48 protein-coding genes (2 of these 48 only partly in view) are annotated in these 55,750 nt (G+C 73.3%); 13 read left to right on the top strand and 35 right to left on the bottom strand.

Features of this window, described 5'->3' with window-relative positions; translation table 11 throughout:
* Positions 1-3,243, top strand: the final stretch of a protein-coding gene (locus AB0A94_RS16265; RefSeq protein WP_361744733.1) for an amino acid adenylation domain-containing protein. Its footprint begins 8,694 nt before the window's first position; the window shows 3,243 of its 11,937 coding nt (coding positions 8,695-11,937); the start codon falls outside the window, past its left edge; the stop codon is at positions 3,241-3,243.
* On the opposite strand, the gene AB0A94_RS16270 is transcribed toward AB0A94_RS16265, so the two are convergent.
* Positions 3,220-3,771: a TerB family tellurite resistance protein gene (locus AB0A94_RS16270; RefSeq protein ID WP_361744735.1), complete on the bottom strand. Its 552-nt coding sequence runs from the start codon at positions 3,769-3,771 to the stop codon at positions 3,220-3,222. The two genes, AB0A94_RS16265 and AB0A94_RS16270, sit on opposite strands and share 24 nt — an antisense overlap.
* A gap of 350 nt (positions 3,772-4,121) precedes the next feature.
* On the opposite strand from AB0A94_RS16270, the gene AB0A94_RS16275 reads away from it, so the two are divergent.
* Both AB0A94_RS16275 and AB0A94_RS16280 read left to right on the top strand, forming a co-directional pair.
* Positions 4,122-5,252, top strand: a complete 1,131-nt coding sequence (locus AB0A94_RS16275) for an acyltransferase family protein (RefSeq protein WP_361744737.1) — start codon at positions 4,122-4,124, stop codon at positions 5,250-5,252.
* Between the two features lie 140 nt (positions 5,253-5,392).
* Entirely contained in the window at positions 5,393-9,361 is a 3,969-nt protein-coding gene (locus AB0A94_RS16280) for a metallophosphoesterase (RefSeq protein ID WP_361744738.1), read from the top strand.
* Between the two features lie 72 nt (positions 9,362-9,433).
* Here the strand turns inward: AB0A94_RS16280 and AB0A94_RS16285 are convergent, their stop codons facing one another.
* A complete protein-coding gene (locus AB0A94_RS16285; RefSeq protein WP_361744739.1) occupies positions 9,434-10,666 on the bottom strand; it encodes a family 16 glycosylhydrolase in 1,233 nt (410 codons plus the stop codon).
* A gap of 165 nt (positions 10,667-10,831) precedes the next feature.
* Positions 10,832-11,188 (bottom strand): hypothetical protein, encoded by a 357-nt coding sequence (locus AB0A94_RS16290; protein ID WP_361744741.1) that lies wholly within the window; start codon positions 11,186-11,188, stop codon positions 10,832-10,834.
* Positions 11,189-11,369: 181 nt separating this feature from the next.
* Here AB0A94_RS16290 and AB0A94_RS16295 point away from each other — a divergent pair, with 181 nt between their 5' ends.
* The gene (locus tag AB0A94_RS16295) at positions 11,370-11,687 is read left to right on the top strand and encodes a hypothetical protein (protein WP_361744742.1); all 318 of its coding nucleotides are present in this window, start codon (positions 11,370-11,372) and stop codon (positions 11,685-11,687) included.
* 44 nt (positions 11,688-11,731) lie between these two features.
* A complete protein-coding gene (locus AB0A94_RS16300; RefSeq protein WP_361744744.1) occupies positions 11,732-12,154 on the top strand; it encodes a DUF350 domain-containing protein in 423 nt (140 codons plus the stop codon).
* A 75-nt stretch (positions 12,155-12,229) separates the two neighbouring features.
* Here AB0A94_RS16300 and AB0A94_RS16305 read toward each other — a convergent pair whose 3' ends face one another.
* The 9 genes from AB0A94_RS16305 to AB0A94_RS16345 all read right to left on the bottom strand — a co-directional run bounded on the left by AB0A94_RS16305 (position 12,230) and on the right by AB0A94_RS16345 (position 19,428).
* On the bottom strand, positions 12,230-12,421 hold the full coding sequence (locus AB0A94_RS16305) for a cellulose binding domain-containing protein (protein ID WP_361744746.1): 192 nt from the start codon (positions 12,419-12,421) through the stop codon (positions 12,230-12,232).
* Positions 12,418-12,666, bottom strand: coding sequence for a hypothetical protein (locus AB0A94_RS16310; RefSeq protein ID WP_361744748.1), 249 nt, complete (start codon positions 12,664-12,666; stop codon positions 12,418-12,420). The genes AB0A94_RS16305 and AB0A94_RS16310 overlap by 4 nt, the downstream gene beginning before the upstream one ends.
* Positions 12,667-12,916: 250 nt before the next feature.
* A complete protein-coding gene (locus AB0A94_RS16315; protein WP_361744750.1) occupies positions 12,917-13,423 on the bottom strand; it encodes a hypothetical protein in 507 nt (168 codons plus the stop codon).
* 148 nt (positions 13,424-13,571) lie between these two features.
* Positions 13,572-14,534: a YihY/virulence factor BrkB family protein gene (locus tag AB0A94_RS16320; RefSeq protein ID WP_361744752.1), complete on the bottom strand. Its 963-nt coding sequence runs from the start codon at positions 14,532-14,534 to the stop codon at positions 13,572-13,574.
* Between the two features lie 202 nt (positions 14,535-14,736).
* Positions 14,737-15,078, bottom strand: a complete 342-nt coding sequence (locus AB0A94_RS16325) for a DUF3140 domain-containing protein (protein WP_361744980.1) — start codon at positions 15,076-15,078, stop codon at positions 14,737-14,739.
* 5 nt (positions 15,079-15,083) lie between these two features.
* Positions 15,084-15,314 carry a DUF2945 domain-containing protein gene (locus AB0A94_RS16330; RefSeq protein WP_361744754.1) on the bottom strand — a complete coding sequence of 77 codons (231 nt, stop codon included), beginning with the start codon at positions 15,312-15,314 and terminating at the stop codon, positions 15,084-15,086.
* A 144-nt stretch (positions 15,315-15,458) separates the two neighbouring features.
* Complete coding sequence (gene katG, locus AB0A94_RS16335; protein ID WP_361744756.1) at positions 15,459-17,690, bottom strand: catalase/peroxidase HPI; 2,232 nt, start codon at positions 17,688-17,690, stop codon at positions 15,459-15,461.
* A gap of 33 nt (positions 17,691-17,723) precedes the next feature.
* Positions 17,724-18,161: a Fur family transcriptional regulator gene (locus AB0A94_RS16340; protein WP_361744758.1), complete on the bottom strand. Its 438-nt coding sequence runs from the start codon at positions 18,159-18,161 to the stop codon at positions 17,724-17,726.
* A 577-nt stretch (positions 18,162-18,738) separates the two neighbouring features.
* A complete protein-coding gene (locus tag AB0A94_RS16345; RefSeq protein WP_361744981.1) occupies positions 18,739-19,428 on the bottom strand; it encodes a transcriptional regulator in 690 nt (229 codons plus the stop codon).
* 87 nt (positions 19,429-19,515) lie between these two features.
* Here AB0A94_RS16345 and AB0A94_RS16350 point away from each other — a divergent pair, with 87 nt between their 5' ends.
* Positions 19,516-19,968, top strand: coding sequence for a hypothetical protein (locus AB0A94_RS16350; protein ID WP_361744760.1), 453 nt, complete (start codon positions 19,516-19,518; stop codon positions 19,966-19,968).
* Here the strand turns inward: AB0A94_RS16350 and AB0A94_RS16355 are convergent.
* The gene (locus AB0A94_RS16355) at positions 19,962-20,843 is read right to left on the bottom strand and encodes a YegS/Rv2252/BmrU family lipid kinase (RefSeq protein ID WP_361744762.1); all 882 of its coding nucleotides are present in this window, start codon (positions 20,841-20,843) and stop codon (positions 19,962-19,964) included. The two genes, AB0A94_RS16350 and AB0A94_RS16355, sit on opposite strands and share 7 nt — an antisense overlap.
* Before the next feature lie 55 nt (positions 20,844-20,898).
* The gene (locus AB0A94_RS16360; RefSeq protein ID WP_361744764.1) at positions 20,899-22,491 is read right to left on the bottom strand and encodes an FAD-binding oxidoreductase; all 1,593 of its coding nucleotides are present in this window, start codon (positions 22,489-22,491) and stop codon (positions 20,899-20,901) included.
* A gap of 82 nt (positions 22,492-22,573) precedes the next feature.
* Between AB0A94_RS16360 and AB0A94_RS16365 the strand changes: the two genes are divergently transcribed.
* Together AB0A94_RS16365 and AB0A94_RS16370 are read left to right on the top strand one after the other, a co-directional pair.
* A complete protein-coding gene (locus tag AB0A94_RS16365; RefSeq protein WP_361744766.1) occupies positions 22,574-23,182 on the top strand; it encodes a TetR/AcrR family transcriptional regulator in 609 nt (202 codons plus the stop codon).
* Positions 23,179-24,759, top strand: coding sequence for a glycerol-3-phosphate dehydrogenase/oxidase (locus tag AB0A94_RS16370; protein WP_361744768.1), 1,581 nt, complete (start codon positions 23,179-23,181; stop codon positions 24,757-24,759). Before AB0A94_RS16365 ends, AB0A94_RS16370 begins: the two co-directional genes overlap by 4 nt.
* 8 nt (positions 24,760-24,767) lie before the next feature.
* Here AB0A94_RS16370 and AB0A94_RS16375 read toward each other — a convergent pair whose 3' ends face one another.
* Complete coding sequence (locus AB0A94_RS16375; RefSeq protein WP_361744770.1) at positions 24,768-26,819, bottom strand: discoidin domain-containing protein; 2,052 nt, start codon at positions 26,817-26,819, stop codon at positions 24,768-24,770.
* Positions 26,820-26,968: 149 nt separating this feature from the next.
* Here AB0A94_RS16375 and AB0A94_RS16380 point away from each other — a divergent pair, with 149 nt between their 5' ends.
* Positions 26,969-27,133, top strand: coding sequence for a hypothetical protein (locus tag AB0A94_RS16380; RefSeq protein ID WP_361744772.1), 165 nt, complete (start codon positions 26,969-26,971; stop codon positions 27,131-27,133).
* A gap of 88 nt (positions 27,134-27,221) precedes the next feature.
* Here AB0A94_RS16380 and AB0A94_RS16385 read toward each other — a convergent pair whose 3' ends face one another.
* Positions 27,222-29,831, bottom strand: a complete 2,610-nt coding sequence (locus tag AB0A94_RS16385; protein WP_361744774.1) for a glycoside hydrolase family 97 catalytic domain-containing protein — start codon at positions 29,829-29,831, stop codon at positions 27,222-27,224.
* Between the two features lie 193 nt (positions 29,832-30,024).
* The gene (locus AB0A94_RS16390) at positions 30,025-30,375 is read right to left on the bottom strand and encodes a hypothetical protein (protein ID WP_361744776.1); all 351 of its coding nucleotides are present in this window, start codon (positions 30,373-30,375) and stop codon (positions 30,025-30,027) included.
* Positions 30,376-30,506: 131 nt separating this feature from the next.
* Here AB0A94_RS16390 and AB0A94_RS16395 point away from each other — a divergent pair, with 131 nt between their 5' ends.
* Together AB0A94_RS16395 and AB0A94_RS16400 are read left to right on the top strand one after the other, a co-directional pair.
* Positions 30,507-31,337, top strand: a complete 831-nt coding sequence (locus AB0A94_RS16395) for a PP2C family protein-serine/threonine phosphatase (protein WP_361744778.1) — start codon at positions 30,507-30,509, stop codon at positions 31,335-31,337.
* Between the two features lie 51 nt (positions 31,338-31,388).
* Entirely contained in the window at positions 31,389-32,393 is a 1,005-nt protein-coding gene (locus AB0A94_RS16400; protein ID WP_361744780.1) for an MASE1 domain-containing protein, read from the top strand.
* Positions 32,394-32,659: 266 nt separating this feature from the next.
* On the opposite strand, the gene AB0A94_RS16405 is transcribed toward AB0A94_RS16400, so the two are convergent.
* A complete protein-coding gene (locus AB0A94_RS16405) occupies positions 32,660-33,541 on the bottom strand; it encodes a L,D-transpeptidase family protein (protein ID WP_361744782.1) in 882 nt (293 codons plus the stop codon).
* A gap of 173 nt (positions 33,542-33,714) precedes the next feature.
* Positions 33,715-37,098: a CARDB domain-containing protein gene (locus tag AB0A94_RS16410; RefSeq protein WP_361744784.1), complete on the bottom strand. Its 3,384-nt coding sequence runs from the start codon at positions 37,096-37,098 to the stop codon at positions 33,715-33,717.
* A gap of 304 nt (positions 37,099-37,402) precedes the next feature.
* Between AB0A94_RS16410 and AB0A94_RS16415 the strand changes: the two genes are divergently transcribed.
* Complete coding sequence (locus tag AB0A94_RS16415) at positions 37,403-38,170, top strand: hypothetical protein (RefSeq protein WP_361744786.1); 768 nt, start codon at positions 37,403-37,405, stop codon at positions 38,168-38,170.
* Between the two features lie 17 nt (positions 38,171-38,187).
* Here AB0A94_RS16415 and AB0A94_RS16420 read toward each other — a convergent pair whose 3' ends face one another.
* The 11 genes from AB0A94_RS16420 to AB0A94_RS16470 all read right to left on the bottom strand — a co-directional run bounded on the left by AB0A94_RS16420 (position 38,188) and on the right by AB0A94_RS16470 (position 50,150).
* Entirely contained in the window at positions 38,188-40,086 is a 1,899-nt protein-coding gene (locus AB0A94_RS16420; RefSeq protein WP_361744788.1) for a DUF2264 domain-containing protein, read from the bottom strand.
* Positions 40,083-41,108, bottom strand: a complete 1,026-nt coding sequence (locus AB0A94_RS16425) for a hydroxyacid dehydrogenase (protein ID WP_361744790.1) — start codon at positions 41,106-41,108, stop codon at positions 40,083-40,085. The genes AB0A94_RS16420 and AB0A94_RS16425 overlap by 4 nt, the downstream gene beginning before the upstream one ends.
* Positions 41,109-41,139: 31 nt before the next feature.
* Entirely contained in the window at positions 41,140-42,003 is an 864-nt protein-coding gene (locus tag AB0A94_RS16430; RefSeq protein ID WP_361744792.1) for a carbohydrate ABC transporter permease, read from the bottom strand.
* On the bottom strand, positions 42,000-42,989 hold the full coding sequence (locus tag AB0A94_RS16435) for a sugar ABC transporter permease (RefSeq protein WP_361744794.1): 990 nt from the start codon (positions 42,987-42,989) through the stop codon (positions 42,000-42,002). The genes AB0A94_RS16430 and AB0A94_RS16435 overlap by 4 nt, the downstream gene beginning before the upstream one ends.
* A gap of 25 nt (positions 42,990-43,014) precedes the next feature.
* Entirely contained in the window at positions 43,015-44,346 is a 1,332-nt protein-coding gene (locus tag AB0A94_RS16440; RefSeq protein WP_361744796.1) for a sugar ABC transporter substrate-binding protein, read from the bottom strand.
* Positions 44,347-44,465: 119 nt separating this feature from the next.
* Positions 44,466-45,575 (bottom strand): substrate-binding domain-containing protein, encoded by a 1,110-nt coding sequence (locus tag AB0A94_RS16445; RefSeq protein WP_361744798.1) that lies wholly within the window; start codon positions 45,573-45,575, stop codon positions 44,466-44,468.
* Between the two features lie 302 nt (positions 45,576-45,877).
* Positions 45,878-46,675 (bottom strand): transferase, encoded by a 798-nt coding sequence (locus AB0A94_RS16450; RefSeq protein ID WP_361744800.1) that lies wholly within the window; start codon positions 46,673-46,675, stop codon positions 45,878-45,880.
* Positions 46,672-47,937, bottom strand: coding sequence for a glycosyltransferase family 4 protein (locus tag AB0A94_RS16455; RefSeq protein ID WP_361744802.1), 1,266 nt, complete (start codon positions 47,935-47,937; stop codon positions 46,672-46,674). Before AB0A94_RS16455 ends, AB0A94_RS16450 begins: the two co-directional genes overlap by 4 nt.
* 64 nt (positions 47,938-48,001) lie before the next feature.
* The gene (locus AB0A94_RS16460) at positions 48,002-48,412 is read right to left on the bottom strand and encodes a hypothetical protein (protein WP_361744804.1); all 411 of its coding nucleotides are present in this window, start codon (positions 48,410-48,412) and stop codon (positions 48,002-48,004) included.
* A gap of 90 nt (positions 48,413-48,502) precedes the next feature.
* Entirely contained in the window at positions 48,503-49,018 is a 516-nt protein-coding gene (locus AB0A94_RS16465) for a MarR family transcriptional regulator (RefSeq protein ID WP_361744806.1), read from the bottom strand.
* On the bottom strand, positions 48,984-50,150 hold the full coding sequence (locus AB0A94_RS16470; RefSeq protein WP_361744808.1) for a PP2C family protein-serine/threonine phosphatase: 1,167 nt from the start codon (positions 50,148-50,150) through the stop codon (positions 48,984-48,986). The genes AB0A94_RS16465 and AB0A94_RS16470 overlap by 35 nt, the downstream gene beginning before the upstream one ends.
* A gap of 243 nt (positions 50,151-50,393) precedes the next feature.
* Between AB0A94_RS16470 and AB0A94_RS16475 the strand changes: the two genes are divergently transcribed.
* Positions 50,394-50,888: a hypothetical protein gene (locus tag AB0A94_RS16475; RefSeq protein ID WP_361744810.1), complete on the top strand. Its 495-nt coding sequence runs from the start codon at positions 50,394-50,396 to the stop codon at positions 50,886-50,888.
* 52 nt (positions 50,889-50,940) lie between these two features.
* On the opposite strand, the gene pgm is transcribed toward AB0A94_RS16475, so the two are convergent.
* The 5 genes from pgm to AB0A94_RS16500 form a co-directional block, all read right to left on the bottom strand.
* Positions 50,941-52,581, bottom strand: a complete 1,641-nt coding sequence (gene pgm / locus AB0A94_RS16480; protein WP_361744812.1) for a phosphoglucomutase (alpha-D-glucose-1,6-bisphosphate-dependent) — start codon at positions 52,579-52,581, stop codon at positions 50,941-50,943.
* A gap of 102 nt (positions 52,582-52,683) precedes the next feature.
* Entirely contained in the window at positions 52,684-53,112 is a 429-nt protein-coding gene (locus AB0A94_RS16485) for a hypothetical protein (RefSeq protein WP_361744814.1), read from the bottom strand.
* A 54-nt stretch (positions 53,113-53,166) separates the two neighbouring features.
* The gene (locus AB0A94_RS16490; protein ID WP_361744816.1) at positions 53,167-54,015 is read right to left on the bottom strand and encodes an STM4011 family radical SAM protein; all 849 of its coding nucleotides are present in this window, start codon (positions 54,013-54,015) and stop codon (positions 53,167-53,169) included.
* Positions 54,016-54,026: 11 nt separating this feature from the next.
* A complete protein-coding gene (locus AB0A94_RS16495) occupies positions 54,027-55,400 on the bottom strand; it encodes an STM4012 family radical SAM protein (RefSeq protein WP_361744818.1) in 1,374 nt (457 codons plus the stop codon).
* Positions 55,397-55,750: the 3' end of an STM4013/SEN3800 family hydrolase gene (locus tag AB0A94_RS16500; RefSeq protein WP_361744983.1), read on the bottom strand. The gene runs 468 nt beyond the window's last position; 354 of the gene's 822 nt are visible here — the last part of the coding sequence; its start codon lies off the right edge, out of view; it ends in the stop codon at positions 55,397-55,399. Before AB0A94_RS16500 ends, AB0A94_RS16495 begins: the two co-directional genes overlap by 4 nt.

Consider the following 55,750-nt stretch of genomic DNA (forward strand, 5'->3'; position numbering starts at 1 on the left):
CGCGGGGGGCGGCGCTGGTACCGCAGCGGGGACCGGGTGCGCCGGTCGGCGGACGGCGTCCTGGAGTTCCTGGGGCGGCTCGACGACCAGGTGAAGATCCGCGGGAACCGGGTGGAGCCGGGAGAGGTGGAGGCGGCGCTGCAGACCTGTCCCGGTGTCGGGCGGGCCGTGGTGCTCGCGCACGAGGGGCGGCTGCTCGCCTTCGTCACCACCCGGACGGGGGCCGAACCGCCGGTCGCGGGTGAGGTGCGCCGGCATGTGGCCGGGCTGCTGCCGTCGTACATGGTTCCGGCGCGGATCACGTGCGTCGACGCGCTGCCGCTGACCGGAACCGGCAAGGTGGACCGTTCGGCGCTGCTGACGACGGGCGCCGAGGCCGCCTCCGGCGGTCCGGACGCGTCGTCCGGTGACGGGAGGACTCCCCCGGCCACGGCGACCGAACGCCGGCTGGCGGCGATCTGGTGCGACGTGCTGCGGGTGACCGACGTGTGCCGGGAGGACGACTTCTTCGAACGGGGCGGCGATTCACTGCTCGTCCTGCAGGTGTTCGCCCGGCTCGCGGAGCGGGCGGGGCCGCTGCCCCGGCCGACCGTGATCTACCGTCACCGCACCCTCGCCGCGCTGGCGGAGGCCGTGGACGCCGCCGCGGATGGGGCTTCCGAGGCCCTGGACGCGGCCGCGGAAGGGGAATTCGAGGCTGGGGACGCCGCCGCGGAAGGGGACTCCGGAACCGGGGGCGCCGCTGCGGGAGGGGACTCCGAGGCCGGGGGCGCCGCGCCCGTTCCGGCCGGTGACCAGGACCCCGGTCCGTTCCCGGTCACTCCCGGTCAGCGCGGATTCCTCCTCGCCGAGGCGCTCTCGCCGGGCGGCGGAACGTGGCTGGCGCGGCTCCGGCTGTCCGGGCCGCTGGACACGGACCTCTTCCAGCGGGCGGTGGACGTGCTGGTGGAGCGCCACGGCATGCTGCGCACCGTCTTTCCCGCCGGTGCCCGGCCGCCCGTTCAGCAGGAGCTGCCCCGGTCGCTGCGGCTGCCGGTCGACTTCGAGACGGTCGCCGGGCCCGCCGAGGTGGACGAGCGGTCCGCGACCGAGGCGGAGCGACGCCTGGAACCCTGGGCGTGGCCGTTGATACGCCTCCGGGTGCTCACCCTGGAACCGCGGGAGCACGTCCTGCTGGTGCACGCGCACCATCTCATCGGCGACGGCTACAGCTCGGCACTGCTGATACGGGAACTCACCGAGGTGTACGACCGGTTGGCGGAAGGTGCCGTGCCCGCACCGCCCGCGCCGCGGGCCGGCTTCCGCGACCACGCCCTGGCGGCGGCCGGGTCCGGCGCCGGCGCACCGGCCACGGCGGAACACCGGGCCCGGGCCGGCCGGCTGAACGCCCCGTACCGGCCGCCGGTGCTGCGCACCGCCGCCGTGAGCGGCGACCACCGTTTCGAGTCGGCCGGGTTCACGCTCGACGCGACACTGACGGCCGCCCTGCGCGAGGTCGCCTCGGCCGCGCGGACCACGCTGTACGCCCCGCTGCTGACCGCCTACTACCAGGAGCTGACGGTGGTGACGGGCCGGCCGGATCTGGTCGTGGGCCTGGCGGTCAGCGGTCGGGACGGTGCGCTGCCCGACGCGCACCGGATCTTCGGGCCGTTCGCCGGCGCCGTACCCGTGCGACCGGCCGGTGCGGCCGACGCGCCCCTGACGGACGGGGAGTCCGGTGACGCGCTGCGCCGGATCGTGGCGGAGGCGGAGGAGGCGCGCGCCCACGAGGACGTCGTTCCCCGGCGCGCCGACGGTCTGCCCGTGACGTCGCAGTTCTTCTTCACCTACCTCGACTTCGCCGCGCTGGCCCCGCGGGGCGACGGCGCGCTGCGGGTGTCGTGGGAGGCGGCGGACAGCGTGTTCCTGCCGCCGTCGTCGGCGACGGACCTGTTCATGGCGGTACGGCCGGACGGTGACGGGCTGCGGGTCACGGTCCGGGGCAGCGCCGCCGCGTTCTCCCCGGCCGCGCTCGACGGCTTCGTCCGCTCGGTGCGCGCCCGTCTGGTGCGGGCGGCCGGGAACCGCCGGATCGTGGTGCCCCCGCCGAGGAAGCGGCGGGGGACGATGGACGCGGCTCTCGTCGGCTACCTGCCGGCGCCGGAGCACCTCGCACGACTGGCCGGCCTGCCCGAGGCGGCGCTGCCCCGGGCCGAGGTGCGCGACCTGCTGTTCCCCGACGGCGGGCCGAGGCTGCTGGAGACGGTGCGCACGCCGCTGGGCCGGTCGGGTTTCGTGTGCGTGCCGCTGTTCGCCGACGAACTCGGGCGGGGGGCCTCTCTGGTGGACCACACCGCTCGCGCGGTGTCGCTGGCCGCCTCCCTGGGCGCGCGCTGTGTGTCCCTCGCCGGGATGATCCCGTCGCTGACCGGATACGGCTTCGACGTGCTGCGGCACCGGCAGTACCCGTCGGCGGTGACGACGGGGCACGCGGCGACGGTGGTGTCGGTGGTCAAGACGGTGCACGCGGCGCTGGACGCGACCGGCCGGGACCTCGCGGACCTGGAGGTGGCGTTCGCCGGGCTGGGTTCGATCGGTGCGTCCTCGCTCGAGCTGCTGCTGTCGCTGGCCGCCCGCCCGCCCCGGCGTCTGCTGCTGTGCGACGTGCGCGGCAGCGGACCACGGCTGCGGGAACTCGGCCGTCGGCTGCGGGAGCGCGGGCTGGCCGGCGAGGTGGAGGTCGTCGAGGCGCAGCGGATGCTGCCGGACGCCGTGCACGCCGCGGACCTGCTGGTGACGGCGGTGAGCGGGGCGACGGCGGTGCTCGACGTCGACCGGCTGCGGCCCGGTGCCGTCGTGGTCGACGACTCCTTCCCGCACTGCTTCGACACCGGACGGGCCCTGGCCCGTATGCGGGAACGGAACGACGTCCTGGTCGTGGGCGGCGGGCTGCTGCACGTCGGCCACACCGGCCGGGAGGTCGCCGCCGACCTCCCGGCCGCGGCGGCGGCCGGCTACCTCGCCCAGCCCTGGATCGAGGGAACCCTGGCCTCCTGCCGCACCGAGTCCCTGCTGCGCGCCTCGGACGACCGGCTGCCGCTGGTGCACGGCCTGGTGGACGCGGCGGTGGCGCGGGCCCACTGGGACGCCGTGGAGGAGGCCGGGGTCACGGCGGCACCGCTGCACCTGCTCGGTCACACCGTCGACCCGGCACCGGGCGCCGGTCTGTCCGAGCCTCCGTCAGATACCGAACTCCGCCGGTGACAGGCCGAGGGCCGAGCAGGCGTCGCGCACGGCGTACTGCTCGGCCGGCTCGAAGCTGCCGTCGGCCCCGGCGACGACCATGCCGGTCTGGACGACGGCCCGGGCCTCGGCCGGCTTCTTCGCCGCCTTGGCGATGTCCTCCAGCGCCCGGGCCTTGCCCAGCTCGAAGTTGGCCGTGAGCCGGTCCACGTGCTCGTTGAACCGCTTGCGGAGCTGGTCCGCCGGGAAGTTCTGCAGCACCTCGTTGGAGACGATCAGTTCCTCCACGCGCTGCCGCTCGGCCGGGTCGACGCGTCCGTCGGCCGCGGCGACCAGCGCGCACATCGCCATGCTGGCGTCCCGGTAGGCGCCGCTCTTGAGCTCCGCCTTGGCCGACGCGAGCTGGGACTTGAACAGCCCCATCAGCTGGGCCTTGGAACCGCCGCCCGAGGAGGAACCGTGCCCGTGCTGCTGTCCGCCTCCCGCCCGTGCGCCCTGGGACTGCTGGAGGGCCCTGGCCTGTTCCTTGAGCCGGTCAAACATCGCCACTTGGTGCCACCTCTTCTGTCGCTGTCACGGTCCGTCCGGTCAAACGGACGCGGCCGCGCCCATGTTCCCGGACGGCAAAAGAAAAGCAAAGCCGAAACCGTCGACACTCCGACGGCCCGACTCGGCACTGACGGCACCAGGACTCCCGGTCCGACCCGACACCGACGCACCAGGAATCCCGGTCCGGGGAAGCTCACACGCACGAGAGGAACAGCCCGCGGTTCAGCCGCAGGAGCGTGCTCGGCGGCCCGGTCTCCATGACGCCGTCCTCCGGCGGCGGTCACGGCACCCGGGCAGCGGCCGAACAGATCACAGGTTTGGCCGCCCGCAGAACGGGTGAGGCGGCTGGGATGTCGTCGCCCCGCATCTCTGCCGCCACACCCCGTACCGGGAACGCCCCCGCGCCCCAGCCGGCCCGCACGGCCGGCGCGAGCGGGACGGAGCGGCCGCAGGCGCCCGCCGGACAGGACGACGCGTCCCGGCGGGCGCCGCGGCGTGACGCGTTCTTCGACAACGCCAAGTACCTGGCGATCGTGCTGGTCGCGGTGGGGCACGCCTGGGAGCCGCTGCGCGACGGCAGCCGGGCCGTCAGCGCGCTGTACATGCTCGTCTACGCGTTCCACATGCCCGCGTTCATCGTCCTCGCGGGCTACCACTCGCGCGGTTTCGACGGCAGTCCGGAGCGCGTCAAGCGCCTGGTCACCGGCGTCGCCCTGCCGTACCTCGTGTTCGAGACGGCGTACACCTTCTTCACCCGGTGGACGGACGGCGTACCCGACCGGCCGGTCACGCTCCTGGAGCCGCTGTACCTGACGTGGTTCCTGGCCGCGTTGTTCGTGTGGCGGCTCACCACGCCGCTGTGGAAGCTCGTGCGGTGGCCGGTTCCCGTCGCGCTCGTCGTCGCCATGCTGGCGACGGTCTCCCCGTCGCTCGGCGAGGACCTCGACCTGCAGCGCACCCTGCAGTTCCTGCCGTACTTCGTGCTCGGTCTCGTCCTGCGGCCCGAGCACTTCCGGGCGGTGCGCCGCCGCCGGGTGCGGATGCTGGCCGTACCGGTGTTCGCCGGCGCGCTGGCCGTGGCGTACTGGGCGGTCCCGCGGGTGACGTCCGCCTGGCTCTACCACCGTGACAGCGCCCAGGAACTGTCCGCCCCGGCCTGGTACGGCCCCGCCGTGACCCTGGTCCTGTTCGGCTGCTCGCTGCTCCTCGTCGCCTGCTTCCTCGCCTGGGTGCCGGGTCGGCGGACCTGGTTCACGGGGCTGGGCGCGGCCACGATGTACGGCTATCTGCTGCACGGTTTCGTCGCGCAGGTCAGCAAGTACTGGGGCTGGTACGACCCGGAGTGGCTGTACCGTCCGCTCGGCGAGGTCACGGTCACCCTGGTCGCCGCCGTGGTCGTGACGGCGTTGTGCGCACCGCCGGTGCGCCGGGTCTTCCGCTGGGCGGTGGAGCCGAGGCCCGCCTGGGCGTTCAGGCGCTGACCGGACCGGAGACCTCCTTTCCCTGATCGTTCACGGCCGCTCCCCCCGCGTTCATCCGCGCCGCCCAGGATGCGCCATGGGCATGCCCGCATCAGCCGGTGTGCCCTTCATCGTGCGGCGATCAGGGAGGGCGGCTGCTGATGCGGACGGGACAGCGGCGAAGACGGCCGGGCGGCGGGTCCGGGGCGCGGCGTCTCACGGGAGTGGCGCTCGCGGCGCTGCTCCTGGTGGGCGGGACCACGACGGCGGCCCAGGCCGGCCCCGAGCGGCCCGCGGAGCGGGCCGGTTCGGCGGAGGGGACCAGCCTGCCGACGCTGGTCCCCCGTGACGGGACCTATCTGGAGGGCACCGAGCACGTCGCGGCCACACCGACGCTCGCCGGTGACTCCGTGGCGAAGCTGGCGGTCGACGGGAAGGAGGTCGACGCGGAGCGGACGGTCGGGGTGTCCCGGCTCACCTTCGACGTGGGCTCGAACTCGACGGAGGCCCGTTACCGCAACCACATCGTGGTCAACGGCGGCCACCGGGCCGACATCGGCGACCTCGCCAACGAGCGGGGCACGATCGGGATACCGAACCAGCACCTGGTCAAGGGCGAGAACACGATCGAGATCGTCGCCGGTGCGGTCGAGAGCTCGTGCGGCACCAACCACGACGACTTCGTGCTCTCGGACATCACCCTGGAGCTCCTCGGCGAGAGGGCCGACGGCGAGGAGAACGAGTACACCTACTCGTTCGGCGACGGCAGTTGCGGCACCAACCCCACCCTGCGGACGAGGGCGACCCTCACCTTCTTCGTCCTGGGCGACCCGCAGGGCACCACCGGACTGCGCGCCGATCTGGACACCACGGAGCTCGGCAACGGCACGCACGTCCTCAGTGCGACCACCGCGTCGGGCAAGACGGTCGAGAACGACGTGACCGTCAACAACGCGCCCGCGGGCGCGCCCCGGTTGCTGCCCGAGGACGGCACGCTGGTGGCCGGTCCGCGGACGGTGTCCGCGAGCCTCCCGGCCGGGACCGACGGCGGCGTCGAGTCGCTGACCGTGGACGGGGCGGCGCCCGTCACCGAGGCGCACCTCGGCAACGGCGCGGCCGTCTTCTCCTTCGACGTCGGGTCGAACTCGATCGACGACAAGTACGACAACCACCTGCTGGTCAACGGCAAGCGGATCGACCTGGGCGGCACCTGGGCGAGCCAGCGGACGGAGATCACGGTCCCGGCCCGTCACCTGGTGCCGGGCGACAACACCGTCAAGGTGGTCACCGGCGCGTACCGGGACGGCTGCGGCGACAACCGCGACGACTTCGACATCGCGCACCTCGAACTCGCCCTGGACGGCGCCACCGTCACGGGCCGGGACGTCGCGGACTCCTACGCCCTGGGCGACGGTTCCTGCGGCAGCGGTGACACCCGCCTGCGGGAGGTCGAGCTGCACTACTCGATCGACGCCCCGGCCGTGCACGTCAGTGACACCCTCGGCGCCGGGACCGCGACCCTCGGCTTCACCGTGGGCACCAACGCGATCGAGGCCCGCTACGGGAACCACGTCCTGGTGAACGGCCGCAAGCAGGTGCTGGAGAGCGACTTCGCCGGACAGCACGTCGACCTGGCCTTCCCCAACGAGTGGCTGGAGCCCGGCTGGAACACCGTCGACCTCGTCGCCGGCACGTATCCCACCTCGTGCGGGGAGAACCGCGACGACTTCGCCGTCTCCGGCATCACCCTCACCCCGGCGAGCGGCACCGCCACCGGGCGGATGATCAAGGGCTCGTACAGCCTGGGCGACGGCGACTGCGGGGACAACGTCAACCCGCTGACCGAGATCGACCTCGAGTTCTTCGTCGAGGGCCCCGCACAGGGGCTCCGCGCCGACCTCGACACCCGGCGGATCGACGACGGCGAGCACACCCTGGCCGCGGTCTCCCGGTCCGGCGAGAAGGCCACGCGCACGCTGGTCACCGACAACTCGGCACCCCGGGTCACCACCAGCGTCCCGGCCGCCGGGCAGCGGATCACCGCGTCGGTCGTGCTCGACGTACGGCTGGAGGACGCGTCCGGCGTGGTCGACGGCCCGGAGGTGAGGCTCGACGGGAAGCCGGTCGAGCCCGGCACGGCCGTGGGTCCGGGCCTGTCCGCCGGCGCGCACACCCTGTCGGTGTCCGGCACCGACAGCCTCGGCAACACCGGCACCCGCGAGGTGAGGTTCACCTCCGCCGGCATCCCGGACACCCCGGCCGGCCTCACCCCGAAGGCCGGCACGACCGACGCGGGCCGCAGTGTCCGGCTGTCGGCCGAGGTGGCCGAGCCCGACGGGGGCACGGTGAGCGCCACGTTCTCCGAGGCCGAGATCCTCACGCCGCGGCGGGTGTACGAGGGCACCGCGGACTCCGTCCCCACGACGCTGCGGGTGCCGGGCGAGCGCCGGGTGAAGGCCGCCGGTCTCGCGCCCGCCGACGGCAGGACCCTCGACGCACCCGCCGCCCAGGAGGTCACCTACCAGCGCTTCGACGTCCCGGTGAAGGGCCGTGCCGACGCGCCGGTGCTGCGCTGGGAGGGGGTCATCGACCCCGAGCGGCTCGCCGCGCTGCGCGTGTGGAACACCGCGGCGAAGCGGTGGGACGTCCTGACCAGCGCCCGGGGCGCCGCCGACGGCGACACCGTGCTGACGGCGGTCGTCGACCGCGCGTACGTCGACCGGCAGCGGGTCCACGTCATGGTGACCGGCGAGGACCCGTTCGCCGACGACATCGACGCCGGTGACCCGGACCGGTTCGCCGACCCCGACGCGTACGACTTCTCGATCGTCCACTTCACCGACACGCAGTACCTCTCCGAGGGTGCGGTGGAGCAGGAGACGGCCGCGGAACGCGCGGTGTGGGAGAAGGCGTACGGGGACGTCACGCGCTGGATCGCCGCCAACAAGGACGAGCGGAAGATCTCGTACGTGGCCCACACCGGCGACATCATCGAGAACAACATCCGCAAGCCCGCCGACGAGGCCACCCGGCGGCAGGTCGTGGGCGAGATGGAGGTGTCCTCGAAGCAGCAGCGGATCCTCGACGACGCCGGGGTCCCCAACGGTGTGATCGCGGGCAACCACGACAACCGGTCGGGCACCGAGAACGGACCGGACGCGCTCTACAACCAGTACTACGGGCCGGACCGCTACCGGGCGCTGTCCGAGGGCTGGCGGCACGCCGAGTACGGCGGTCCCTGGCGGCCGGGTGACAACCAGAACCACTACGACCTGTTCTCCGCCGGCGGTGCCGAGTTCGTGGTGGTGGGCCTGTCGTACGGGGTGACGAAGGAGGAGGCCGCATGGGCCGCCTCGGTCTTCGCCCGCTATCCCGACCGCAACGGCATCCTGCTCTCGCACGACTACCTGGCGCCGAGCAGCAGCCCCGACGGGCGCGGCGCCCCGTTCTCCGCGCCCGACGGGTCGATGCTGTACAGGACGGTGGTGCAGGACAACCCGAACGTGTTCCTGATCCTCGCCGGTCACGAGCACGGCGTGGGCACCAACGTGAAGCCGAAGGTGGGCGAGGTCTCCCACGGCGTCGTCGAGCTGCTCGCGGACTACCAGTTCTACACCGTGTCCGCCGACCGGCTCGGGCTCACCGAAGTGGGCGGCTACCGGCCCGACGACCAGCTCCGGTTCGGTTCGAGCTTCTTCCGGATGCTGCAGTTCGACGTCGACCGGGCCGAGCTGACCGTGGACACCTACTCGCCGCTGCTCGACGAGTTCGGCGCCACCGAGTACGACGCGGACCACCGCTACGACGGCACCGAGGACAACATGGTGCTGCCGGTGGACCTCAGCACCCGCACCACGTCGTTCAGGACGGACTCGCTGGCGCTGTACGACCCGGTGCGCGTCATCGGCAGGGACAGGGTCGATTCCGGTGAGGTCGCCTCGGTGACCTGGAAGAACCTCAGGCCGGGCACGGCCCACGCGTGGTTCGTCACGGCGCGTTCGGCCGGCGGCGGTGTGACCGCGTCCGAGCCGAGCGTCTTCGTGACGAAGGACGCGGGCGGTCGCCCCGGCGCCTGGGGTCCCGGTGTACCCGGCTACCCGTGGTTCACGTCCGCCGAAGCCCGACGGTGAACGGCTGAAACGCACCCGCCGCCCCGGACCGGTCGGTCCGGGGCGGCGGTGTGTCCGGCCCTCCGCGGGGGTTCAGCCGACCGCCCACTTCTGGTTGGCGGCGCCCGTACAGGTCCAGATCTGCAGGCGGGTGCCGTTGGCGGAGTTGTTGCCGGTCACGTCCAGGCACTTGTCGGCCTGCGGGTTGACGATGTCGCGGGCGGCGGTGACGACCCATCTCTGGGCGGCGGTGCCGTTGCAGTCCCACAACTGGACCGGCGTGCCGTCGGCGGTGCCGCCCGAGGCGACGTCCAGGCACTTGCCGAGGGCGCGGACCGTGCCGTCGGAGCCCACGGTCCAGTTCTGCGCGGAGGTGCCGTTGCAGTCGTAGAGCTGTACGGGGGTGCCGTTGGCGGTGTTGGCCCCGGCGACGTCGACGCACTTGCCGGCCAGGCCGCGGATCGCGCCGCCGGCCGGGGAGTCACCGGTCGTCACCGACACGTGGTCCACCACGAGTCGCTGCGGGAAGACGGTGGAGCCGTCCGGGTCCCCGGGCCAGTAGCCGCCCACCGCCAGGTTCAGGATCAGGAAGTACGGCTTGTTGAACACCCACTGCCTGCCGCCGAGGTCGGCGGGGGTGCGCCGCTGGTAGACGTTGCCGTCGACGGACCAGGTGATCGAGTCCGGTGCCCAGTCGACGGCGAAGGTGTGGAAGGCGTCCGCGAAGGCCTGGCCGCCCGGCAGCGTGTAGCCGGCGCCGATGCCGCCGGAGCCGGAGTAGCCGGGGCCGTGGATCGTGCCGTGCACCGTGGAGGGTTCGAAGCCGACGTTCTCCATGATGTCGATCTCGCCCGAGTCCGGCCAGTCGACCGGCGTGCCCAGCATCCAGAACGCGGGCCACATGCCCTGCCCGCGCGGTATCTTCATCCGCGCCTCGACGTGCCCGTACTGCGCGGTGAACCTGCCGGAGGTGTTGAGCCGTGCCGAGGTGTACTGGCAGGTGCCGTACCAGCACTGGTAATCGGCCGGGTTCTCCTTGCGGGCCGTGATGACCAGGTGGCCCTGGCCGTCCAGGGCGGCGTTCTTGTTGCCGGACGTGTAGTACTGCCGCTCGTGGTTGTTGACGTTGTCGCCGGTCTCGATCTGCCACTTCGAGGAGTCGACCGCCGCGCCGGCGGGCCCGTCGAAGGTGTCCGAGAACGTCACGGCCGCCGCGGCGGTGACATCGGCCGGTTCCGCCTTCGCGGTCCCTGCCGCGCCGGACGCGACCAGTGCGGCGGACACGGCGGCGACCAGCCATCTGCGGAGTCTGCGCGGAGAGGACATGGCTCTCCCTTTCCGTACGGCGACCCGGATGTACGGGTGCGCCGACCGAGGGTGTGGGGGTGAAGGTGCAACCACTTGATTCAAGGAGTGAGATAAGAGGGCGTCAAGTACCTGGTACGGACCAGGAATCACCAGCGTGCACCCGGGCCGCGCCCGGACCCCCGTTCACGCCGTCGTGCCCCACGAGGTCCGGTGCGCGCAGCCCGGGTCGTGCTCGGTCGCGCACGACGTCCACCAGCGTTCGCAGCAGGCGGCCTCCACCTCCGCCTGCGCGAGCGCGGCGGCCGTCGCGTCGCGCCGCGCCGCCCGGCGGCCCTCGCGTTCCCGCAGGGCGGCGACGGTGCGCCGTTCGTCGGCGATGACGGTCTCCCGCACGACTCCGATCACCGGGGCGAGCGAGGCGACCGCCATCGCGAGGGTGGTCCAGAGGGGGACGGCGCCCCAGGTGCGCACGGTGCAGAAGGAGAGCCAGAGGGCGACGGCGACGTACATGGCGATGAGAGTGCGGCTGCCCCTGCTCATGGCTGGTCCCCCTTCTCGGTCCGTCCGGTGGCCTTCTGATGCCCCGGATGCGCGCGGGCATGACTCCTTGACGACGACATCGACCAAGTGCCCTTGCATGCAGTCGAGTTGCCACCCGTCCGCCGCACCGTGCGTCACACTGCTCGCTAGGAGTCCGGCCGTCGGGGAGCGAGGGCGGAACATGGTCGCGCACAGACCGGTCGTGGCCACGGTGGCGAGGACGCTGCTGCTGGTGGGGTGCACCGGGACGGAGGAGGGGGCCCGCGCCCCGAAGCCGTCCGGGGGAGGGAGGACCACGGCCGGTGAACCGGGTCCCGGCCCGTCGTCCCCGGCCGCCTCCGAGGACACCGGCCCGTACACCGTGGCGAAGGAGCGGGCGCCCGGCACCCGGGCCGAGGCGGTCGAGTTCGTGCGCGGAATCACCGTGCGGCCGGACGGCATGACGGGGCACCGGACCGAAGGGCGCCGAACGGGTGCGCTACATTTTGCTCGCCCTTGACCGCGATCATTCACGATCTCTCACGCTACGGAGCCGGCACCCCCATGAGCGACATCGTCAACGGACTCGGCCGGGCCACCGCCTACGGCGCACTCGGACTGGTCCTGCTGGTCCTCGGCATCGTCCTGGTCGACGTGCTGACGCCCGGAAAGCTCGGCCGGCAGATCTGGCAGGAGCGCAACCGCAACGCCGCGGTGGTGCTGAGCTCCTCGCTGCTCGGCATCGGCGGGATCGTGTTCACGTCGATCTGGACCACGTACGAGGACTTCGGCAAGGGGCTGGCGTCGACCGCAGCGTTCGGCGTGCTGGGTCTGGTGATGATGGCCGTGGCGTTCCTGGTGGTGGACCTCATCACCCCGGGGCGGCTGGGTGCCACGCTGGTCGATCCCGAACCCCACCCGGCGGTCTGGGTGACGGCTTCCTGCAACCTCGCGGTGTCCGCCGTCGTTTCGGCGTCCATCGCCTGACGCGGGCGCCTTCGTACCGCCCGGCTGACCGCCCGGCTGCCGCGTCCCGGGGCGCGGCAGCCGGGCGGTGGCGGTTCAGGAGCCGGTGCGGGTGAGCGTGGACGGCGCCGTCGAGGAGCTGCCGGTGGCCGTGAAGCCGAAGGTGGTCGTGGTGCCCGGTGCGACGGCGCCGTTCCAGTCGTTGTTGCGCACCGTGACCGCTCCCCCCGTCCCGGTGTTCCGGCCGTTCCAAAGGCCGCTGAGGGACTGCCCCGACGCGAGCGTCATGAGGTGAGGGGTCCGGTGCCGGAAGCGGCGCAGTCGGCGCCGTCGTCCTCGACACCGGGTTCCGCCGCGACGGGAACGAGGGTGTCGGTGGTGCCCGGCTGCGGGAAGAGAGCCGCGACGGCCAGGCTCACGGCAACCGCGAAGACCGCGGCCGCCCAGGCCCGGGCCCGGTGTCGGGGGAAGCGCACCGGTACCTCCAGAGGGAGGTGGGAGCGCCCCCAGGCCGGGAATGCCTTCAGGGACATGACAATAACACCGGCGGGCCCGTTCGAGATTGACTCTTTCGAACCCCTGTCGAAAGCCGGAAGCCGCATGCGATCTGCTCTGACGCCGAGGGCCCTGCCTCAAAACACCCTGTCCGTCCAGGGCGTGACGAGCGAAACCTTCGCACGACGTGCGACCGCACTGCCGCATCTGTCGGCAGCAGGACACGGATGAGGGCACGGGCACGCCTCTGCGGTACGGCCTGACCACGGCGCCGCCGCCCCGCCCCGGTCAGGCCACGCGGGCGCGCTCCCGTACCGGGCGGGCCGGCTCGGGCCGGACGCGGGTGGCCGGCTCGGGGCGGGCGGCCGACTGGGCGCGGGCGGCCTGACCGGAGCGGGTCGCCTGACCGGAGCGGGTGGCGGGGCGGACGCGGTACGTCGTGCGGTTGGGGTCCACGACGGGCTCGCCCAGGGTGATCCGCCCGGCCGCGTGCAGCGCGTCGCATTCGGCGGTGGGCAGGGCGGCGTAGCAGCCCCCCGCGCCGGTGGTCGAGTCGAGCGGGCGCCAGTAGCTGTACCTGCGGCGGCCGTTGGCGTACTCGGTGACGTACGTGGGAGTGCGCGGGTCGGAGATGATACGCAGCACGTCGGTGCTGGTGGTGTCGGCCGGGGTGCGCGGCCGGGAGGGGACGGCCGGGAACTCGGTCGTTATCGGTCCGCCGCGACGGTGGTCCGGTCGGCGGCGCGCGGTCGGCAGGGCGACGAGGGTGTGGGGGCGGTCGACGGTGGCGAGCATCAGCAGGACCTTTCCGGAGCCGGGATACGAGACCGTCTACCCAGCGCGGCGCCGGAGTTGATCTCCTTTTCCGATCATTGTGCAACCTCACACCGACAACGCGCAGGCGCCACGCCCAATTTCGGGCCGGCGTGTTCGTCCCGGCAGGTCAGGCGCCCGGTCCCGGGTCCGGGCGGACCGCCGCGTCGATGCCGGCGCGCGCCGCTTCGAGCTGGGCCGCGAAGGCGATGCCGAGGAAGAGGGCGACGGCGGTGAGGTAGGCCCACAGCAGCAGCGCGACGAAGGCGGTGAGCGGCCCGTACAGGGCGCCGAACGCCCCGCTGCCCTCGACGTACAGGGCGAGCAGCCACGTCGCCGCGACCCACAGCAGGAGGTGCACGGCCGAACCGAAGGCCAGCCAGGTGTAGCCGGGCTGGGTACGCCGGGGCGACCAGCGGAAGATCACCGCCGAGGCGACCCACGCCAGCGCCAGTCCCACCGGCAGCTGCAGCACGGTCCACCACCTCGCGCCACCGGATCCCCCGGCCACCCGGACCACCGCGTCGCCCACCGCGTCGCCGGCGACGAGCACGACGAACCCGAGGACCAGCGGCAGGCCCGCGGTGAGCGCGAGGAGGACGGCCCTGCCGTACTTGCGGGGGAAGGGGCGGTCTCGTTCGATCCCGTAGATGCGGTTGGCGCCCCGCTCGATCTGGCCCATGGCGGAGGCGAGGTTCAGCAGGGCGAAGCCCAGGCCGAGCCAGAGCGCCAGCGCGCTCCCGACGTCGTCGTGGGCGCTGCGCCGGGTCCCCTCGAAGGCGTCCTCGACGATGTCGGCACTGGCGCCGGGCACGATCCGGCCGAGGGTGAGCTCGATGACCCGGCCCACGCCCTCGGTGTGCACGGAGGTCGCCAGGCCGACCAGCGCCACGGTGAACGGCACCAGGCCGAGGACGACTTGGAAGGCGAGCGCCCGCGCGTTGGAGAAGCCGTCCGCGTAGCGGAAGCGGGCGAAGGAGTCGGTCAGCAGCCGCAGGCCCCCGTAGTGCCGCAGCGCGGCGAACGCCTCGTCTCCGGAGAGTTCCTCTCCGATCATGTCCCGGGTCTGCGGGACGTGGACGACGGTTCCCATACGCGGACACTCCTCGCGTCGAGTGGCTCTGCTCCCTTCATTGATGGCCCGTTTCCCCGACGTCACACCCGCGGCGCCCCGCGCCGCCCCACCACGGCGGGCGGCGGTTCACCGGGCGGGCGCGGCCGTGCGCAGGTGGCGGCGTGTGACGCCTCGGTCAGGAGGTGCGGCGGTTTCCCCGGGAGGCCCGCGGGTGGCGGCGTCAGGAGCCGTCGCCGAGCGGGTCGTGTCCCCAGTTCATCAGCGAGTGGCGCCAGCGGGTGTCGCGTACGTCGCCGGACGGGCGCTGGGCGAGGTGGCGGCGGATGTAGCCGACGACCTTGCGCATGTGCTCGTAGTCGTCGTCGGAGAGGTCCTTCTTCCCGGCGCGGAGGATGCCGACGATGCGGCGGCCGGACGCGTGACCGGTCGACTCGCCGCCGTCCGCGTGCTGGCCCGCGCTGCGGGACTCCTCCGTGCCGAGCCACTTCTCGAGGTCGGCCGGCTTCATGTTGACCAGCTCGCGGAACTCGTCCCAGGTGTCGTCCTTGCGGTCCGGTTCCACGGCGCTCACTTCTTCTTCTTGAGCGCGGAGGGCTTGTGGACCGCCGGCTTGCCCGACTTCTCGCTGCGCACCTCGTACTGCGGTTCCTCCTCCGAGGCGGCGACCGTGCGTCCGGCCGCCTCGGTACGCTCGGTGATCTTTTTCTCGACCTTGCCCGTCGTCTCGCTGCCGTGGCTGCTCCAGGCGACCTCGTCGCCCTTGTGGAGATCCCTGCCGCGGCCGGTGCCCTTGCCCATGTCCAGCGCCTCCTTCGGTGGCGGTCGGCTCCCTTCCACCCTGGTGGCACGACGGACCGCGCGCATCCCGGGGGCGGCACACGTCCGGGCCGGCCCCGAAGGGCCGGCCCCGAAGGGCCGGCCCGGATCAGCGGGACGAGGGGATCAGACGAGGTCGAACCGGTCGAGGTTCATGACCTTGTCCCACGCCTTGACGAAGTCCTTCACGAACTTCTCCTTGGCGTCGTCGCTCGCGTAGACCTCCGCGAGCGCGCGCAGCTCGGAGTTCGATCCGAACACGAGGTCGGCACGGGTGCCGGTCCACTTGACCTCGCCGGTGGCCGCGTCGCGGCCCTCGAACACGGTCTGGTCCTCGGACGTCGACTTCCACGTGGTGCCCAGGTCGAGCAGGTTGACGAAGAAGTCGTTGGTCAGGGTGCCGGGGGCCGTGGTGAACACGCCGTGCGACGTCTGCCGGTGGTTGGCGCCCAGGACCCGCAGGCCACCGACCAGGACGGTCATCTCGGGGGCGCTCAGCGTCAGCAGGTTGGCCCTGTCCAGCAGCAGGAACTCGGCGGGCAGGCGGTTGCCCTTGCCCAGGTAGTTGCGGAAGCCGTCGGCGGTCGGCTCGAGCGCGGCGAAGGACTCCGTGTCCGTCTCCTCCTGCGCGGCGTCCACGCGGCCCGGCGTGAACGGGACCTCGATGTCGAAGCCGCCGTCCTTGGCGGCCTTCTCGACGCCCGCGGCACCGGCCAGCACGATCAGGTCGGCGAGGGAGACCTGCTTGCCGCCGGTCTGCTCGGCGTTGAAGGACTCCTGGACGCCCTCCAGGGTGCGCAGCACCGTCGCCAGCCGGTCGGGGTCGTTGGCCTCCCAGCCGCGCTGCGGCTCCAGGCGGATGCGCGCGCCGTTGGCGCCGCCGCGCTTGTCGCTGCCGCGGAAGGACGAGGCCGACGCCCACGCCGTCGACACCAGTTCGGACACCGGCAGACCCGAGGCGAGGATCCGCTCCTTGAGGGCGGCGACGTCCGCGGCGTCGATCAGGTCGTACGTGCGCTCCGGCAGCGGGTCCTGCCACAGCAGGGTCTCGGCGGGTACCTCCGGGCCGAGGTACAGCGACTTGGGGCCCATGTCGCGGTGGGTGAGCTTGAACCAGGCGCGGGCGAAGGCGTCCGCGAACTCGTCCGGGTTCTCCAGGAAGCGCCGGGAGATCGGGCCGTAGACCGGGTCGAAGCGGAGCGCGAGGTCCGTGGTCAGCATCGTCGGCTGGTGGCTCTTCGACGGGTCGTGGGCGTCGGGCACGGTGCCCGCCCCCGCGCCGTCCTTCGGCCGCCACTGGTGGGCGCCCGCGGGACTCTTGAACAGCTCCCACTCATAGCCGAAGAGGATCTCGAAGAAGCTGTTGTCCCAGGTCGTCGGGGTGTTGGTCCACGTCACCTCGAGACCGCTGGTGATCGTGTCACCGCCCTTGCCGGTGCCGAAGGTGCTCTTCCAGCCCAGGCCCTGCTCCTCGAGACCGGCGGCCTCCGGGTCGGCGCCGACGTGGTCGGCGGGGCCCGCGCCGTGGGTCTTGCCGAAGGTGTGGCCGCCCGCGATCAGGGCGACGGTCTCCTCGTCGTTCATCGCCATGCGGCGGAACGTCTCACGGATGTCGCGGGCCGAGGCTATCGGGTCCGGGTTGCCGTTCGGGCCCTCCGGGTTGACGTAGATGAGGCCCATCTGGACGGCGCCGAGCGGGTTCTCCAGCTCCCGGTCGCCGGTGTAGCGCTCGTCGCCGAGCCAGGTGGACTCGGGGCCCCAGTAGACGTCCTCCTCCGGCTCCCAGACGTCGGCGCGGCCGCCGGCGAAGCCGAAGGTCGTGAAGCCCATCGACTCCAGGGCGACGTTGCCGGAGAGGATCAGCAGGTCGGCCCAGGACAGGCTCTTGCCGTACTTCTTCTTGACCGGCCACAGCAGGCGGCGGGCCTTGTCGAGGTTGGCGTTGTCCGGCCAGCTGTTGAGCGGGGCGAAGCGCTGCTGACCCGCGCCGGCGCCGCCGCGGCCGTCGCTGATGCGGTAGGTGCCCGCGCTGTGCCAGGCCATCCGGACGATGAGCGGGCCGTAGTGGCCGAAGTCGGCCGGCCACCAGTCCTGCGAGGTGGTCAGCACCTCGGCGATGTCCCGCTTCACCGCCGGGAGGTCGAGGGCCTGGAACGCCTCGGCGTAGTCGAAGTCCTCGCCGAGCGGGTTCGCCACGGCCGGGTTCTTGGCGAGGATCTTCAGGTTGAGGCGCTCGGGCCACCACTGGCGGTTTCCGCCGCCCTGGGTGGGGTGCGGGGCGCGCCCGTGCGCGACCGGGCAGCCACCCGCCTCCTCCGTCTTGGGGTCGGTGACGATCGCGTCATGGTTCTCGGTCATGGGAGTCCTTCCGGGCGAAGAGCTTCGCGCAGTTCAGGTACTGCGGGAGGTGGAACAGTCGGGGCACAGGCCCCAGAAGACGACCTCGGCCTCGTCGATCACGAAACCGTGTCCGCCGGACGCGGTCAGACAGGGCGCGTCGCCGACCGCGCAGTCGACGTCGGCGACGACACCGCAGGAACGGCACACCACGTGGTGGTGGTTGTCCCCGACCCGGCCCTCGTAGCGGGCCGGGCTGCCGGCCGGCTCGACACGGCGCACGAGCCCCGCCCCGGCGAGCGCGTTCAGCGCCTCGTACACCCCCTGCAGGGAGACGTGCCCTATGCGCCGGCGCACTTCGGAGGCGATCGCCTCGACTCCGAGGTGGCCGCCCTGGCGGACGGTTTCGAGGAGGGCGACGCGGGCCGCCGTCGCACGGAGCCCCGCACCGCGGAGCTCCTCAGCTGTGGTCGACGGCCGGGATGCGGTCATGCGCCGAACCTATAGGCCGAGACACGAATAATTCCAGAGAACGAACTGGTCCAGTCTTGGGTCGTGTCCGGTAACTGCGGGTGGCTCCCGGGTTGCGTGGCGCCGTCCGCGCCGACGCGGCGGCGGTGGCGTCGTGGACGAGCAGCCCGTCGTCGCGCAGGCGTGCGCCGGGGGTGGGGCTGTGCCGTGTGCGGCGTCCGCCGTGCATCAGGTGACGTACCGGCACGTGGCGGGCAGGGAGGGCCCGGCGACGATCCGTCGGCGGCACCGTCACCGCACGGATGACCGCACGTCACCGCGGCCGGTTCGCGGGCGACCCGTTCCAGCAGGGTGCCCATCGCGGCGACGAACCCGGGGTGCGGGTGCGGGCGGCGTGGCCGCGGAAGGACTCGTTGCGCCGGAGACGGTGTCGGGCGAGTCCGGCGGCGGTTCGCGGAAGCCGCCCGGGTTCCTCTCCCAGCGGTGGGCGATGCCCGCCTCGGGCAGCAGTGGGGTCAGCGCCCCCCGGTCCGCGGCGTCGTGACCGAAGGCCGACGACTCGCGCGGGGGCACGGCGCGCGCCTCCTCGCGACCGGGGTCAGGCGGCGGGCTCCAGGCGGACGCAGCACCGGCCCGGTTCCGGTGCCAGACGGGCCTCGAGCCCCGTTTCGCCGAGTCCTTCGAGGACTCCGCGCATCAGGTGCAGGTTCATGCCGCACACCGTCTGCGTGTGCGCGCGGGCCAGCGCGTGGAAGGGGCAGTTGCCGAGGACGACGGACCCGCCGTCGTGCCGCGGCTCGAAGCCGTACCGCTCCAGTACGCGCAGGACCTCCGTCCCGTCGCCGTCCGTCCCCAGCCGTACGCCCAGTTCCCGCGCCCTGCGGTGCAGTACCTCGCGCACGGGTTCCCCGCCGGTGCCGGATTCCTCCACGGCCTGGGCGAGCAGCCGGCCGGCGAGTTCGTAGCGCCGGTCCGGGAGGCTGACGGCGATCTGCGCGGCCGAGCGGCGGTAGAGCTTGGCCGGGCGGCCCGCGCCCGGACCGCTGCGTCCGCTGCGCCGGACGTGGAGCACGTCGAGCAGGTCCTCCGCGGCCAGGCGGTCCAGGTGGAAGGCCGCGGTCTGCCGGGCCAGCCCCAGGGCCTCGGCCGCCTCGTCCCGGCCGACCGGGTGGCGCCGGCCCACCACGTAGTCGTAGAGCCGCCGGCGGGTGGGCTCGTCGAGAGCGGCGATGGCCGAGATCGCGGCGGTGTCCTTGTCGCGTACTTCTTCCGTGTCGTCCACGAACACCAGTGTAAAAGCAACAGCCATTGACTAAAGAGCGGAACCGCGCTTCTATCGTCAATGAGAGTTGTCGATAGAAGAAAGGTGCGGGCCATGGCCTCCACAACCACGAGCGGCACGTCGGTCACGCCTCGGCGGGCCACGCTCACCGATCCCGGCTACCAGGCGTACGTCATCCTGCGCACCGGCTTCACCGTGGCGCCGGTCCTGTTCGGTCTGGACAAGTTCGCGAACCTCCTCGTGGACTGGCCCGCCTACCTCGCGCCGTGGATCGACGGCATCGTCCCGGGCGGCGCGCAGTCGGCGATGTACGCGGTGGGGGTGATCGAGATCGTGGCCGGCGTCGTCGTGGGCGTCGCGCCGCGCTTCGGGGGCTGGCTGGTCGCCGGCTGGCTCTCGGGGATCATCGTCAACCTGCTGACGCTGTCCGGCCACTACGACGTCGCGCTGCGCGACTTCGGGCTGCTGCTGGGCGCGGTGGCGCTGGCCCGGCTGGCCCAGCGGTACCACGGCACCGGTCCGACGGCGGTCGGTGGCGGTCAGTAGAGGACGCGAAGGGCTCCGGGCAGCACCCCGACCGTGACGGGGAGGACCGCGTCGACCTCCCCGTCCGTGCCGTAGGGGACGTCGCGGTCGGCCTCGATGCGGATCTCACTGCCCCGCAGGACCCGCACCTGGGGCCGGCGCACGTGGGCGCCGGTCCTGAGCTCGTTCATCAGGGCGAAGAACAGCCGCCGGGGCGCCTCCCCGATCATCACGACGTCCAGCAGGCCGTCGTCCACGCGGGCGTCCGGCGCGATGACGCGGCCGGAGCCGTAGTAGCCGGAGTTGGCGGCCACCACCGTGTAGCCGGTGTGCGGGTGCTCCTCGCCGTCGACGGTGACCCGGTAGCGGACGGGCCGCCAGGTCGTGACGGCCCGCAGGCCGCCCGCGTAGTAGGACGCGGAGCCCCGCAGCAGCCCGGACCGGTTGGCGTGGCGGTTGGCGAGCGCGTCCACCCCGGCGTACACGCTGCCGAGGACGACGGTGCGGTCGTGGACGGCCGAGCTGACCTCGAGGGTGTCGACCGGGCGCGGCTCGCCGTGGAGCAGGACCCGGGCCAGGGCCGCCGGATCCCGGGGCAGTCCGAGCGCGCGGGCGAAGTCGTTGCCGCGGCCGGCCGGGACCAGGCCGAGGGTCGCGCCGGTCCCGCTGAGCGCGCCGCCGACCCCGCCCGCGATGCCGTCCCCGCCGACGGCGAGGACGACCCGCCCCTCCCGCCCGGCCTCGCGGGCCAGTTCGCGGGCGTGGGCGAGGCTGCGGCTGTACTCGGTCCGCAGGTCGGCGCCCTCCTCCCGGAGGTGCCGGGCCAGGGCGAGCAGCGCGGCCGCTCCGGCGGCCGCGCCCGCGGTGGGGTTGACGACGGCGGTGAACTGTCGCATCGGGGTGCCTCCGGGCGGGCCGACGGGATGGGGACGGGCGGTCGGGGTTTCCGGGTCAGCCGGCGGGCAGCAGGACGCCGGGGTTGAGCAGCCCCACCGGGTCCAGTCGCCGCTTCACGGCGCGCAGGGCGTCGACGCCGAGCGGGCCCGCCTCTCGGACGTACCAGTCCCGGTGGTCGGTGCCCACCCCGTGGTGGTGGCTGATCGTGCCGCCGGCGGCGAGGATCGCCTCGCCCGCGGCGTGCTTGGCACGCGTCCAGTGCGCCACGGGGTCCTCGCCCCGGGCGCAGACCACGGTGAAGTAGAGCGAGGCGCCGTTCTCGTAGACGTGCGAGATGTGGCACATCACCAGGGGCGGGGTGCCGGCCCCGGTGAGGGTGGCGGTGAGCGCGTCGCGGACGGAGGCGTACAGCCCGGGGACGCGGGACCAGAACGTCGCCGTCTCCAGCGTCTCCGCGAAGGCCCCGGCGTCGAGGAGCGCGTCGCGCAGGTACGGGGCCGAGTAGCGGCCGTGCGCCCAGCGCCGGCCCGGCTCCTCGCCGAGCGGCGTGCCGCCGCACGCGCGCAGGACGGCCGCGGCGCGCTCCCCGCGGTACCCCGTGTCCTCCTCCGTGCCCTCGTACCCCGCGATCGCCGTGCAGCCGGCGGCCTGCCGTGCGCCGGAGCCGATCGCGTCGGGGTCCGCCAGGCCGATCAGCGTCTCGGTCTCGTCGGACAGGCGCAGCACGGTCGGCCGCGGTCCGTCCTGGGCGAGCCGGCGCAGTGCGGTGGTCCCCTCCTCGAAGGAGGGGAAGTGCCAGCCTTCGTAGCGGCGGGTCCGCGGGGCGGGGCGGACGCGTACGGTCACGGAGGTGATGACGCCGAACGCGCCTTCCGATCCGAGGACCAGCTGGCGCAGGTCCGGCCCGGCGGCCGAGCGCGGGGCGCGGCCGGTGTCGAGGGTGCCCTCGGGGGTGGCGAGGGTGAGGGAGAGCACCATCTCGTCGAAGCGGCCGTATCCGGCGGACGCCTGGCCGCTGGAGCGGGTGGCGGCGAAGCCGCCGACGGTGGCCCACTCGTAGGACTGGGGGAAGTGGCCGAGGGTGAAGCCGTGCCCGGCGAGGAGCGCCTCCGCCCGCGGGGCGCGCAGGCCGGGTTGCAGGGTGGCGGTGCGGGAGACCGGGTCGAGGTCGAGCAGGCCGTCCATGCGCCGCAGGTCGAGGGCGACGAAGGCACCGCGCCGGTCGGGGGCGAGGCCCCCGACGACGGAGGTGCCGCCGCCGAACGGCACCAGCGGCAGGCCGTGTTCGGCGCACACCCGCAGGACGGCGAGCACCTCGTCGTGACCGCCGGGCAGGAGCACGGCGGCCGGGACGGCGGTGAGGTCGCCCTCGCGGATGCGCAGCAGGTCGGGGGTGGACTTGCCGCGGGTGTGCCGGATGCGGGTCTCGGCGTCGGTGCGCACATGGGCCGCGTCGCCCAGGGCCGCGGTCAGGGCGCGGCGCGCGGCGGGCGGCAGCGGGCTCTCCGGGACGGTCAGGTCCTCGATGGCGAGGGGTCCGGCCTCGCGGGGCTCGACGCCGAGCAGATCGCGCAGCAGCCCGATCACCGTGTCGGGCAGCGGCGTCGCCTCGGCCGGGTCCCCCCAGCCGCTCCACAGCATGTCCATGGCTGTCGTCCTCACCGGTCGGTCGGAATGAGCGGGGCCGTCGGGGTCGCCCGGCGGCCGCCGTGGCGTTACACTGTGACACATGACGCCCATTCGTCACAACGGTTCCGGCGGTCCGGACAACGACGCGGTGCTCGACGCGGTGCGGGACTGCGTCCTGGCCGTCGGGGTCCGCCGCACCACCCTCACCGACGTGGCCCGCCGCGCCGGGGTCTCCCGGATGACGCTGTACCGGCGGTGGCCCGATGTGCGGTCGCTGGTCGGCGACCTGATGACCCGGGAGTGGATCGCGGTGGCCACCGGGGCGATCCCCGAGCGCGAGCCCGGTGTGCCCACCCGTGAGGTGATCACCGAAGGACTGGTGGCGGCGGTGCGCGCCTTCGGCGCCCACCCGCTCTTCCGGAAGATCCTCGACGTGGACCCCGAACTGCTCCTCCCCTACGTGCTGGACCGCCGCGGGGCGAGCCAGGAGGCCCTGCTGGAACTGCTGGCCGGCTCCCTGCGCGAGGGGCACGCCGACGGCTCGGTGCGCGCCGCCCACCCGGAGCGGCAGGCGCGGTCGGTGCTGCTGGTCGTGCAGTCCTTCACCCTGTCCCTGCGGACCATGACCGACGAGGACGACCCCGAGCTCACCTCCGAGGCGTTCCTCGGCGAGCTGCGCGACATCCTGGAGAGGACCCTCACCCCGTGAACTCCCCCGGTGGTCCCCCCTCCGCCTCGTCCCTGTCCGCCGGCCGGCGCGCGCGTGAACTGGCCGCCTCCGTCGGCGGCCCGGTCGTCGACGTGCTGGTCGTCGGCCTCGGTGCCACGGGCGCCGGGGCGGCGCTGGACGCCGCGGCGCGCGGGCTGGACGTGGTCGCCGTCGAAGCCCACGACCTGGCCTTCGGCACGTCCCGGTTCAGCAGCAAGCTCATCCACGGCGGGCTGCGCTACCTCGCCTCCGGACGGCTCGGCGTCGCCCACGAGAGCGCGGTCGAACGCGGGGTGCTGATGGAGCGCACCGCACCCCATCTCGTACGGGCCCAGCCGTTCGTGCTGCCCCTCACCCCGCTGGTCTCGCGCGGTCAGGCCGCCCTGGCGCGGGCCGGGTTCCGGGCCGGCGACACGCTGCGCCTGGCCGCCCGCACGGCCCGCGCCACCCTGCCCCCGCCGCGCCGGATCGGCGCGGTGGAGACCCGTCACCTCGCGCCCGCGCTGCGGCACGACGGACTGCGCGGCGGCCTGCTGTCCTGGGACGGCCGGCTCACCGACGACGCCCGGCTGGTGACCGCCCTGGCCCGTACGGCCGCGGCGCGCGGCGCGCGGATCCTGACCCGGGTCCGGGCCCTGGAGCTGACCCCCACGGGCGCCCGCGTCCGTGACGAACTCACCGGCGAGGAGGGCGGGATCCGCGCCCGCGCGGTGATCAACGCGTCCGGTGTCTGGGCGGGCGGCCTCGTCGACGGCGTCCGGATACGGCCCTCCCGGGGCACCCACCTCGTCCTGCGCCCCGAGAGCCTCGGCCCCCTGACCGCGGGCCTGCACATCCCGGTCCCCGGGGAGAGGGACCGCTTCGTCCTCGTCCTGCCCCAGGACGACGGCCGGGTCTACGTCGGCCTCACCGACGAACCCGTGGACGGCGACATCCCCGACGTCCCCCGGGCGCCCGAGACGGACATCGGCTTCCTCCTCGACGTCCTGTGCTCCGCCCTGCACGCGCCGGTCCGCCGCACCGACGTGGCCGGCGCCTTCGCCGGACTGCGGCCGCTGCTGGACACCACGGCGGCGCGCCCGGGGACGGCGCCGAGGACCGCCGACCTCTCACGGCGCCACGCGGTGCTCACCTCCTCCGAGGGCGTCGTCACCGTCGTCGGCGGCAAGCTCACCACGTACCGGCGGATGGCCGAGGACGCCGTCGACACCGCCGTCCGCGTCCGGGGCCTGCCGGCCGGCCCGTCCCCCACCGCGTCCCTGCCCCTGGTGGGCGCCGCGCCGCCGCACGTCCTCGCCGGACTGCCCGCGCCGCGCCGCCTCGTCCGGCTCTACGGCACCGAGGCGCCGGCCGTCCACGCGCTCGCCGCGCGGCACCCCCGGCTGGGCGAGCCGGTGCTGCCCGGGTATCCGGTCACCGGCGCCGAGCTGCTCTGGTCCCTGCGCCACGAGGGAGCGCTCGACGAGGAGGACGTGCTCGACCGCCGTACCCGCCTCGGACTCGTCCCCGCCGACCGGGCCACGGCGCTCGGCGCGGTGCGCGAGCTCGTGGCCGGGGCGCTTCCACGAGGCGGTTGAGCACGGGGTCAGCGTTCGTGGACGCCGACCTCGCGGAGCGAGTACCCCCACTCGGTCCCCCGGTCCAGGAACTGGACACGGACGTGGCGGGCCGGTGCGGGGGTGAACACGGCCGTGTCCAGGCCGCCGTCGCCGGACGTCGTGGACCGGACCGTCCGCCAGTCGGTGCCGTCGGTGGAGAGGTCGACGCGGTACGCCGTGCCGTACGCGCGTTCCCAGTCCAGGGTGACGCGCCCGACCCGGTGGGTGGCGCCGAGGTCGACGCGGAGCCACTGGTCGTCGCTCCAGTCGCTGGCCCAGCGGGTGCCCCGGTCGCCGTCCACGGCCCGGCCGGGCGCGTAGCTGGTGAACGGGTTCCACTCCGTCGAACTGGCCGTGGCCGGTGCGCCGGCGGCGAGGTTCACCCCGGTCCGGTGCCGTTCGGAGGCGCCCCAGGTGTCGAGGTAGGACTCGGCTCCCCTGAAGAGGTCGTCCACCACGTGCTGCCCGCCGACGCGCCGGATGTCCTCGATCCAGTCGGGAACGAGGCCGTAGTGCGCGGCGCCGTCGGTGTTCAGGTCCCAGGTGCGCTCACCGGTGGTCTGCCGGTCGAGGACGGCGCCGCCGTCGACGCTGCGGAAGGGGTAGGTGACGGCGTCGGGCGCGTCCGCGCCGCGCGGGGCCGGCCAGCCGCCGACGCCGTTCATGTCCGTGCCGTAGCCGTAGCCGACGCCGTACTCGTCGCGCAGCGCCCCGGTGCGGTCCGCCTCGGCGACGAACTCCTCCGAGCCGTGCATGTACTGGGCGACGAACCCGCCGAGGCCGTAGACCCGTTCGGTCCAGTCGAGGTCCATCCAGCTGTGCGAGGAGAGCACCCCCGGGTAGGACTCGGACTCGAAGACGTCGAGCACCCGGCCGGTGGCCTTGACGCTCATGTGGTCGATCTCGAGCATCATGTTGCGCTTCATCATGCCGCGCACGGCGTACTCGCCGAGTTCGGTGAGCCCGCGGACGTTGCACCGCGCGTCCTCGTCGTACGACGGGACCTCGACGCCCGCGGGGAGCTCCTTCTCGGCGCCGGGCGCGGAGGCGAGCCCGATCGGGTTGTCGGCCTGCGGCCCGGTGCACTTCTCGGTCTGCCAGAAGGTACCGGTGGACAGGAACTGCCCGACGTTGATCGCCGTGCCGAGCGCGCCCTCGTCGAAGCGCACCCCGCACAGCGCGTTGTCGAACTTGTGGCACAGGAACATGCTGCGCACGCCGAGTGCGTACAGCTCGTCGAGTCCGGCGTCGATGTCGGCCCTGTCGCACTGCGCGACGTCCAGGACCTGCTTGCACCCGAACGGTTCGGAGGTCTCGACGCCGAGGACGACCGCGAGCTTGCCCTGCGCGACGACGTCGCGGGCCTGCGCGCTGTCGGTGACGATCCGGAACCAGCCCTTGCCCGGCCCGCCGTACATCCCGTCGACGTAGGCCTGCAGGTCGTAGGTCAGCTTCGCCTGCAGCCGGATCGACGTCATCTCGTCGCAGCTGCGGTCCTTGAAGAAGTACACGGAGCAGATCACGCCGTTGGTGACGAGGTCGTTGACCAGCACCCGCTGCCCGCCGCGCCAGGCGCGTTCGATCCAGGCGTAGTAGTTCTGCTGGTGGGTCAGGGAGTCGTGCGCGGGCCAGTCCTCGAACGTGGGCCAGCCGACCGGATCGTGCTTGCCGTCACCGCCGCCTGTGATGAAGTCGAAGAGGGCGAGCGAGCCGTCGGGGTAGTGCTCGGGGCAGTCCTTGAGCGCGTCGGCGATCCCCTTCGCGGAGAAGGCCTTGCCGCAGATGAGCCGGCCGCCGAACGCCTCGTTGGACATGATGTGGTTGTGCGCGTCGACGAACCCGCGCACCTCGCCCGCGGCGTTCGTGCCCTTGAACGGCTCCCCGGTGACGCCGATCCCGGAGTCGGGCGCGGGCCGGGCGACCGGATCCCACCAGTCGCCGCCGGCGGCGGAACTGGACGTGGGCACGAGGGCCGCGGCCAGCACGAGGAGGAGCAGCGATACGACCCCGAGGTGTCGTCGGGTGCGGTACGTGGCCATTACGCACGTCCCTCCGTCGTGGAATTGTCATGACCGGTGCAAGGCCATGGGGCGAGAATCGCTACTGGCGCGTACGGCGTCAAGTGCGCGCGCGTCACCCGTCCGCTCCGGGCCCCTCACGAGAAGCCGCGGGACCGTGGCATCACCCCGTGGCTCTCGGCCTCTTCGTCGACGACTTCGGCGACCGGGTCGCCCGGATCGCCGCGCGAGGGCTCGGACCCGTGCGGCGGAAGACCTGCGCGAACGGCGTCCGCAAGGCCACGCACCGGGATCCCGTCGGGAACGAGTCCGGCTTCGGCGGGGCGCCCGCCTGAGCCGTACGGCCCGCAGCCGCGAGGGCCGCCGGGGAAGGGCGCCCGGACCGGCCGGACCGTGTGCCCCTTCCCCGCCGGACCCGCGGTCCTACGTCATGAGCCGCGCGTCCGCCCAGTCGGCGTGGTCGGAGTCGACGCCGTCCCCGCCGTCCGTGACCCGCAGGGTCAACCGCTGGACGCCGGTGACGTCGAGGTCGATCCGCCGGACCTCGTCGGTGCCGTCGAGCACCTCCGTGACCGCCGCAACCCTCCCGTCGGCGAGGACCTCGAAGGACACGCTGCCCTTGCCGCCGACCTCGTCGTCGACTCCCACGGCGGCCGTGAACCTCCGGTAGCCGCCGCCCAGTTCGACGACGACCTCGGAGGCGGCGTGCACACCGAGTCCCTTGTCGTACTCCGTGCCCCGGATGCTCAACGGCCCGCCGTCGGCCGGGTCCCGTTCGCCGTTGGACAGGTCGCGCTCGACGGGTCCCCATCCGTTGCGCTCGGTGGTGAACGGCAGATCACTCACGTAGTCGACACCCGGCGGGGACACGAACACCCGGACCGTGCGCTCGACACGGAGCACTCCGGTGCCCGGCCGGCCCGGAGCCCGGTACTCCGCGCTCACCACCAGCTCATGACTGCCGTGGCCCACGTCCTGCGGCACGCTCACCGTCCAGTCACCCGACAGATCGCGGCCGACGGGCAGTTCGGCGGCCGCGGGATCGTCGCCCCGCACCGTCCAGCCCTCGGGGGCCCGCAGCGACAGCCTGACCTCCGTGGCCGGCCCGGCGTCCTCCACCGCGAACCGCCCGGTGACGCCGACGGAGGCGCCCGGGTCCGCTTCGGTCCTCGCCGGCCCCGCGGTCAGCGAGGTCAGCGGCAGCCGCGTCACCGGCCGGTCGCAGGTGTCCCGCCCTGGCACGGCCCGGCAGACGACTCCGGCGAAGCCGCCGTCTTCCACCACCGGCACCTTCAGGGTGTCCCGGCGGGTGACGACGTGCCGTTCGCGGACCAGTCCGCCGTCGCCGCCGTCCCGTACGACCTCGGCCAGCCAGCGTCCGCCGCCGAGGAAGTCCAGCGCCACGTCCTGCGTCCCGGCCGGCCCGGAGGCGACGCTGCCGAGGAACCAGCGGTCGTCGTGGCGCCGGGCGAACGCCGCCCCTTCACCGGGCCGTCCGGACAGCAGCCGCGACTCGTCCCACACGGTCGGCACCTGTTCCAGGAACCGCTCCAGCTCGGGGCGTTCCCGATAGGCGTTCACCGACCCGGCGAAGTTCTGGAAACCGGACTCGTAGACCACGGACAGCGCGAGTTCGGCCGCGTCGGAGACGGTGCGGGTGCCGAACTGGAACGCCATCGGGGTGTAGTCCATCGAGCCGACGGCATTGCGGGTGTACGGCAGCGTCGTCAGCCCGTCGGCGGGGACGTTGCCCTGCTCAGCGCCGTAGACCGCCTCCAGGGTCATCACATGCGGCCAGGTCCGCTGGATGCCCTTGGGCAGGGTGGCGCCGTGGAAGTTGACGAGCAGCTTCTCACGGGCCGTGTCCCGGAGGATGTCGTCGTACCACCGGAAGCGCTCCTGGGAGTCGGAGTCCATGAAGTCGATCTTCAGTCCGGCGGCGCCCCACTTCTTCACCCGGGGCAGGAACTCGGCGCGCTCCGCCTCGGTGTCCAGGTCGCTGTAGTGCACCCACAGCAGCACGCCCACGCCCCGCTCACGGGCGTAGTCGATCAGCTCGGGCATCCAGTCCGTGGTCTTCCAGCCGTCGTCGACCAGGGTGTACGGCCAGCCGTGTGCCGCGCTGTAGTCGACGAAGCGCTGCTGGACGGCGAGGCTGCGCTGGGCGGCGGCGAACCCGTCCAGCCAGGACCAGGCGACCTTGCCGGGCCGGATCCACGAGGTGTCCTCGATGCGGGAAGCCGGGGCGAGATCGTCGACCAGGGTGGATTCGGTGACGGTGGCGAGGTCGCCGATGACCGCCGTTCGCCAGGGCGTGGCGAGCGGTCCGGTGGACGTGACGGAGGCGTCGGCCAGGCGCACCGCGTACTCTCCGCTGCCCTCCTCGTGGACGAGGCGGCTCGCGTCGTAGCGTCCGTCGACGTCCGATTCGGTGAGCAGGGCGTAGGTGTCGCCGACCTGGAAGAGGGACGGGTACGCGTAGGAGCCGTCGGCGGCGCCCGCCGCGGTGGCCGGGGCGTAGAGGCGCTCGTAGTTGGGCGTGTACGGCGTGAGCCAGGCGCGTGCGGAGCCGGGGAGCCGGAACGCGGACGCCTCGCGCTCGACGGTGACCTCACCCTCGCCGGGCAGTACGTAGCGATAGGCCACGCCGTCGTCGGAGACCCGGACGAGCAGGTCGAGGCGGGCACCGCCCCGGCCCGTGAAGGAGAACCGGGTCTCGGTCATGCGGGCGGTACGGCGGAGCTGTTTGCCGGTGGTCATGGTGTAGTGCTCGGTTACCCGCCGGGTGTGCCGGGAGGCGAGCCGCAGATCCGAGGTGAGGTCGGCGTCGGCGGTGACGAGGCCGACCGGAGCGGGTTCGAGCACCGTGGTGGCGCCCTTGCGGGCGGCCAGGGTCACCGTGCCGTCAGCGGCGTCCAGACGGACGACGGCGGTGACGCCGTCCCGCTGCTCGCGGGGCTGGTGCACGGTCCAGCTTCCCCCGCCGCGTCCGACGGCGTGCGCCGGTGCGGTGAGGGTGCCGACGGCGAGCATGACGCCGAGGAGAAGGGTGAGACAGGCGGGGAGGAAGGTCTGACGCGAACCGCCTGGCGACGTACGCGACGGTCTGAGCACGGATGGGCCTCCGTCCAAGAGATGTGACATCGTTGTCATCCTTGGTTCCGTGAGATCCCTTCCCTGCTGTCGGCTCTTCAATCTCCGCCGCGCACGCGGCAGTCGGCCGGAACTACCCCTTGCCGCCCCTCTCGTAGTGCAGCGAGATGGAGCGCAGGACGTCGGCGGAGGAGACGTCGGTGCGGCCCTCGTCGTGGATCTCGGCGAGCTGGACGAAGGCGAAGGTGAGCGCGGAGGTGATCTGCACGATGGCGGGGCCCAGCTTCTCGGTGACGATGTCCGCCACCTCGCGCGCGCTCGCGTCGGCCGGCAGCTGGATCCGCGGCAGCATCTCCTCCAAGAGCTGGGCGACGGCCCCGCTCCCCGTCATGTCGGCGTCCGGGTCCGCGCGGAGCCGCCGCCGCATCTCGAGGGCCTCGGTCAGGATCCCCACACCCCGCTGCATGATCTCCCGCTGCTCCATGGGTCCAGCCTAGACATGGACTGGCCCGGCCGAACCGCTTCCGACTATCATCCTTTACCTGCGTGAATGAGAGCTTCATCCCATCGAGGGCGGCTGCCGCGTGCGGGTGTCCTCGCCCGAGTGAGTGATCCATGTCCCGCACCGGCCCCACGGACGACGGCGACGAGCTTCTGGTCAGGCTCGGGACGCTGACGGCACAGGCGCGTGCGCTGGCGGAGGTGCAGCGCTCCCGGGTGGAACTGGCCGTCGCCCTGCAGCGCGGCATGCTGCCGAGGGGGCTGCCGGTCGCCGACGGTGTGCGGCTGGCCGTGCGGTACTCACCGGCGTACCAGGGTCTCAATGTCGGCGGTGACTGGTACGACGCCTTCACCATGCCCGACGGCCGGATCGGTCTGTCGATCGGCGACGTCCAGGGGCACAACATCGAGGCGGCCGCCTTCATGGGGCAGGTCCGGGTCGGGCTCCGGGCGCTCGCCTCCGTCGACAGCGAACCGGGCGAGCTCCTCGCCCGGACCAATGAGCTGCTGCTGTCCCTCAGCTCGGATCTCTTCGCCACCTGCACCTTCATGCGACTCGATCCGGTCACCCGGCTGCTGGAGAGCGCGCGGGCCGGGCATCTGCCGTGCGTGTGGGCCACCGCGGACGGCCGGTCCGGGGTGACCGGGGACGAGGGAGGTCCGCCGCTGGGGGTCCTGTCCGGGGCGGTCTACCCCGTCACCCGCTACCGGCTGGACACGGGCGGGGTGTTCGTGATGCTCACCGACGGGGTCGTGGAGGGCCCGTCCATGCACCTCGACGAGGGACTGGACCAGGTGGTGCGGCTCGCCGGCGTCGCGGCTGTCGCGCGCCTGGACACGGACGCGCTCGCCGCCGCCGTGATCAAGCAGGCCGAGCGGGTGGGGCACGACGACGACGCGGCCGTCATGGTGATCGGGCACGACGGACCGGCCACTCCGCCATAGGGCCGCAGACCCGCGCGTCCCACCTCGCCGACGCGGCGGCCTCGGTGTCTGATGGCTCGTGTGGTGGCCCGCCAGGATCTTCGCGCACCGGCCGTCTTCGTGCTGGAGACGCTGGCCGTCGCCGCCTGCTACTACGCGGGGGGACGACTGGGGCTGCTGCGCGAGCTCCACATCGACGGTGCGGTGGTCTCGCCCATCTGGCTGCCGACGGGCGTGGCCGTCGCCTGTCTGCTGATCTTCGGGCTGCGCTGCTGGGTGGGCATCGCACTCGGCGCCCTGCTGGTCCTCCTGCACCTCACCTCGCTGCGGCCGTCCTCGCTGGGCGTCCTCGTCGGCAGCACCGCCGCCCCGGTGTGCGGCTGTCTCCTGCTGCGCGGGGTGGGCTTCCGCACCGATCTCACCCGAGTGCGGGACTGTCTCCATCTGGTGTTCCTCGGCGCCTTCGCGGCCATGCTCATCAGCTCGGCCATCGGCGCCGGCCTCCTCGTCGCCACGGGCGACCTGCCGGCGCGCGACGTCTGGCGGGTGGGACTGGCATGGTGGGTGGGCGACGCGATGGGCGTGCTGCTCGTCGCCCCGCTGCTGCTCCTGCTGTACCGCGTGCGCGCGCCGGTGCGCTGGTCGAGGTGGCGGGAGGCGGTGGGTCTGGCGGTGATCGCGGGCTGCCTCGTGCCGCTGGCGACGTACAGCCGGGCCAGTCTGCTGTTCGTCATCTACCCGCTGCTGATCTGGGCGGCCCTGCGGTTCCAGCTCGGGGGCAGCATGGTGTGCGCCCTGTTCGCGTCCGTCATGGCCACCGTCGCGGCGACCGACCACGTCGGACCGTTCGAGCACCTGACCGAGGTGGAGGTCCTGGTCAACCTTCACGCGTTCAACGGGGCGCTGGCCCTGACCGCGCTGCTGCTCTCCGCGGTGATCACGGAGCAGCGCAACACCCGGCGCTCCGTGGAGCGGGCCTGTCAGGAGTTGGTCGAGGTGCTGGAGCATCTGACGGCGGGGGAAGCGGCGGCGCGGCCCTCGCGGGACGAGGGCGGACGGCCGCGGAACACGGACTGACCTTCCTCGCCCCCGCCGCCCCTTCCCGTCCCGGCCCTGGAGGGCTGCGCCCCCCGGACCCCCTTTCGGCCCTGAACGGGCCTCGTCCTCAAACGCCGGACAGGCTGGAATCAGCCCCTCCGGCGTTTGAGGAGCGGGGTCCGGGGCGGAGCCCGGGGTCGGGACGGAAAGGGGCGGCAGGGGCGAACACAACGTGCCGAGCGCGTCCGAGTACGCCGACTCCCCTGCCGTCCCGGGTCGTTCGCCCGCGCGGCCGGGCGGGCCGCTCACTCGCCCAGGGAGTCCGCGTCGCCCATGACGATCACCGGATGCCGGTCCGGGTCGAGGGTGCGCAGGAGTTCCTCCATGTGGCGCTCCGAGAGGCTGACGCAGCCCTGGGTGGGCCCCTGGTGGTCGACGTGCAGCCAGATGCCGCCGCCCCGGTCGGCACCGAGCGGACGGGTCCGGTCCAGCGGGGACGTGCCCGGCACGCGGTTGTAGTCGATGGCGATGACGTAGTCGAAGGAGCCTTCCAGCGGTTCGCCCTCGAAGCCGGTGCCCGCAGCCGTGAACCCTTCCGACCGGTCGTACGGCAGCTCGGTGCCGGGATCGGGCAGCAGCCCCCCGGCGTCGGTGAGGGTGAACACGCCGATGGGCGAGCGGAGGTCGCCCGCCCGGTGGTCGTCGGTCCAGCCCCTGAGGGCGTTGTGCGCGGGCCATGCCGGGCCGCCCTCCCATCCTGAGCCGGTGTGCTGGTACAGCACGGCCCGGGAGCGGTTGGCGTCCTTGTGGCGGCCGGTGACGACGACCACCTGGCGGGCGTTCGCGGGAATCCACGCCCGGGTCCGGGGGCCGAGGCCGGGGATCCGGGTGAGCGGTCGTGTCTCCGCCCCGGTACCGGGCCGGCCCTGTGCGGTGTTGGCGGTGCCGGGCGCGGTGTCGGCGGTGCCCGGCGCGGTGCGGGCCGTGCCGGGCGCGCCGGCCGCCGGGACGTCCCGCGTCGTGGTTCCGGTGCCCGCTCCGCATCCGCTCAGCGCCGCCAGCACGACGAGGGCGGCCGCCGCCCACGCCGCCCGGCCGCGCACACGGAGAGAGGCACCGGCCCGCCGCCCGGCACGGTACGGAGCACGGTGCCGCGGACGGGGCGGGCAGTCGATCGATGAAGCCATGTCCCCAGCCTGACTTCGACTTCCCGGAATCGCGTCAGCTCCCCGCGCGAGTCCGCCGAAGTCCCCCATCTGCGCTGCCCGGGAGGAGCGCGGGAGAGCGTCCGTCCGGGTGACGGGCCCGCACTCCGGGTGGAGTACGGGCCCGCCGGACGGAGCGGCGCGCGGGGGTGGCGCTACCGGTTGATCACGAACTGCGAGCCGGGTTCGATCAGCACGTCCCCTTCGGCCGAACCGGTGATGGTGACGTCCGTGAGCGTGGCGCTGCCGCGGGCGCCGCCCATGGCGAGGATGCCGGACCCGTTGTTGGACCTGTCGATGGTGACGCCCGTGATCCGGGCGTCCGGCACCGCTCCCCCGCCCGACTTGAACTGGATGCCGTCGTAGGTGGAGTCGTGGATGTCGGTGTCCCGGATGACCACACCCGGGATGTCCGGGCCCTGGGCGAACAGGGTGATCGCCCCGAACTCCTGGTCCTCGTTCCAGAAGGCACCACCGGTGCGGTACAGGCCGTTGTCGGCGATGAGCGTCCGCCCGGAGAAGGGCAGGGGGTCGTGGTCGGTCGCCAGCATGATGCCCGGGTAGTTCATCGTGTCCTGGACGAGGTTGCTCTCGATGGTGTTGCCGTGGCCTCCGTAGATCGCGATGCCGTTGGCGCGCCAGGGCAGTTGGACGGTGTTGTTGCGGAAGTGGTTGTCGTGGCCGATGTCGACCGACGGGTCCTTGACGTACTTGCTCGCCCAGACGGCGAGCGCGTCGTCGCCGGTGTTGCGGAACGACGAGTTCTCCACCTCGGAATTGCGTGTTCCGTTGGCGAGGTTGATGCCGTCCGCGTAGGTGTCGCGGATCCGCATGCCGCTGAAGCGCAGTCCGTCGGCCGGGCCCCACAGTTCGGGGATGTTGCTGTGGTCGCGGCCCACCCAGACCCCGACGTTGGCGTGTTCGATCCACACATTGCTGATCTTCGTGTTCTTGCCGAACCGGCCGTTGAGGCCGACCCCGCCCTCGGCTCCGCCGTCGCCGCCGCGGATGGTGCCCGAGCCGAAGATCGCGATGTCCGAGATCCGGGTGTTGTCGTCGATGTCGAAGCCGAAGTTTCCCTCGTGCGGGTGGTTGATGCCGCCCGCCTGGTGCGGTGGCGTCAGCGTGTGGAGCTGGGAGTGCCACATGCCGGCGCCGCGGACGGTGACGTCGCGGATGCCGACCTGGTTGTACTGGCCGCGGTTCAGCGGGTCGTCCGTGAGGATCTTCTGCTCCTGGCGCCACTGGCCCGGTGGGATCCACACGCAGTCGATCCGCCCGTTCTGGTCGGCGGTCACGGCGCGCTGGAGGGCGTCGGTGTCGTCGATGCCGTCGTTGGGAACGGCGCCGTACTCCGTGATGGAGATGCATCCGGCGGGCTTGTCGGCGGGCGGGGCCACCTGCTCCAGGTCGACCAGGTCGACGACGTGGAAGGCGGCGGTGTCACCGGCGTCGCGCTGCAGCCGGAAGACGGTGCCCGCCGGGTAGGTCGCGCCGAGCAGCGCGTGGGACTCGTCGAACAGGCGGCGGGCGTCGCCCTGCGGGGTGTTGGTGAGTCCCTCGGGGGCGTCGGTGTCGCCGTACAGCCAGCTGTGCTTGGAGCTGAGGCCGATCTTCCGCACGAACTCGCCGTCGGCGTAGAGGCTGAGGGTGGCCTCGGCGCCTCCCCCGCCCGGGGCGTCCGGGACGGAGTTGCGTACGACGATCGAGTTGGTCGGGCCGCTGGAGGTGAACTGGACGTACTGGCCGGTGGAGTCGAGGCGGACCGACTCGCGTCCGGAGGACTCGGTGGCGAAGTTGGTGTGGCCGAAGGTCCGCTTGGCGTCGGCGGTGAGGAGGGTGCCCCGGTACGTGCCGTCCTCCGCCTCGTACTCGGTGTACGGCACGGCGGCGCCGCGGCCGACCACGATCGGGCGGGTGAGGACGTTGTTGTCCTCGTCGGTCTCGTCGACGGTGTCCGTGGCGTCCGCGGTGGCGGTGAGGAGGCTCGCGCCGGCGGTGGCGGTCCAGGCGCCGTCGACGGCGACCTCGGCGGTGGCGCCCGCGGCGATCGTCCCCGTCGTTCCGTCGAGGGTTGTGCCGCCGACGGCGAGACGGGTCACGGAGCCGGCGGGGGCCGGTGAGGTGCCCCGGTTGTGCACGGAGACGGTGAAGGACACCGGCGCGCCCGTGGCGGGGTTCGCCGGGTCGGTCCTGATGCTCCGGACCTCCAGGTCGGGGCCCGGGCTCTGCGCGACGGTCAGCTTGTCGGTCGCGGTGCGGCTGTTGTTGGTGTCGTCCTGCTCGGGGACGGTGTCGGTGGGGTCGACCACGGCGGACACGGTGTGACTGCCCCGGGCGCGCCTGCCGACGTCCACGGAGACGGTCGTGGAGGCTCCCGCGGCGAGCGCTCCGACGGGGGCGCTGCCCGCGACGGTGCCCTCCAGGCTGACGTCGACGGTGACGGCGGCGGACGCGGCCGTCCCCGCGTTGCGCACGGTCGCGCGGACGGTGACGGCGTCCGTCTCGGTGGGCGACGCGGGCGTCCACGAGAGGTCGGGGACGACCAGGTCGGGGTGGGGGGCGGCGGTGCCGACGACCTGCAACTCGGCCACCTGGGCGCCGTATCCGCTGGTGTTGTGCGTGAACCTCAGCCGCACCTCGGCGTGGCGGCCGGTGACCGGGATGGTGACGGTGTTGCCGCCCGCGCCGGGGTCGAAGGTGTGGTCGGCGCGGGCCTTGATCGAGGTGAAGGTGCCCGACGCCCGCTCGCGTGCGAGGACCTCGATGCTCTGGGTCCGTTTCGCCCAGGCCGCCTCGGGGTTGAGCTTGACCACGACCGCGTCGAGGTCAGCGTCGGCACCCAGGTCGACCGTGAGGGTGGCGGGGTGGCCGGTGGACTCCCAGTAGGTGTCCAGCCGCCCGTCGTTGGCGTTGGCCGCCACGAACGAGTGAATTGTGGAGGAGGCTTCGACCGGTTTGCCGAGCGCCAGGTCGGTGCCGTCGGCCGGCGGTCCCTCCGGGTTGCCGCCGTCGTCACCGCCGTAGACCTCGATCTCCGACAACTGGGCGGCGTTCCAACCGGTGTTGGCGCTCACCCGGACGCGGATGTGGCGCACGTCGCGGGCGGGGAAGCCGACGGTGACCGTGTTGCCGCCGTCGGGGTCGAAGCGGTGGGTGGCGGAACCGGACAGCGTGGTGAAGGTGGAGCCGTCGGTGCTGCCCTCGACGGAGAAGGTCTGGGTGCGGGCCTCCCAGGCGGTGGGCAGCTCGAGGACCACCTGCTCGGCCTCGACGGTGCCACCGAGGTCGACGCGGATCCACTGCGGGAAGGCCCCTGCCGGGCCCTCCCAGTAGCTCAGCCGGCTGCCGTCGGTCACCTGGGCGGCGGGATGGCCGGCGTGGGAGCCGCCGGCCGTGACGCTCTTGCCGAGCGCCAGGTTGGGGCCACGGACCGCTTTCGACGCGGCGGTGGCCGTACCGGGTTGGAGGCCGACGGCGACCAGGCCGGCCAGGAGCAGGCCGGTGATCGTCCGTGAGCCGAAACGCTTCCGTCTCATGAAGTCCTCGTTCCACGGCGGGTGCTGGGGGTGACCAACCGGACAATCGGTGCTCCTGCCACGGATTGCCATGGTCAAGTATGGATTTTGCGCGGGGGAGTTCATTTCTTGCGACTTCCGGATTGAAGCTTCCGGCTCGCGCCCCTCTTGTCAATGGCGTGCACACAACGTCCTCGAGGGCCGCGCCGCCCCTCGCGCCGCGTGAGAACGTCAACCGGTGACCGCGCAGAAGAAACGGTCAACCGCACTCGGCCGTACCATGGCTGGCCACCGGGGGAACCAACAGGCAGAAAGGGGCACCGCCATGTCCGAGAACTCGACCGCGGCCACCGACCTCACATCGCAGTACTCCGCTCAGGTCGCGGGTGATCTCGAGCGCAACGTCAAGGAGCAGGAGCGAGTCACCGCGGAGATCGCGGCGCTGCAGGAGCAGTTGACCGTGCTTCAGCACGACCACACCCTCCTGGTGAACATGCGGCAGGCGCTGGGCCTCGCCTCGGCGCCCGCCGAGGCCGTGGGCACGCCCGAGCCCGTGGCCGTGAGCACCTCGCAGCCGGTGAACACGCCGGAGGCCGTGGAGGCACCGGAGGCCGACACGGCGCCGGGCGGTGCGACCGTGCCGGCGCCGCGCAAGAAGGGCGGGGCCCGGCCGGCGGCCACGTCGAACGAGGAGAAGCCGAAGCGGGCGAGGAAGACGGCCGCGCGCACCGCGTCGGGGAAGTCCGCCTCATCAGGGAAGTCCACGCGCAAGCCGCCCGCCGCGAAGACGGAGAGGCCCAAGACGGAGAAGCCCAAGACGGAGAGGCCCAAGACGGACGGCCCCAAGCTGGTCGAGCTCGTCCGCCGGCACCTGGAGGAGCAGAACGAGCCCCGCTCGGCGGCGGAGGTCGCCGGCGCGCTCGGGCAGGCCCACCCCGAGCGCGCCATCAAGACCACGGTCGTGCGCAGCACCCTGGAGGGCCTCGTCGCCCGCAACCAGGCCCAGCGCACCAAGCAGGGCTCATCGGTCTTCTACACCACGCCCGACAGCGCCGAGCAGGCCCCGAAGAGCGACGACGACGCGCGGTCCTGACGTCGCGTCCCGGCCGCTCACCGCTCCGTGTGACGCACCTCCACCGGCTCGAAGGTGATCCGGGTACGGGCCGTGCCGCCGGCCCAGACGACCTCGACCGCCCCGTCGTCCACCCGGACCTCCTCGACCGCCTCCGGCAGGGGCGCGGCGTCCGCGTCCGCCGTGAGGGAGGCCAGACCGACGTGCACGGAAGTGCCCGCACAACTGCCGGTGAGGCGCGGGACGCGGGCCCAGCGGGTCCAGGCCGTGCCCTGGGGGGCGCGGACCGGGCCGGGGGACGGGTCGTCCCAGCCGTACAGGCCGTACAGGGCGGAGACCAGCGGCTCCTCGGGGCCGGTGGCCCAGCCGGTGTGGGTGAGCCGGGCCCCCTCCGGCGCCCCCACCACGCGGTGCACGCGCAGTTCGTGACGGCCGCGCGCCACCGTCACGCTCTCCACCCGCAGGCCCGGGACCATCGGCGGACCGCCGGCGAACACGGGGCGGTGCCACGAGGCCGCCCAGCCCCAGCCGTCGCCGTGCCCCGCGCCCAGGGGGTGGATGCGGCGGCGCACACTGTGCCGGCCACCGGTCTCCACCGACAGGTGGTTGTCGGCGACGTTCCCCGGTGCGGTGGGGCCGGTGCGGGTGGAGTAGGCCTGGCGCCCGTAGTGCGGGTCGTCCCCGTCCGCCGTCTCGCCCTCGTGCGGGCGCACGTGGTCGCTGCCGTGGTTGTGCAGCCGTACGATCCCGTCGGCCCGCGTCGCCTGGACGAGCAGCCCCGGCGCCGGCAGCGCCAGTACGCGGTCGGACTCCTCCACCGGTGCCGGCTCCTCGCGGGCCGTCCAGAACGCGTGGCCGGCGGGGGCGAGCAGCGCGACGAACGCCTTCGACGCCCAGTACGGTGACGCCGGGCCGGAGTAGCCCTGCAGACCGGCCTCGTGCGGGCCGTACCAGCCCAGGCCCAGCAGTCCGTCGGCGGTCAGCGCGCCCCGGTCCAGGAAGTGGCGCAGGCTGCCGCTGGCGATGCGGCGGGAGGCGCCCGGGGTCAGCGGGGTGTGGCCGGTGACGGCGCCCAGCGAGACGGCCGCCGAGGCGGCGAAGCGGTACGTCAGCGACCGGCCGAAGTGCAGCGGCGCCCCGTCCGCGCCGAACATCAGGGCGTAGCCCTCCAGGTGGGCGCGGAGCCGTTCGCCGTGGTGGGCCGACGCCCCCTCGTCGCCCGCGAGGTGGGCGTCGAGGACCGGGTACAGGTGCAGGGCCCAGCCGTTGTAGTGGTCGAAGGCGCGTCCGTCCCCGTCGGCGTACCAGCCGTCGCCCCGGTACCAGCTCTCCAGCAGGTCCAGCGCCCGCCGCCGGGCCGCCGCCGTCTCGGCGTCGCCGCGTCCGACGGACTCCAGGAACCCGGCCACCGTGTACGGGAAGAGGTACCAGTTGTTGGGCGCCGGGGTGTGCCGCAGCGCCCCGCGCAGCCACTCCTCCGCCCGGTCCTGCACACCGGCGTCGAGCCGCTTCCACAGCCAGGGCGCGGTCAGCCGCAGGCCGAGCGCGACGGACGCCGACTCGACCATCGGCTGGCCCTGCACGTCGTGGTCGAGGATCAGCGGCCAGGACTCGGTGTCGTCGCGGCCCGGGGTGCGGGTGCCGGCGGCGAGTCCGCTCGCGTACCGCTCCAGCAGGCCGTGCGGGTCGTCCCCGTCCGCGCCCGCGACGCGGAAGGCGGCGGCGAGGAACGTCCTGGCGTAGCCCTCGAGTCCGTCGGAGCGCACTCCCGAGCGGGAGGGGCGTCCCGGCAGGTCCAGCAGCGCGCAGCCGGGGGTGCTCCAGCGCCAGGCCGCCGTGAGGAGCCCATCCGCCACGGCTTCCCAGTGGGCGCGGGTGTAACCGGTGCGGGGGCTGATGTCGTGGTCGTCGGCGGGCAGTTCGAAGGGGTCGCTCATGCCAGGAAGGCCAGCCTTTCGCGTCGTACGGGGTGGAGGAAGCCCTCGCCGGAGGTCCAGCGCGCGATCTCGGAGAGGGCGAGATCGGCCAGCCGGCGCCACTCGTTGCCCTGGGAGCCGGCGAGGTGGGGGGTGAGGAGGACGTTGTCGCACTCCCACAACGGGTGTTCGGGCGGCAGGACTTCGGGATCGGTCACGTCGAGCACGGCGCGGATGCGGCCGGCCAGCGCGGCGTCGGTGAGCGCCTCCTGGTCGACGACCGCGCCGCGCGCGGTGTTGATCAGTACGGCGTCGGGGCGCATGGAGTCGATCAGTTCACGGTCGACCAGGCCGCGGGTCTCGGGCAGCAGCGGGGTGTGCACGCTGACCGTGTCGCCGCGCCGGAACAGTTCCGCCAGCCCCACGCGCTCGACGCCCAGTTCCTTCGCCCCGGCCTCGTCGACGAACGGGTCGTACAGCAGCACGTCGACGTCGTGCGGGCGCAGCAGGTCGATGACCCGGCGGCCGATGAGGGAGGCCGACAGGACGCCGACGGTGCGGCGGTGGCTGCCGACCGAGCGGGAGGTGCGCAGCCAGTCCGGCCGGGTACGGGAGGCGCGGTAGTCGCGCGCGCTCTCCAGGGCCCGCTTGGCGGTGAGCAGGATCATGGCGAGGGTGTACTCGGCGACCGGGACGGCGTTGGCCGCGGCGGCGGAGGACACCTCGACGCCGCGTTCCCAGCAGGCGTCGGTGACATGGCCGCGTACGCTGCCCGCGGTGTGCACGACGGCCCGCAGCCGGGGCGCCGCGCGCAGGACGTCCGCGTCCAGGGGCGGGCAGCCCCAGCCGGTGACCAGCAGGTCGACGTCGGCGAGCACGGTGCGGGCGCGGGGCGTGGTCAGGTCGTCCAGGACCGGGAGCGGTGCGAGGTCGCACAGCGCGGCGAGGGCCGCGAGCGACTCGTCGTCGAGGACCGCCGAGGCGACGTCCGGGGACATGGCCAGTGCGGCGCGGGGGCGGGGGCCGGGCGTGGACTCGGTCATGGTGGCGGCGGAACTCCTTGTGCGGGCGGGGTCACTTCACGGCACCGGCGGTCAGACCGCTGCGCCAGAAGCGCTGGAGCAGGGTGAAGGCGAGGATGAGCGGCAGCACGGCGAGCAGGGACCCCATGATGACGACGGGGTAGTACTCCGGCGAGACGGACGCGGAGCTGTTCCACTGGTACAGGCCGAGGCTGACGGGATACAGGTCCTGGTCGGACAGCATCACCATGGGCAGGAAGAAGTTGTTCCAGATCGCGGTCAGCTGGAAGAGGAAGACGGTGACCAGGCCGGGGCCGAGCATCCTGAACGCCACCCGGACGTAGGTGGTCAGCTCGCCGGCCCCGTCCACGCGGGCCGCCTCCAGCACCTCGTCGGGCACGTAGCCCCGCGCGAAGACGCGGCCGAGGTAGACGCCGAAGGGGTTGAACAGCACCGGGACGAACACCGCCCAGAAGGTGTTGACCAGGCCGGCCCCGGAGGCCATCAGGTACAGCGGCAGCGCGAGCACCGTCTGCGGCACCATGACCGCCGCCAGGACCAGGCCGAACAGCTTCTCCTTGTGCCGGAAGCGGTACTTGTCGAAGGCGTAGCCGCAGGCCACGCTGACCAGCGCGCCGAGGGCGGCGCCGAGGACCGCGTACAGCAGGCTGTTGACGTACCAGCGGCCGTACAGGCCGCCGTCCATGGCGAACAGGTCCTCGAGGTTCCGCAGGAAGGAGAAGTCGCTCAGGGACAGCAGGTCGCTGCCGAACAGCGCGTCGCGGTTCTTCGAGGCTGCCAGCACCAGCCACAGCACCGGCAGCAGCGTGTAGAGCACGGAGACCGCGACGACCACGTTGACGGTGGCGCGGCCCAGCAGCCTCGGGCGGAGCGGGGAGCTGTCGGCGGCGCTCATCGGGCCTCCCGGGAGACGTCGGCGCGGCTGGTGAAGCGGGTGACGCCGTAGGACAGGGCGATGGTGCAGACGAGCAGGACGACCGAGGCGGCCGCCGCGAGGCTGTAGTTGTTGCGGGTGAAGGCCGCGTCGTAGATGTACATGCTCGGCGAGAACCGCGAGTTGATCATCGGCGACGACTGGTTGAGCAGCATCGGCTCGGTGAAGAGCTGGAGCGCCCAGATCAGGGTGAAGATCGCCACCATGACGATGGAGGCGCGCACCAGCGGTGTCTTGACCTGGAGCGCGGTGCGCACCGGTCCCGCGCCGTCCACCACGGACGCCTCGATCACCTCGCGGGGCACGGCCTGCAGTGCGGCGTAGAAGACCACCATGTTGTAGCCGAGGTTGCTCCACAGCGCGATGTTCACGATGGACGGGATCACCGTGTGCACGCCGAGGAAGTCGATCGTGATGTCGCCCTGGGCGAACAGCTCGATGACCGGGCTGATGCCGGGCGTGTACAGGTACAGCCAGATCAGCGCCGCGATGATGCCGGGCACCGCGTGCGGCAGGAACAGGCCGAGCTGGGCGAAGGCGCGCAGCCGGACCACGCCGGAGTCCAGCAGCAGGGCGAGGGCGAGCGCGCCGACGACCATGAGCGGGATGTAGATCAGGCAGTACAGGGCGACCGTGCCGAGCCCGCCGAGGAAGGTCGGGTCGGTCAGGACGGCGGCGTAGGAGCGCAGGCCCACGAAGACGGTGCGCTCGGGGCCGAAGCCGAGGCCGGGCTGGTCGTCGCTGTAGAAGCTGAGGTACACGGCCGTGCCGACGGGGATCAGGAAGACGGTGACCAGCAGGGCGAAGAACGGCGTCATCAGGACGCCCGCGGCGGTCAGCCGGCGGCGCCTGGCCGCTCTGCGGGCACGCGGACCCGACGCGGAGGGGGCCGGGGCACCGGCGCGGGAAGCACCGCCCGGCCCCCGGGTGCGGGTGGTCGTGGTCATGGGGTGTCACCTGCCTTTCGTCGGCTCAGGTGCTGTGCTGGGTGGTGGACAGGCCGAGGGCCCTCAGGTCGGGCATGGTGCCCTCCTGGGCGGTGCGCAGGGACTCGACGAGGGTGCCCCGGCCGCCGCCGACGCGGGCGAAGGCGTCCTGCATGACCTTCTGCGTCGCGCTCATCCGCGGTCCCCAGAGCCAGTTCTCGCCGATCTTCCCGGCCTCCTGCTCGAACAGGCCGTAGATGTCCTGCCCGCCGTAGTACGAGCGGTCGAACGCGTCGCGGCCCACCGCGACCAGGCCGGGCGCGGCCGGGTACTGGCTGCTGGTGCCGCTGGACAGGCGGGCGCGCAGGGCGTCGGGGTGGGAGACCTGCCACTCGATGAACTCCATGGCGGCCTCGGGATGCCGGCTGTCCTTGGTGACCGCGAAGGTCGAGCCGCCGTGCGTGCCGACGGAGGGGCTGCCGGTGTCCCACTGCGGCAGCGGCGCGATCCGCCACTGTCCCTTCTGTCCCGGCCGCGCGTTCATCTGCGCGCCGGCGTCCCAGGCGCCGCTGAGTCGGGTGAGGACCAGGCCGCCTCCGATCTGGGCGTCGGACTGACGGCTCTCGACGGCGTTGACGAAGACGTCCTCGCGGTCGATGAGCCGCTGCCAGTAGTCGGCGACCTTCCGCGAGGGCGCGTCCGCGAGGGAGACGTTCCAGGCGCCGCGCGAGGTGTCGAACCATCGGGCGCCGGCCTGCCAGGCGTACGCGGCGAACTGGGTCATGCCGTCGGTGGGGAACAGCACCAGCCGCCGGTCGGGGGCTTCGCGGCGGACGGTCGCGGCCTGCTCGGCGTACTCGTCCCAGGTGCGGGCGACCCGCAGCCCGTACCGGTCGAACAGGTCGGCGCGGTAGTGCATCACCATCGGCTCGACGTCCAGCGGCACGCTGAACACCCGGCCCTCGAAGGTGGTCAGCCCGAGCGCCTGCGGCAGCAGCTTGCGGCGCAGGCGCTCGCCGACCAGGTCGGTGATGTCGCGGGCGACGCCGTCGATGGCGTACCCGGGGACCTGCGGGTATTCGATGGTGGCGACGTCGGGGGCGTTGCCGGCCCGGGCGGCGTTGCTCAGCTTGGCGTAGCCGCCCTGCCCGCCGGAGGGGATCTGCTGGAACTCCACCCGGACGGTCCGGTGGGTGCGGTTGAACGCGTCGACCACCTCCTGGCTGCCGCGCAGGGCGGACCAGAAGGTGATGCGCGTGGTGGTGCCCGTGCGCGCCGACGGGGCACCGTTCTCCCCGCTGCAGGCGCTCACGGCTCCTGTCAGCGGTACGGCGGCCGTCGCGGCGAGCACGGAGCGACGACTGGGTCGTCCGGGCATGGTGCCTCCCGCGGCTCCTGCGTGTCCGGGGACACGGCTGTTCGGGACACGGGAATCCTCAACGCGCGACCGGCAAACGGTCAATAGATCGATCAGAAGAAAATGAAACGTTCAAACGCTCATCCGTGTTGTCCGGCTGTGCCGGCCCACGCCCGGGTCGATCCGCGCACCCTCAGCGCCGGCAGCAGTTCGGTCCGCCGCACCGGTCCCCCGGCGCCGTGCGGTGCGGCGAGCCGCTGGAGCAGCAGCTCCGCCGCGGCCCGGCCGACGTCGGCCTTGGGCGGGGCGACGGCCGTCAGCGGCGGGGTCCCGAGCCCGGCCACCACGTCGTCGTACGCCACGACCGAGCAGTCCTCCGGCACCCGTACGCCGCTGTCCGCCAGCCGCTGTACGAGCATCAGCGCGTCCACGTCCCCGTGCAGCACCGCCGCCGTGGCCCCCACCTCGCTCAGCAGCGCGGGCAGCTCCGCCGTCTCCCGGGCCGTGTACGGGCCGTCGTGACCGGCCTCCGGGGCGCACAACGTCCACGCCCACTCCTCCACCAGCGGATGCGCGCCTGCGATCCGGGCGCACGCGGACCGCAGGGTGCGCGCGGTGGGGCTGTCGTCGCGGGTGGCGAACACGATCCGCCGGTGGCCGAGCCCCACCAGGTGCTGCACGGCGAGATGGACGCCGTAGGCGTGGTCGGAGCAGACCGAGTCCATCGCGTGCAGCGCGCCGCCCGGCCGGGGGCGCCGCTCCATCAGGACCGCGGGCACGTCCAGCGCGGCGAGCCAGCCGTAGTCGCCCTCCTCGTCGGCCCGGGTGCGCCAGCGGGGGGCCAGCAGCAGGCCCGCGGCGCCGTCCGCGAGGGCCCGTTCCACCAGCGGCCGCTCGGCGCCGGCCACCTGCGGCGCGATGTGCAGCGCGATCCGCTTGCCGGCCGCCTCGAGCACCGAGCGGGCGCCGTGCAGCGACTCGTACAGGTAGCTGTGCCGCTCCGGGACGACGACGGCCACCGCCTCGCCGTCCGGCGCCGGGGCGGCCGACAGGTCCTGGGCGGCGAGGGCGGAGCGCACGACGCCGTGGCCGCGCCGCAGCCGGCCCTCGCGGGCCAGCTCCTCCACGTCCCGCCGCACCGTCACCACCGACACCTGGAGTTCGGCGGCGAGGTCGCTCACCCGCGCCGAACCCCGGGACTCGACGGCCGCCAGGATCCGCTGCCTCCTGAGCTCGACCGGCTCCCGCATGAGGCCCCTCCCCGCACCTGAATGTTCGTTTGAACGATACGGGCATCATAACGATCGTCAGCCGCTCCGGGCCTTGGCCGTCCGGCCGGGCCCCGCGCGGTGGAGAGGCCCGCGTGACCGCCGCCGACGATCAGGATCTCCCGCCCGGTGTCCTCCGTTCCTGGTCCGTCACCCCGACGACCGGACAGGACACCGGGACCTGACACGCGCGGGGCGCCCGGACCTGTGCGGCCGGTCGCGCGGACCGGTGCGGGCCGGACGCCGGCGGTCAGCCGCGCGCCGCGGCGAGGGGGCGTGGCCGTTCAGCCGAGGGCGGTCACCTCGACGGCGAGGTCGTTGTCGACCGTGTAGTAGGGGCGCACCGCGGCCCCGCCCGCGGTGACCTGCGGATACACGAACACTCCCTTGCGGTCCGCCACGTCGTCGAGGAGGCGGCCGACCCGGGTGAGCGGCGCGTCGGGGGCGGGGCGGAGGAACACGTCCCAGATCCGGCTGCCGGAGGCCACGAGGTCCGCGCAGGCGACGGTGAAGGCGAAGCCGCCGCCCTCCGCCCGCCGTACCGGGACGCCGTGCAGGGTGTCCTTGGTGCCCCGCAACCGCAGCACGGCCTCCGCCCCTTCGGAGAGTCCGGCTCCGTGCAGCCGGGCGCGGACCGTCATCGTCCCGTCGGCGATCTCCACGGGGCCCGCCTCCGCGTGGGCGGTGCGCAGCCAGGTCCGTATCGCGAGGAAGCCGTCCTTGGTGGCGTACGGCACCCGGACGGCCACCGGTGACGGCCGGTCGGGCGGGCCGCCGTCGACGAGCACCCGCAGGTCCCGCAGGCCGGGGCGCAGCCGCTCCCGTGCGGCGTCCGGACCGGGCAGCAGATACGTGTCCCAGCGGCCCTCCGCGAGCCGGGGCAGCGGCTCGAGCACGGCGCGGAACTCACCGTCGTCGCCGTGGGGTTCGAGGTCGAGGGTGTGGGTGGTCTCCTCGGGCCGGCCCTTCTTGGGGCGCAGCACCAGCAGCAGCCGGGGGTGCGTGGCGGTCGGCGGCCGCAGGCGGAAGGTGATCCGGCCGTCGGCGTCGAGGGAACAGTGGGTGCGCGGGGCCGTGTTCATCGGCGTCCCTTCCGTACGGTGCGCAGCGCGTTCGACGCGGCGGCGCGGGCGAGGTCGCGGGCGGCGTGGCCCCGGCTGACGAGGGTGTGCTGTATTCCGCCGTGCTCCGGGGTGCCGTGCCGTCCGCCGCCGCGGGCCTCGATCGCGTCCTGGAAGAGACGCTCGGCCTGGGCCACGACCGGGCCGGGGGCGAACCGGTGCGCGTTGGCCACGGCCGCCTCGCCCATGCGGCGGCGGCGCTCGTCGTCGCGTATCAGGTCGAGGAGGGCCGCGGCGAAGGCCGCGCCGTCCCCGACCGGCACCAGCCGGCCGTCCTCGCCGTCCTTGATGATCTCGCCGGGTCCGTAGGGGCAGTCGGTGCTGACGAAGGGCAGTCCGCAGCGCATCGCCTCGACGAGGGTCATGCCGAACGGCTCGAAGTTCGAGGCGGCCGCGCCGATCGAGCCCTTGACCCACTCGGCCTCCATGGGGATCGCCGCACCCATGAGGAAGACGTTGTTCCACAGGCCGAGCGTCTCGATCAGGGCGCGCAGCCGGTCCTGTTCCTCGCCCTTGCCGTAGATGCGCAGCTGCCAGTCGGGGTGTTCGGCGACCACCCGGGCGAACGCCTCGATGATCAGGTCGAACCGTTTCACCGGGACCAGCCGGCCCGCCGCGACCACGACCTTGGCGGTGCCGTCGGCGGCGGGCAGCACGGGGTCGGGGACGCTGTTCGGGAGGGCCTCCACCCGCACGCCGGGCAGCCGCATCTTGCGCCGGTAGGAGTCGGCGTCGGCCTCCGTGACGGTGGTGAGCACGTCGAGCCGGCGGTAGGCGCGGCGCAGCGCGGTGCGCAGCGCGGGCGGATGGTTGTCCAGGGTGAGGTGCTCCTGGCCGACGCGTACGACGTGCTCCGGGGCCTGGAGGGCGAGGTGCACGTTGAGTCCCGGCCGGGTGCCGATGACGACGTCGGCGTCGATGTCCGCCAGGCACTCGGCGATCCGCTCGTCCGTCAGTTCGCTGTACTGGTGGTGGCGGTACTCGGCGGCGGGGAACACCTTGGCGGGTCTGCCGTGCAGCGGGTGGTCCTTCTCCCGCCGCAGATCCACCAGCGCCCGCAGGCGCACTCCGGGGTGCGGTGTGAGGTTGGGGTGCTCCCGGTGCCTCAGTACCGAGACGATCTCCACGTCGTGCCGTTCGGCCAGGGCTGCCGCCAGGTTGAACGTGGTGGTGATCGTGCCTCCGATCCCGTAGGCGTTGTGGATCAGAAAAGAGATCTTCATAGCGGTCCAGACCGCATACGACGTTCAGGAGTTGTCTGCTGTTATCAGTTTGTGGCCGCGATGATCATTGTTGTTGAACTGCCGTATTCCCGCGCTGGATACGCATGCCGGGCCGGCGGCGGTGGACGGTGAGGTAGGTCAGGCCCTCGGGGCCGGCGGTGAGGCTTCGGGCGGACCCGTGCGGAAGCCAGGTCAGCGCGCCGGCGGAAAGGGCGTGAGGGCCGTCGGGGGCGGTGAGGGTGCCGTGGCCGGCGAGGACCAGCAGGAGGACGTCGAGGTCGGGCTCGCGGTGGGTGTCGACCCCGCGTCCGGGCGGGATGCGTACGACGTTGGCGTCGAGTTGGCGGCCCGGCTCGGCGAGCCGCCACAGGGCACCGGCGGACGCGTCGTCGAGGGCGGCCAGGGCGGCCGTGTCGCACAGGACCCGCGGGAGCGGGAGGTCCTCGCCGGGGGTGTCACTGCTTTCCGACGTCATGAGAGGTCACCGTCCCGGGTGCGTGGACGCGCCGGCCGTCCCGGTCGCCTTTCAAATGCGAAACTAACATGCAGATTTGGGTGGTGCCGGTCACGGTCCGCCGTCCACCGCCCACCCGAGCGGGTACGGCTGCGGCTCGGCGGCGGGGGGCTCGCCGCCGGCCTCGTTGAACGCGGTGAGGGCGCCGACCAGCGCCGCCCGCTGCGGTGGGGCCAGCCGCTCGACGATCGCGGCGATCTCGGCGCGGCGCCGTGCGGTGACGTCCTCGACCGTGCGCCGGCCCTCACCGGTGAGCCGCAGCAGGGTCTCCCGGCGGTTGGCGGGGTTGGTCTGCCGGTCGGCGAGGCCGGCCGCGATCAGCCGGTCGACCATGCGCATCGCGGTGGACGGGGCGACGTGGAGCAGGTCGGCGAGCGTGACCAGCTTGGTGGCGCCGCGGGTGGAGAGCACCATCAGCATCCGGAACTGCGGCAGCGTCACCCGGTCCTCGACCGCGGCGAGGGAGCGCGCGGACACCGCCACCAGCAGCCGCGAGGCGGTCAGCACCGCACGGGTGACCGCCTCGACGTCGTCACTGGCCCCGCCGGGGGGCTCGTCCGGATGCATGTGTCCTTTGTACCTCGCGGTGATCGCCGCCCGCCCACCCGGTGGGCGCGGACTCCGCGTCCTGGTGGCGGTGGTAACGCAGGAGGAGCATCGCGGCGTCGTCGCCGGGCGGTCCTCCCGTGTGCTGGACCAGGTCCTCGTGCAGGGCCTCCAGGGCGCGGTGCGCGTCGGGTTCCTTCAGCAGGTGCGTGCGCTCACCCAGCGGGTAGAAGCGTCCGTCCCGGTCGCGGGCCTCGGTGACGCCGTCGGTGTAGAGCAGCAGTTGTTCGCCCGGGGCGAACGCCACCCGGTAGGGCTCCGGTCCCCCGGAGCCGTGCGCGGACAGGCCCAGCGGCAGCGCGAACGACGGCGGCTCCGGGAAGTCGGTGCCGCCGTCGCGGCGCAGCAGCATCGGGGCCGGATGGCCGTAGTTGAGGAGGACGACCTCCTGGTCGGCGCCGATCTCCGCGAGGATCGCGGTGACGAACCGCTCGTCCTCCAGCTCCCGGGCCACGCTGCGCTCCACCCGCTCGCCCAGCCTGACGAGGTCCGGCTCGTCGTAGGCGGCCTCCCGGAAGGCGCCGAGGACCACGGCGGCCGTCTCCACGGCGGCCAGGCCCTTGCCCTGCACGTCGCCGAGGATGACCCGGACGCCGTGCGGCGAGGCCACCACCTCGTAGAGGTCACCGCCGATCCGCGCCTCGGCGACGGCGGACGTGTAGGACACGGCCGCCTGTACGGGGCCGACGGTCAGCGGCACCGGCCGCAGCAGCACCCGCTGGGCGACCTCGGCGATCGACCGCACCCCGGCCAGTTCCGCCTCCCGGCGCGAGCGCATCACCGCGGCGGCGACGCCGACACCGGTGACCCCGGCGACCGACGCCATGGCGGTGTAACCGCGGCGCGCCGGGAACAGCTCGTTGTACAGGCCCAGCCCGGCGCAGAGCAGCAGCGCCAGGACGCCGATCACCGCCGTGCGGCGCCAGCCGCCGACCAGGCCGGCGAAGGCGGGTCCCAGCGACACCAGCGGGAGCAGTCCGACCCCCGGACCGGCCACGACGTCGACGACCGCGATCACCGCCATCACCACGATCGGCATCCAGGACAGCACCCACTGGGCCGATGGGTTCGGTGGCGGTCTCTCGTCGGTCATGTCCTGCTCCAGCGGTGTCGAGGGCAGTCGGGAGCCGCCCGGTTCCTCCGCGGGCGCCCCTCCCCCACCTTTAGACTATGCAAAGGTCGGCCGCTCCCCGCTCCCCCGGGCGGGCCTTTATCCGATCGAGTCCGCACCCGGGCCGCACCGTCTCAGCCGTATGTTCGGTCCCGCGGGCCGCTGTTCACCCGATTTTGCGCTGTGCAATCATCCTGGTGGGATCCTCGGGAGGAATGAACGGACGTGACCGCGCAGAGGCCGGACGACGGCGGAACGCCCAAGGAGCGGGACGACGGTACGCCGTCGCTGCCCGAGGACGTCTGGCAGCGGTTCCTCACCGACAACGAGCGCGCCATCCGGGCCACCGCCCCCAGGGAGCCCTCCGCGCTGCAGCGGACGCGCGCCGGCGGTGGTGTGCCGCGGGAGGACGCCGGCGTCGAGGCGGTCGGTGAGCTGTGGCATCCGGACGATCCGTGGGACGGCCCGTCCTGGCGGGAGATGGACCGGCGCGCCCGGCTGCGCCGCGTCGGCCGCGTGGTGGGCACGGCCGCCGCGATCGCCCTGGCGCTGGGCGCCTGGTCGCAGCTGTCCACCGGTGCGGGCACACCGGACGGGAAGCCCGGCGACACCGTTCTGCAGCAGTCGGAGGAGGCGCCGGCGGAGCTGCCCACGGCGACGTCCCTGTCGCCGGAACTCGCCTCCCCGCCCCCGTCCGCCCCCGGCCTGCGGGCCGGCTGACGCGCCCCGGCCCCCGTGACGGGTGACCGGGGCGTGCCCGACGGGGTGCGGCTCAGTCGCCCAGTGCCGCGAGGACCACGGCCTTGGCCTCCTCCTGCACCCGGCGGAGGTGGTCGGGCCCCTGGAAGGACTCGGCGTAGATCTTGTACACGTCCTCGGTGCCGGAGGGACGGGCGGCGAACCAGGCGCTGTCCGTGGTCACCTTGATGCCCCCGATGGACGCGCCGTTGCCCGGTGCCTCGGTGAGCACCGCGGTGACCGCCTCCCCGGCCAGGGTGTCCGCGGTGACCTGGGCGGGAGACAGCTTCGCGAGACGGGCCTTCTCCTCACGGGTCGCCGGGGCGTCGATCCGCTCGTAGGCGGGCTCGCCGAAGCGGGAGGTGAGCGCGGCGTAGTGCGCGGAGGGCGTCTTCCCGGTGACGGCCGTGATCTCGGAGGCGAGCAGCGCCAGGATGATGCCGTCCTTGTCGGTGGTCCACACCGAGCCGTCCCGGCGCAGGAAGGAGGCGCCGGCCGACTCCTCACCGCCGAAGCCGAGGGTGCCGCCGGCCAGTCCGTCCACGAACCACTTGAAACCGACGGGCACCTCGACGAGTTCGCGCTTCAGGTCGGCGGCGACCCGGTCGATCATCGCGGAGGAGACCAGGGTCTTGCCGACACCGGCGGCGGACGGCCACTGCTCGCGGTGCGCGTACAGGTAGCCGATCGCCGTGGCGAGGTAGTGGTTGGGGTTCATCAGCCCGGCGTCCGGGGTGACGATCCCGTGCCGGTCGGCGTCCGCGTCGTTGCCGGTGGCGATGTCGAAGCGGTCCCGCTGCCCGATGAGGGACGCCATGGCGTGCGGCGACGAGCAGTCCATCCGGATCTTCCCGTCCCAGTCCAGCGTCATGAACCGCCAGGTGGGGTCGGTCAGCGGGTTGACCACGGTGAGGTCGAGGCGGTGCTGTTCGGCGATCCGGCCCCAGTACGCGACGGACGCCCCGCCCAGCGGGTCGGCGCCGATCCGTACGCCGGCCGCGCGGATCGCGTCCAGGTCCAGCACGCTGGGCAGGTCCGCGACATAGGTGCCGAGGAAGTCGTGACGGCCGGTGCCGGGGGCGGTCAGGGCGCGGGCGTACGGGATGCGGCGGACGTCCTTGAGACCGCCCCGGATGATGTCGTTGGCCCGGTCCTGGATCCAGCCGGTGGCGTCCGAGCCCGCGGGGCCGCCGCTGGGCGGGTTGTACTTGAACCCGCCGTCGGCGGGCGGGTTGTGGGACGGGGTGACGACGACGCCGTCCGCGAGGCCCGTGGTGCGGCCCCGGTTGTGGGTGAGGATCGCGTGCGAGACCGCCGGGGTCGGGGTGTAGCCGTCGGCGCTGTCGATGAGCACCGTGACCCCGTTGGCCGCGAACACCTCCAGGGCGGTGACCCGCGCGGGTTCGGACAGCGCGTGGGTGTCGGCGCCGAGGAAGAGGGGCCCGTCGGTGCCCTGGCCGGCGCGGTACTCGCAGATGGCCTGGCTGGTCGCGGCGATGTGGTCCTCGTTGAACGCGGCCGCCAGGGACGAGCCGCGGTGCCCCGACGTCCCGAAGGCGACGCGCTGCCCCGGGTCGTCGGGGTCGGGGTGCAGTGCGTAGTACGCCGTGACCAGCCGAGCGACGTCGACGAGATCCTCCGGGCCGGCCGGGCCGCCCGCTCGCTCGTGCTGCATGTACCCACTCCTCCGCATGGGTTGATTCTTCGCTTGCGGAGACATCTTTCCTCTTCGGGGCCGCACCGCGCGAGTGGGACCCGGCTCCGCGCCGCCCCGGTGTCAGATCCGGCCGCCGGTCATCCGGGTGAGGGGGCCGTGGGTGTGGCGTTCGGCGCGCCGGCCCACCGCGTAGGAGGCGGCGGTCAGGGCGGTCAGGCCGGCCGCGGCGCCGGCGGCGACGAGCCTGCGGTTGGCGATGACCGTCCAGGCGGTCTTGGCCCCGGCGGCGACCTGGCCCGAGGTGGCGACGACCGCGCGGCGGCCCGCCTCGACGCCCTTGGCCGCGGTCTGCGCGGCGCCGCTCGCCGCCCTGGCCGCCCGCTCGGCGCCCGCCGCGGCCCCTGAGGCGGCGTCACCCGCCTTGCTGGCGGCGTTTCCTGCCGCCCGCCCGGCGGGGGCGGTCGCCTTGTCCGCGGTCTCCCGTGCCTTGGTCGCGGCGGACCGGGGGGACGTGGTCTTCTGCTGCGCGTTCTTGTTCTGTTCGCTCATGGACACCGCCTTGCCGCTGGATCCCGCGGCAAACACGTTCCCGCGCGCGGGCCGCTACCCGGCCCGGGCCGGTATCCGTTCCAGCACACCGCCCGCGAACACGTCGTACAGCGGCAGCGTTTCGAGGTGGACGTAGCCGATGTGGCAGTCGCAGGTGGCGAGGGGGCAGGGACGGGGTCGCAGCGCCTGCCGGTAGCTGCCGTCGTAGAGGTTGCCGAGTTCGGCGCGGACGAAGTGGCAGCGGCGGACCGTGCCCTCGCCGTCGACCGAGATCACCGACTCCCCCGTGCGGCAGGGCAGGCCCGCGCTGGCGTGGGGGCGGCGGCTGTAGGGGAAGAGGGGGTCCAGCGCGGTCCACACGCCGGCCTCGGTGTCGTCGTAGGTGTGTCCCTCGGCGGCGTTGACCCACAGGTACACCCTCTCGGGCAGGTCGGCGCGCAGCCGCCGGGCCGCGTCGAGGTGCTCGGGCAGCCCGACGACGCCGACGCTGAACCGGACGCCGAGGCGGTCCAGTTCGCGGCACTTGGCCAGGAAGCGGTCGTAGGGGGTCTGGCCCGGGTGGTACGTGCACCACAGGGCAAGGGTGTCCAGGTCGGCGTCGGCGAGCCAGTCGGTGCGGCAGCTGAGGTTGGTCTGGATCGCGACGCGGCGGATGTGCGGCCGGTGGGACAGCCGGGTCAGGGTGCTGCGGTACCAGGAGCGGACCAGGCCCTCGCCCCAGGGGGTGAAGAGCAGGGAGAGCCGGTCGGTGGTCTGCGTCTCGGCCCAGTCGGCGAACCTCTCCAGGCAGGCGCGGTCCGCGCGGAGCTGCTCGCGGCTGTCGCGGCGCTTGGCGAAGGGGCAGTACGGGCAGTCGTAGTCGCAGGAGGCCAGCGGGCCCCGGTAGAGGAGGGTCAGGTCCATCGGCTGCGGACTCACTTCCGCTCGTAGGCGGCCATGGCGGCCCGCACGGCCGGGGAGAACAGCTGCGGGCCGATGGCGTCGGAGTGGGCCAGGCCCTCGGGGGTCAGGCGCAGGCGCGTGGCGCCGGGACCGGTGTCCTCCTCCAGCCAGCCGCGGCCGGCGAAGCGGGACAGCTCGGCCGGGAAGTCGTCCGCCGGGGTGCGGCCGTCGAACCGGGCGCGGTAGTCGGCGAGGTCGAGGCCTTCCGCCTGGAGCAGGGACTGCAGCAGGTGCCGGCGGCGCGCCTCGTCGGTGTCGATGCGGCGGCCGTACTCGGCGTGGGCGAAGCCGGCGGCCGGCCGGGAGACGTAGTCGTCGACGATGCCGCGGATCTCGTGCATGCCGACGGCGTAGTCGAACGAGTAGTGCAGTCCCGCGGTGTAGGAGCGGGCGCCGCAGCCGAGGCCGATCATGCCGTCGGTCTGGCAGGCGTAGTCGTCCGCGCCCTGCGGCGGGGCGTCCGCGCGGCGGAACATGCGCATGGACTGCTGGGCGTAGCCGTGGGCGAGGAGGTGGTCGCGGCCCAGCCGGTACAGGCGCAGCCGCTGTTCGTCCCAGGCCGGGTCGGTCTCGCCGACGCGGCGGCCGAGGCCGGTCAGGGGGCGTATGTAGAGGGGGTAGAGGTAGAGCTCCTCGGGGCGCCAGGCGAGGGCCGCGTCCAGGGAGCGCAGCCAGCTGTGCTCCGTCTGTCCGTCGATGCCGTAGATCAGGTCGATGTTGAGGACGGGGATCCGGACGTCGCGGACGCGGCCGAGTGCCGCCTCGACGTCGGCGCGGCGCTGCGGGCGTACGGCGGCCCGGGCCTCGGCGTCGTCGAAGCTCTGCACGCCCAGGCTGAGGCGGGTGGTGCCGCGCGCGGCCAGGACCTCGAGCCGGTCGGCGGTGGCCGTGGCGGGCGAGGCCTCCACGGACAGCGGGACCACGCGCAGGTCGGCGCCCATGCGGTGTTCCGCGATGTCGCACAGCCGCTGCAGTTCGGTGGCGGTGAGGAAGGTGGGGGTGCCGCCGCCGAAGGCCGCGGTCGCGAACCGCACCGGTGCCCGCTCCCCCAGCGCCTCCCGCACGGCGGCCGCCTGCCGGTCCAGGGCGTCCAGGTAGGCGCCGGTCAGGCCGTCGGGGGCGCCGATGCGGGTGAACAGGTTGCAGAAGCCGCAGCGGACCTCGCAGAACGGGATGTGCAGGTAGAGGGAGAGGGCGTCCTTGGGCTCGCCGGCCCAGAGGGTGTCGAGGCGGGGGCGGTCGGCGAGCCGGCGGTAGGCGGTCTTGTGCGGGTAGGCGTAGACGTAGCTCTGGTACGGGCTCGCCGGGACGTCGATGTCGGTGGGGGCGGGGGTCGCGGTGGTCATCGGGCGGCCTCGGCGGGGGTGTGGTCCAGGAAGAAGTGGGCGTAGGGCACGGTCCACACGGACGGGTGGCCGATGCGGTGGCCGGTGTAGCCGTCGTCGCCGTAGGCGGTGCCGTGGTCGGAGCAGACGACGGCGAAGCAGCGGCGTCTGCTGCTCGCGGCGGCGAACAGCCGGCCGATGTGCCGGTCCACGTACTCCAGGGCGGCGGCGTGCGTGGCACGGGTGTCACCGTCCTCGCGGGTCGCGCCGGGCCGGTGGAACCAGTTGGGCTGGTGCAGCGCGGCGACGTTGACGAAGAGGAACAGGCGCCTCTCGTGGGGGAGTTCGCGGACGACGTGTTCCGCGCGGGC

The organism is Streptomyces sp. NPDC044984, from assembly GCF_040646935.1.
Classification (GTDB): Bacteria; Actinomycetota; Actinomycetes; order Streptomycetales; family Streptomycetaceae; genus Streptomyces.

What these genes read in the sequence shown, in the direction of transcription:
- AB0A94_RS16395 (WP_361744778.1), top strand. Translation starts at nt 30,507, where the DNA reads ATGTCCCGCACCGGCCCCACGGACGACGGCGACGAGCTTCTGGTCAGG.
- AB0A94_RS16445 (WP_361744798.1), bottom strand. Translation starts at nt 45,575, where the DNA reads ATGCGGGAGCCGGTCGAGCTCAGGAGGCAGCGGATCCTGGCGGCCGTC.
- AB0A94_RS16355 (WP_361744762.1), bottom strand. Translation starts at nt 20,843, where the DNA reads ATGCGACAGTTCACCGCCGTCGTCAACCCCACCGCGGGCGCGGCCGCC.
- AB0A94_RS16305 (WP_361744746.1), bottom strand. Translation starts at nt 12,421, where the DNA reads ATGACGCTCGCGTCGGGGCAGTCCCTCAGCGGCCTTTGGAACGGCCGG.
- AB0A94_RS16340 (WP_361744758.1), bottom strand. Translation starts at nt 18,161, where the DNA reads ATGACCGCATCCCGGCCGTCGACCACAGCTGAGGAGCTCCGCGGTGCG.
- AB0A94_RS16360 (WP_361744764.1), bottom strand. Translation starts at nt 22,491, where the DNA reads ATGGACATGCTGTGGAGCGGCTGGGGGGACCCGGCCGAGGCGACGCCG.
- AB0A94_RS16365 (WP_361744766.1), top strand. Translation starts at nt 22,574, where the DNA reads ATGACGCCCATTCGTCACAACGGTTCCGGCGGTCCGGACAACGACGCG.
- AB0A94_RS16455 (WP_361744802.1), bottom strand. Translation starts at nt 47,937, where the DNA reads ATGAAGATCTCTTTTCTGATCCACAACGCCTACGGGATCGGAGGCACG.
- AB0A94_RS16385 (WP_361744774.1), bottom strand. Translation starts at nt 29,831, where the DNA reads ATGCTCGCCGTCGGCACCCTCACCGCACCGGCGCACGCCGTCGGACGC.
- AB0A94_RS16430 (WP_361744792.1), bottom strand. Translation starts at nt 42,003, where the DNA reads ATGAGCGCCGCCGACAGCTCCCCGCTCCGCCCGAGGCTGCTGGGCCGC.
- AB0A94_RS16410 (WP_361744784.1), bottom strand. Translation starts at nt 37,098, where the DNA reads ATGAGACGGAAGCGTTTCGGCTCACGGACGATCACCGGCCTGCTCCTG.
- AB0A94_RS16320 (WP_361744752.1), bottom strand. Translation starts at nt 14,534, where the DNA reads ATGGGAACCGTCGTCCACGTCCCGCAGACCCGGGACATGATCGGAGAG.
- AB0A94_RS16310 (WP_361744748.1), bottom strand. Translation starts at nt 12,666, where the DNA reads ATGTCCCTGAAGGCATTCCCGGCCTGGGGGCGCTCCCACCTCCCTCTG.
- AB0A94_RS16450 (WP_361744800.1), bottom strand. Translation starts at nt 46,675, where the DNA reads ATGAACACGGCCCCGCGCACCCACTGTTCCCTCGACGCCGACGGCCGG.
- AB0A94_RS16495 (WP_361744818.1), bottom strand. Translation starts at nt 55,400, where the DNA reads ATGACCACCGCGACCCCCGCCCCCACCGACATCGACGTCCCGGCGAGC.
- AB0A94_RS16290 (WP_361744741.1), bottom strand. Translation starts at nt 11,188, where the DNA reads ATGAGCAGGGGCAGCCGCACTCTCATCGCCATGTACGTCGCCGTCGCC.
- AB0A94_RS16485 (WP_361744814.1), bottom strand. Translation starts at nt 53,112, where the DNA reads ATGAGCGAACAGAACAAGAACGCGCAGCAGAAGACCACGTCCCCCCGG.
- AB0A94_RS16415 (WP_361744786.1), top strand. Translation starts at nt 37,403, where the DNA reads ATGTCCGAGAACTCGACCGCGGCCACCGACCTCACATCGCAGTACTCC.
- AB0A94_RS16400 (WP_361744780.1), top strand. Translation starts at nt 31,389, where the DNA reads ATGGCTCGTGTGGTGGCCCGCCAGGATCTTCGCGCACCGGCCGTCTTC.
- AB0A94_RS16435 (WP_361744794.1), bottom strand. Translation starts at nt 42,989, where the DNA reads ATGACCACGACCACCCGCACCCGGGGGCCGGGCGGTGCTTCCCGCGCC.
- AB0A94_RS16285 (WP_361744739.1), bottom strand. Translation starts at nt 10,666, where the DNA reads ATGTCCTCTCCGCGCAGACTCCGCAGATGGCTGGTCGCCGCCGTGTCC.
- AB0A94_RS16295 (WP_361744742.1), top strand. Translation starts at nt 11,370, where the DNA reads ATGGTCGCGCACAGACCGGTCGTGGCCACGGTGGCGAGGACGCTGCTG.
- AB0A94_RS16275 (WP_361744737.1), top strand. Translation starts at nt 4,122, where the DNA reads ATGTCGTCGCCCCGCATCTCTGCCGCCACACCCCGTACCGGGAACGCC.
- AB0A94_RS16390 (WP_361744776.1), bottom strand. Translation starts at nt 30,375, where the DNA reads ATGGAGCAGCGGGAGATCATGCAGCGGGGTGTGGGGATCCTGACCGAG.
- pgm (WP_361744812.1), bottom strand. Translation starts at nt 52,581, where the DNA reads ATGCAGCACGAGCGAGCGGGCGGCCCGGCCGGCCCGGAGGATCTCGTC.
- AB0A94_RS16405 (WP_361744782.1), bottom strand. Translation starts at nt 33,541, where the DNA reads ATGGCTTCATCGATCGACTGCCCGCCCCGTCCGCGGCACCGTGCTCCG.
- AB0A94_RS16350 (WP_361744760.1), top strand. Translation starts at nt 19,516, where the DNA reads ATGGCCTCCACAACCACGAGCGGCACGTCGGTCACGCCTCGGCGGGCC.
- AB0A94_RS16420 (WP_361744788.1), bottom strand. Translation starts at nt 40,086, where the DNA reads ATGAGCGACCCCTTCGAACTGCCCGCCGACGACCACGACATCAGCCCC.
- AB0A94_RS16425 (WP_361744790.1), bottom strand. Translation starts at nt 41,108, where the DNA reads ATGACCGAGTCCACGCCCGGCCCCCGCCCCCGCGCCGCACTGGCCATG.
- AB0A94_RS16315 (WP_361744750.1), bottom strand. Translation starts at nt 13,423, where the DNA reads ATGCTCGCCACCGTCGACCGCCCCCACACCCTCGTCGCCCTGCCGACC.
- AB0A94_RS16330 (WP_361744754.1), bottom strand. Translation starts at nt 15,314, where the DNA reads ATGGGCAAGGGCACCGGCCGCGGCAGGGATCTCCACAAGGGCGACGAG.
- AB0A94_RS16440 (WP_361744796.1), bottom strand. Translation starts at nt 44,346, where the DNA reads ATGCCCGGACGACCCAGTCGTCGCTCCGTGCTCGCCGCGACGGCCGCC.
- AB0A94_RS16375 (WP_361744770.1), bottom strand. Translation starts at nt 26,819, where the DNA reads ATGGCCACGTACCGCACCCGACGACACCTCGGGGTCGTATCGCTGCTC.
- AB0A94_RS16280 (WP_361744738.1), top strand. Translation starts at nt 5,393, where the DNA reads ATGCGGACGGGACAGCGGCGAAGACGGCCGGGCGGCGGGTCCGGGGCG.
- AB0A94_RS16300 (WP_361744744.1), top strand. Translation starts at nt 11,732, where the DNA reads ATGAGCGACATCGTCAACGGACTCGGCCGGGCCACCGCCTACGGCGCA.
- katG (WP_361744756.1), bottom strand. Translation starts at nt 17,690, where the DNA reads ATGACCGAGAACCATGACGCGATCGTCACCGACCCCAAGACGGAGGAG.
- AB0A94_RS16490 (WP_361744816.1), bottom strand. Translation starts at nt 54,015, where the DNA reads ATGGACCTGACCCTCCTCTACCGGGGCCCGCTGGCCTCCTGCGACTAC.
- AB0A94_RS16460 (WP_361744804.1), bottom strand. Translation starts at nt 48,412, where the DNA reads ATGACGTCGGAAAGCAGTGACACCCCCGGCGAGGACCTCCCGCTCCCG.
- AB0A94_RS16465 (WP_361744806.1), bottom strand. Translation starts at nt 49,018, where the DNA reads ATGCATCCGGACGAGCCCCCCGGCGGGGCCAGTGACGACGTCGAGGCG.
- AB0A94_RS16470 (WP_361744808.1), bottom strand. Translation starts at nt 50,150, where the DNA reads ATGACCGACGAGAGACCGCCACCGAACCCATCGGCCCAGTGGGTGCTG.